The sequence below is a fragment of the Solibacillus sp. genome (assembly GCF_040273735.1).
In the GTDB taxonomy this organism is placed as follows: domain Bacteria; phylum Bacillota; class Bacilli; order Bacillales_A; family Planococcaceae; genus Solibacillus.
The window spans coordinates 115343-164815 of the sequence record NZ_JBELZM010000008.1; the positions used below are offsets into that span (position 1 = coordinate 115343).

Annotated in this window: 49 protein-coding genes, 1 pseudogene and 1 riboswitch (1 of these 51 running past the window's edge); of the genes and pseudogenes, 38 read left to right on the forward strand and 12 right to left on the reverse strand. The window is 39.0% G+C overall.

Annotated features, from left to right (window positions below; all coding sequences use genetic code 11):
- Both ABS917_RS09995 and ABS917_RS10000 read left to right on the forward strand, forming a co-directional pair.
- On the forward strand, nucleotides 1–522 hold the 3' end of the coding sequence (locus ABS917_RS09995) for a hypothetical protein (RefSeq protein WP_350478834.1). 876 nt of this gene lie to the left of the window's left edge; 522 of the gene's 1398 nt are visible here — the last part of the coding sequence; the start codon falls outside the window, past its left edge; the stop codon is at nucleotides 520–522.
- Nucleotides 523–666: 144 nt separating this feature from the next.
- On the forward strand, nucleotides 667–2286 hold the full coding sequence (locus ABS917_RS10000; RefSeq protein ID WP_350478835.1) for a multicopper oxidase family protein: 1620 nt from the start codon (nucleotides 667–669) through the stop codon (nucleotides 2284–2286).
- 60 nt (nucleotides 2287–2346) lie between these two features.
- Here the strand turns inward: ABS917_RS10000 and ABS917_RS10005 are convergent, their stop codons facing one another.
- Nucleotides 2347–2907 carry a DUF3298 and DUF4163 domain-containing protein gene (locus tag ABS917_RS10005; protein ID WP_350478836.1) on the reverse strand — a complete coding sequence of 187 codons (561 nt, stop codon included), beginning with the start codon at nucleotides 2905–2907 and terminating at the stop codon, nucleotides 2347–2349.
- Nucleotides 2908–3174: 267 nt separating this feature from the next.
- Here ABS917_RS10005 and ABS917_RS10010 point away from each other — a divergent pair, with 267 nt between their 5' ends.
- Both ABS917_RS10010 and ABS917_RS10015 read left to right on the forward strand, forming a co-directional pair.
- Nucleotides 3175–4431 carry an MFS transporter gene (locus ABS917_RS10010; protein ID WP_350478837.1) on the forward strand — a complete coding sequence of 419 codons (1257 nt, stop codon included), beginning with the start codon at nucleotides 3175–3177 and terminating at the stop codon, nucleotides 4429–4431.
- Nucleotides 4432–4499: 68 nt separating this feature from the next.
- Nucleotides 4500–4739: a hypothetical protein gene (locus ABS917_RS10015; protein ID WP_251690834.1), complete on the forward strand. Its 240-nt coding sequence runs from the start codon at nucleotides 4500–4502 to the stop codon at nucleotides 4737–4739.
- Nucleotides 4740–4807: 68 nt separating this feature from the next.
- On the opposite strand, the gene ABS917_RS10020 is transcribed toward ABS917_RS10015, so the two are convergent.
- Nucleotides 4808–5044, reverse strand: coding sequence for a DUF1540 domain-containing protein (locus ABS917_RS10020; protein ID WP_350478838.1), 237 nt, complete (start codon nucleotides 5042–5044; stop codon nucleotides 4808–4810).
- Between the two features lie 297 nt (nucleotides 5045–5341).
- Here ABS917_RS10020 and ABS917_RS10025 point away from each other — a divergent pair, with 297 nt between their 5' ends.
- The 3 genes from ABS917_RS10025 to ABS917_RS10035 all read left to right on the forward strand — a co-directional run bounded on the left by ABS917_RS10025 (nucleotide 5342) and on the right by ABS917_RS10035 (nucleotide 8563).
- Complete coding sequence (locus ABS917_RS10025) at nucleotides 5342–6829, forward strand: class I adenylate-forming enzyme family protein (protein ID WP_350478839.1); 1488 nt, start codon at nucleotides 5342–5344, stop codon at nucleotides 6827–6829.
- Nucleotides 6830–6988: 159 nt separating this feature from the next.
- The gene (locus ABS917_RS10030) at nucleotides 6989–7486 is read left to right on the forward strand and encodes a YehS family protein (protein ID WP_350478840.1); all 498 of its coding nucleotides are present in this window, start codon (nucleotides 6989–6991) and stop codon (nucleotides 7484–7486) included.
- Between the two features lie 177 nt (nucleotides 7487–7663).
- Nucleotides 7664–8563: a radical SAM/SPASM domain-containing protein gene (locus ABS917_RS10035; RefSeq protein WP_087617439.1), complete on the forward strand. Its 900-nt coding sequence runs from the start codon at nucleotides 7664–7666 to the stop codon at nucleotides 8561–8563.
- 59 nt (nucleotides 8564–8622) lie between these two features.
- Here the strand turns inward: ABS917_RS10035 and ABS917_RS10040 are convergent, their stop codons facing one another.
- A complete protein-coding gene (locus tag ABS917_RS10040; RefSeq protein WP_350478841.1) occupies nucleotides 8623–9198 on the reverse strand; it encodes a metallophosphoesterase family protein in 576 nt (191 codons plus the stop codon).
- 212 nt (nucleotides 9199–9410) lie between these two features.
- Between ABS917_RS10040 and ABS917_RS10045 the strand changes: the two genes are divergently transcribed.
- From ABS917_RS10045 to ABS917_RS10100, 12 genes are all read left to right on the forward strand, one after another.
- Nucleotides 9411–10256, forward strand: a complete 846-nt coding sequence (locus ABS917_RS10045; protein ID WP_350478842.1) for a MurR/RpiR family transcriptional regulator — start codon at nucleotides 9411–9413, stop codon at nucleotides 10254–10256.
- Between the two features lie 57 nt (nucleotides 10257–10313).
- A complete protein-coding gene (locus ABS917_RS10050) occupies nucleotides 10314–11717 on the forward strand; it encodes an extracellular solute-binding protein (RefSeq protein ID WP_350478843.1) in 1404 nt (467 codons plus the stop codon).
- Between the two features lie 71 nt (nucleotides 11718–11788).
- Nucleotides 11789–12682 (forward strand): carbohydrate ABC transporter permease, encoded by an 894-nt coding sequence (locus ABS917_RS10055; RefSeq protein ID WP_014822677.1) that lies wholly within the window; start codon nucleotides 11789–11791, stop codon nucleotides 12680–12682.
- Nucleotides 12683–12696: 14 nt separating this feature from the next.
- Nucleotides 12697–13521 carry a carbohydrate ABC transporter permease gene (locus ABS917_RS10060; RefSeq protein WP_350478844.1) on the forward strand — a complete coding sequence of 275 codons (825 nt, stop codon included), beginning with the start codon at nucleotides 12697–12699 and terminating at the stop codon, nucleotides 13519–13521.
- Nucleotides 13522–13531: 10 nt separating this feature from the next.
- On the forward strand, nucleotides 13532–14563 hold the full coding sequence (locus ABS917_RS10065; RefSeq protein WP_350478845.1) for a serine hydrolase domain-containing protein: 1032 nt from the start codon (nucleotides 13532–13534) through the stop codon (nucleotides 14561–14563).
- Nucleotides 14564–14576: 13 nt separating this feature from the next.
- Nucleotides 14577–15554 carry an N-acetylglucosamine kinase gene (locus ABS917_RS10070; protein ID WP_350478846.1) on the forward strand — a complete coding sequence of 326 codons (978 nt, stop codon included), beginning with the start codon at nucleotides 14577–14579 and terminating at the stop codon, nucleotides 15552–15554.
- Nucleotides 15551–16456, forward strand: coding sequence for an N-acetylmuramic acid 6-phosphate etherase (gene murQ, locus ABS917_RS10075; RefSeq protein WP_350478847.1), 906 nt, complete (start codon nucleotides 15551–15553; stop codon nucleotides 16454–16456). Before ABS917_RS10070 ends, murQ begins: the two co-directional genes overlap by 4 nt.
- A gap of 161 nt (nucleotides 16457–16617) precedes the next feature.
- Nucleotides 16618–17760 carry an acyl-CoA dehydrogenase family protein gene (locus ABS917_RS10080; protein WP_350478848.1) on the forward strand — a complete coding sequence of 381 codons (1143 nt, stop codon included), beginning with the start codon at nucleotides 16618–16620 and terminating at the stop codon, nucleotides 17758–17760.
- Between the two features lie 22 nt (nucleotides 17761–17782).
- Nucleotides 17783–18964 carry an acetyl-CoA C-acetyltransferase gene (locus ABS917_RS10085; RefSeq protein WP_350478849.1) on the forward strand — a complete coding sequence of 394 codons (1182 nt, stop codon included), beginning with the start codon at nucleotides 17783–17785 and terminating at the stop codon, nucleotides 18962–18964.
- 517 nt (nucleotides 18965–19481) lie between these two features.
- Complete coding sequence (locus ABS917_RS10090) at nucleotides 19482–20714, forward strand: DEAD/DEAH box helicase (protein WP_350478850.1); 1233 nt, start codon at nucleotides 19482–19484, stop codon at nucleotides 20712–20714.
- 3 nt (nucleotides 20715–20717) lie between these two features.
- Nucleotides 20718–21947: an aminopeptidase gene (locus ABS917_RS10095; protein WP_350478851.1), complete on the forward strand. Its 1230-nt coding sequence runs from the start codon at nucleotides 20718–20720 to the stop codon at nucleotides 21945–21947.
- Between the two features lie 21 nt (nucleotides 21948–21968).
- Nucleotides 21969–22832 (forward strand): SGNH/GDSL hydrolase family protein, encoded by an 864-nt coding sequence (locus ABS917_RS10100; protein WP_350478852.1) that lies wholly within the window; start codon nucleotides 21969–21971, stop codon nucleotides 22830–22832.
- Between the two features lie 50 nt (nucleotides 22833–22882).
- Here ABS917_RS10100 and ABS917_RS10105 read toward each other — a convergent pair whose 3' ends face one another.
- Entirely contained in the window at nucleotides 22883–24526 is a 1644-nt protein-coding gene (locus ABS917_RS10105; protein ID WP_350478853.1) for a glutathione ABC transporter substrate-binding protein, read from the reverse strand.
- Nucleotides 24527–24922: 396 nt separating this feature from the next.
- Between ABS917_RS10105 and nikC the strand changes: the two genes are divergently transcribed.
- From nikC to ABS917_RS10140, 7 genes are all read left to right on the forward strand, one after another.
- Nucleotides 24923–25819, forward strand: a complete 897-nt coding sequence (nikC, locus tag ABS917_RS10110; protein WP_350478854.1) for a nickel transporter permease — start codon at nucleotides 24923–24925, stop codon at nucleotides 25817–25819.
- Between the two features lie 15 nt (nucleotides 25820–25834).
- Nucleotides 25835–26788 (forward strand): ABC transporter permease, encoded by a 954-nt coding sequence (locus tag ABS917_RS10115; RefSeq protein WP_350478855.1) that lies wholly within the window; start codon nucleotides 25835–25837, stop codon nucleotides 26786–26788.
- A 21-nt stretch (nucleotides 26789–26809) separates the two neighbouring features.
- A complete protein-coding gene (locus tag ABS917_RS10120; protein WP_350478856.1) occupies nucleotides 26810–27847 on the forward strand; it encodes an ABC transporter ATP-binding protein in 1038 nt (345 codons plus the stop codon).
- The gene (locus ABS917_RS10125) at nucleotides 27819–28832 is read left to right on the forward strand and encodes an ABC transporter ATP-binding protein (RefSeq protein ID WP_350478857.1); all 1014 of its coding nucleotides are present in this window, start codon (nucleotides 27819–27821) and stop codon (nucleotides 28830–28832) included. Before ABS917_RS10120 ends, ABS917_RS10125 begins: the two co-directional genes overlap by 29 nt.
- A 95-nt stretch (nucleotides 28833–28927) precedes the next feature.
- Nucleotides 28928–30091: an exonuclease SbcCD subunit D gene (locus ABS917_RS10130; protein ID WP_350478858.1), complete on the forward strand. Its 1164-nt coding sequence runs from the start codon at nucleotides 28928–28930 to the stop codon at nucleotides 30089–30091.
- Nucleotides 30092–30093: 2 nt separating this feature from the next.
- The gene (locus ABS917_RS10135) at nucleotides 30094–31044 is read left to right on the forward strand and encodes an AAA family ATPase (protein WP_350478859.1); all 951 of its coding nucleotides are present in this window, start codon (nucleotides 30094–30096) and stop codon (nucleotides 31042–31044) included.
- Nucleotides 31045–31064: 20 nt separating this feature from the next.
- Nucleotides 31065–33146 (forward strand): SbcC/MukB-like Walker B domain-containing protein, encoded by a 2082-nt coding sequence (locus ABS917_RS10140; RefSeq protein WP_350478860.1) that lies wholly within the window; start codon nucleotides 31065–31067, stop codon nucleotides 33144–33146.
- Nucleotides 33147–33194: 48 nt separating this feature from the next.
- Here the strand turns inward: ABS917_RS10140 and ABS917_RS10145 are convergent, their stop codons facing one another.
- Together ABS917_RS10145 and ABS917_RS10150 are read right to left on the reverse strand one after the other, a co-directional pair.
- Nucleotides 33195–33326, reverse strand: a complete 132-nt coding sequence (locus ABS917_RS10145; protein WP_350478861.1) for a hypothetical protein — start codon at nucleotides 33324–33326, stop codon at nucleotides 33195–33197.
- Nucleotides 33327–33393: 67 nt separating this feature from the next.
- A complete protein-coding gene (locus ABS917_RS10150; RefSeq protein ID WP_350478862.1) occupies nucleotides 33394–33726 on the reverse strand; it encodes a magnetosome magnetite crystal formation protein family in 333 nt (110 codons plus the stop codon).
- A gap of 115 nt (nucleotides 33727–33841) precedes the next feature.
- Nucleotides 33842–33950: riboswitch (TPP riboswitch) on the forward strand.
- Between the two features lie 214 nt (nucleotides 33951–34164).
- On the opposite strand from ABS917_RS10150, the gene thiT reads away from it, so the two are divergent.
- The 4 genes from thiT to ABS917_RS10170 all read left to right on the forward strand — a co-directional run bounded on the left by thiT (nucleotide 34165) and on the right by ABS917_RS10170 (nucleotide 37323).
- Nucleotides 34165–34731, forward strand: coding sequence for an energy-coupled thiamine transporter ThiT (gene thiT / locus ABS917_RS10155; protein WP_350478863.1), 567 nt, complete (start codon nucleotides 34165–34167; stop codon nucleotides 34729–34731).
- A 190-nt stretch (nucleotides 34732–34921) separates the two neighbouring features.
- Nucleotides 34922–35674, forward strand: coding sequence for a type I methionyl aminopeptidase (gene map / locus ABS917_RS10160; RefSeq protein WP_079523651.1), 753 nt, complete (start codon nucleotides 34922–34924; stop codon nucleotides 35672–35674).
- Between the two features lie 172 nt (nucleotides 35675–35846).
- Entirely contained in the window at nucleotides 35847–36689 is an 843-nt protein-coding gene (locus ABS917_RS10165) for a polyphosphate kinase 2 family protein (protein WP_350478864.1), read from the forward strand.
- A gap of 73 nt (nucleotides 36690–36762) precedes the next feature.
- Nucleotides 36763–37323, forward strand: coding sequence for a GNAT family N-acetyltransferase (locus ABS917_RS10170; RefSeq protein WP_350478865.1), 561 nt, complete (start codon nucleotides 36763–36765; stop codon nucleotides 37321–37323).
- A 50-nt stretch (nucleotides 37324–37373) separates the two neighbouring features.
- Here the strand turns inward: ABS917_RS10170 and ABS917_RS10175 are convergent, their stop codons facing one another.
- The 3 genes from ABS917_RS10175 to ABS917_RS10185 form a co-directional block, all read right to left on the reverse strand.
- Nucleotides 37374–37943 carry a beta-class carbonic anhydrase gene (locus ABS917_RS10175; protein WP_350478866.1) on the reverse strand — a complete coding sequence of 190 codons (570 nt, stop codon included), beginning with the start codon at nucleotides 37941–37943 and terminating at the stop codon, nucleotides 37374–37376.
- A gap of 170 nt (nucleotides 37944–38113) precedes the next feature.
- Nucleotides 38114–38314 carry a hypothetical protein gene (locus ABS917_RS10180; protein ID WP_340716446.1) on the reverse strand — a complete coding sequence of 67 codons (201 nt, stop codon included), beginning with the start codon at nucleotides 38312–38314 and terminating at the stop codon, nucleotides 38114–38116.
- Nucleotides 38315–38478: 164 nt separating this feature from the next.
- Nucleotides 38479–39714: an aminopeptidase gene (locus tag ABS917_RS10185; RefSeq protein WP_350478867.1), complete on the reverse strand. Its 1236-nt coding sequence runs from the start codon at nucleotides 39712–39714 to the stop codon at nucleotides 38479–38481.
- 191 nt (nucleotides 39715–39905) lie between these two features.
- On the opposite strand from ABS917_RS10185, the gene motA reads away from it, so the two are divergent.
- The 4 genes from motA to ABS917_RS10205 all read left to right on the forward strand — a co-directional run bounded on the left by motA (nucleotide 39906) and on the right by ABS917_RS10205 (nucleotide 43616).
- Nucleotides 39906–40706, forward strand: a complete 801-nt coding sequence (gene motA, locus ABS917_RS10190; RefSeq protein WP_079523645.1) for a flagellar motor stator protein MotA — start codon at nucleotides 39906–39908, stop codon at nucleotides 40704–40706.
- The gene (gene motB, locus ABS917_RS10195; RefSeq protein ID WP_350478868.1) at nucleotides 40690–41442 is read left to right on the forward strand and encodes a flagellar motor protein MotB; all 753 of its coding nucleotides are present in this window, start codon (nucleotides 40690–40692) and stop codon (nucleotides 41440–41442) included. Before motA ends, motB begins: the two co-directional genes overlap by 17 nt.
- 177 nt (nucleotides 41443–41619) lie before the next feature.
- Nucleotides 41620–42708 (forward strand): carbohydrate kinase, encoded by a 1089-nt coding sequence (locus ABS917_RS10200; protein WP_350478869.1) that lies wholly within the window; start codon nucleotides 41620–41622, stop codon nucleotides 42706–42708.
- Nucleotides 42708–43616 carry a pseudouridine-5'-phosphate glycosidase gene (locus tag ABS917_RS10205; RefSeq protein WP_350478870.1) on the forward strand — a complete coding sequence of 303 codons (909 nt, stop codon included), beginning with the start codon at nucleotides 42708–42710 and terminating at the stop codon, nucleotides 43614–43616. Before ABS917_RS10200 ends, ABS917_RS10205 begins: the two co-directional genes overlap by 1 nt.
- 86 nt (nucleotides 43617–43702) lie before the next feature.
- On the opposite strand, the gene ABS917_RS10210 is transcribed toward ABS917_RS10205, so the two are convergent.
- A complete protein-coding gene (locus ABS917_RS10210) occupies nucleotides 43703–43924 on the reverse strand; it encodes a DUF1128 domain-containing protein (RefSeq protein ID WP_079523640.1) in 222 nt (73 codons plus the stop codon).
- Between the two features lie 184 nt (nucleotides 43925–44108).
- Between ABS917_RS10210 and ABS917_RS10215 the strand changes: the two genes are divergently transcribed.
- On the forward strand, nucleotides 44109–44438 hold the full coding sequence (locus tag ABS917_RS10215; protein ID WP_350478871.1) for a YtxH domain-containing protein: 330 nt from the start codon (nucleotides 44109–44111) through the stop codon (nucleotides 44436–44438).
- A gap of 55 nt (nucleotides 44439–44493) precedes the next feature.
- Nucleotides 44494–45429, forward strand: coding sequence for a YihY/virulence factor BrkB family protein (locus tag ABS917_RS10220; protein WP_350478872.1), 936 nt, complete (start codon nucleotides 44494–44496; stop codon nucleotides 45427–45429).
- 60 nt (nucleotides 45430–45489) lie between these two features.
- Here the strand turns inward: ABS917_RS10220 and ABS917_RS10225 are convergent, their stop codons facing one another.
- Nucleotides 45490–46578, reverse strand: a complete 1089-nt coding sequence (locus ABS917_RS10225; protein ID WP_350478873.1) for a CdaR family transcriptional regulator — start codon at nucleotides 46576–46578, stop codon at nucleotides 45490–45492.
- A 117-nt stretch (nucleotides 46579–46695) separates the two neighbouring features.
- Here ABS917_RS10225 and ABS917_RS10230 point away from each other — a divergent pair, with 117 nt between their 5' ends.
- Both ABS917_RS10230 and ABS917_RS10235 read left to right on the forward strand, forming a co-directional pair.
- Nucleotides 46696–47814: a glycerate kinase gene (locus tag ABS917_RS10230; RefSeq protein WP_350478874.1), complete on the forward strand. Its 1119-nt coding sequence runs from the start codon at nucleotides 46696–46698 to the stop codon at nucleotides 47812–47814.
- 15 nt (nucleotides 47815–47829) lie between these two features.
- The gene (locus ABS917_RS10235; RefSeq protein WP_350478875.1) at nucleotides 47830–49176 is read left to right on the forward strand and encodes a GntP family permease; all 1347 of its coding nucleotides are present in this window, start codon (nucleotides 47830–47832) and stop codon (nucleotides 49174–49176) included.
- A 54-nt stretch (nucleotides 49177–49230) separates the two neighbouring features.
- On the opposite strand, the pseudogene ABS917_RS10240 reads toward ABS917_RS10235, so the two are convergent.
- Nucleotides 49231–49473: pseudogene (locus tag ABS917_RS10240) on the reverse strand (heavy metal translocating P-type ATPase); the annotation flags it as partial.

The window sequence follows — 49473 nt, forward strand, 5'->3', positions numbered from 1 at the left end:
AAGAAAGGGCTCGACCAAACGACGAGCTACTTTATTAAAGGATTCCAGTTCGGGTTTAAAGTATTTGGACCGGTCATCCCGATTGCGGCGTTTTTCTACTTAGGGGACGCGGGTTTCCTTACAATTCTCGGTAACCATCTGCCTGAAACATCACACGGTATTGTAAATGACCTTGGTATGGGACTGGCGGCGCTTGTACCATTAACAACGGAAATTGCAGTTGTGACATTGACAGGTGTTGGGGCAATTACAGGACTGGACGGATCCGGCTTTTCAGGAATTTCTTTAGTAGGGTCACTCGGAAATTTATTTGGAACTGCAATCGGAGAAGGAACGGCTACATTGACTGCTCTTGGTCAAATTGCGGCTATTTGGGTGGGGGGCGGTACACTTGTTCCATGGGCGCTTATTCCTGCAGCAGCCATTTGTAATGTTAGCCCATTTGAGCTTGCAAGAAGAAATCTTGTACCGGTAATTATCGGTTTAATTGTGACAACGATTGTAGCGCTTTTCATTATCTAAACTGTTGCACTAACAAATTAAATCACTCGCAGCAGTATGTTTGCTGTCCTGGAAACTTGGAGAAATGTTGGGTTTGCAAATAATGTGGAACGCCTAATTATATAAAGAATAAAATAGAGTAATAACAATGAAGGATGGGACAATTTGAAAATTAATGATCAGCCCGTGAACCCAGCAGACCCTGCTACGATATCAAAATTTGAAGATAAACTAGTAATACCGCGAGTTGCAAGGTCTAAACCAAATCATAACTATCCACCTAATTCCTATTATGAAATCCAGATGCTTAAAGCAAGGCATCGATTTCATAAAAACTTTCCTTATACGGAGGTGTGGGGCTATGACGGAATCGTTCCTGGTCCAACAATTGAAGCAAAAAAAGATGTTACGACTTATGTGAAATACTTAAATAAACTTCCCGATAAACATTTTTTGCCGGTAGATTACAGTCTGCATGGAGTAAACAATTCTGCTGAAGTTCGAACAGTGGTTCATTTACATGGGGCGAATGTCGCTTCTGCAAGTGACGGGCACCCTGAGGCATGGTATACAAAAAATTATGCTGCTACAGGACCACTATTCAAACAGGAAGTGCATGCATATACGAACCACCAGCCGGGTACGACTATGTGGTATCACGACCATGCGATGGCACTTACAAGATTAAATGTTGTGGCAGGGTTGGCGGGGTTTTATTTGCTTCGTGATTCTTTGGAGGAGCGATTACAACTGCCAAAGGGAAATTACGAAATACCATTGCTCATTCAGGATCGCTCCTTTAATGAAGATGGTTCTATTTTTTATCCAACAAAACTTGATCCGCCATTCCCTCTACCTGTACCTGACCAGCTTCCACTGCCGGATCCGACTGTTACGTTAGGCTATGTCGGAAATACAGTTATTGTAAATGGGAAAGTATGGCCGTATTTAAATGTTGAGCCGAGAAAATATCGCTTCCGAATATTAAATGGCTCAAACCGTAGAAGTTACAAACTACGTCTTTCCAATGAAGAAGTAATGAGCCAGATTGGAACAGATGGCGGATTTTTAGCTGCGACAACGGAAATCATCACAGCTGAATTAAATCCTGCTGAGCGTATAGATGTAATTATTGATTTTAGTAAATTTGCGAATGAAGAAATTTTTCTGATGAATGATGATGGGGAGTTTGCAGATGAGCATACGAATGTCATTATGAAATTCAATGTGAACTTGCCTCTAAAGCGGGAAGATACAAGCCAAATACCTACATTGCTGGAACCAGCGATGGATTTACACGAGCATCATGCACATACCATTCGTAATCTGCCTTTAACATCTTCTTTAGACCGTTATGGCAGGCTTATGCTCATGCTGGATAATAAAATGTACCATGATCCCGCAACAGAAAAGCCTTCGTTAGATAGTATAGAGATTTGGAACTTTATAAATACGACACCAGTACATCATCCGATCCATCTCCATTTAGTACAATTCAAAATATTGGAGCGTAGACCGTTTAATGTAGATCTATATGTTTCGGAAGGAAAATTAGTGTATACAGGTGAGCCGGAAAAACCGAGAGATTATGAAAGAGGTTGGAAGGATACTGTAAAAGCGGACATTGGAAAAGTAACGAAAATTATTATGCACTGGAAAGAACATACAGGGGATTATATGTGGCACTGTCATTTTCTTGAGCATGAAGATCATGATATGATGCGTCCGATTCGTGTTATTAACGATGCCCATCCCGTGCAGCCACCGCATATTGATGACCATTAACTAAATTGAAAAAATGTACTATATTTTGAATGTAAAAGTATAGTACATTTTTAATTAACATTAACCGTTAGTTGCCAATCTGCCAAGAGGACCGGATTCATCGATAATATCAGCCAAATCAAAAACAGAAATCGGAAACATTGGCAGACCTACAACATATGGAGTAATCTCATATAATTGAAAATAAATAACGAGTGTTTTATCCGCAATATAGAAATCCTGATCTGGACTTATACCCCGAAAATCACCTAATGTAGGAAGGTCCCGCTCCTGTATTTGAATATCGACAAGAGCAGAAAGTCTTCTGACATAATTGCTGCCCGGTTTAAATAAATCTTTAAGTGTACATAGCTTCTTTTTTTCTATATCAAATGTCAGTGATTCAATTGTCGTCATTCCGTGTGCTGCCTTTTCATGGTACGTATAATTGGAAAGGCTCAAGCTTAATACTTGCCGCTGATTATTTTTTATTTCATATAGCCCCAGCATTTCTTCTACTGTTGTTGGCATTTCACCAACTTGCTGTGCAATTTGCTTTTGTACTTGCTCCTTAATCGCCTCATTCATCTCGTTTTCCCATAAATGATCCCACTTGTAAGTAACATGAGGATAATATACCAATTGATTCGGCCCACAATCTAATCGAACAGTACTAACAGGCATTGGACCAATTTGAAGAATAGTTTCACTTCCTTCATCGTTTTTTTTCTTAAATTACAATATGCAACTAACCCTGCATACTGTTATTTATATGTAGGGTATATAACTTTATGAAAGTGTTGGCTTGAAAAGATAAGAGGCAAAGTACTTTAATGTGTTTAAGGAAAAAGAATTCATAAATAAAAAATTCAAATGTTTAAAGAAAAACTTTTATGGGAGTAGTGATCATTGGAAAAGCAAAATAGTAAGTACAGATGGGTAGTATTTGTTTCGGTATTGCTTACGTATTTATTGATGGCCAGCCAACGGACAGCGCCTGGATTAATTACCGATCAGCTGATGCACGACTTTAATATTACGGCCACGACAATCGGGTTAATAACAGGAGTTCAATTTTTTGTTTATACAAGTTTGCAAATACCAATGGGAATTTTGGCTGATCGCTTTGGTCCAAATTTCTTTCTTATTTTTGGTGCGGTCCTTGCCGGGGTAGGAACTGTTCTATACAGTGTCGGGACACATGAATCGGTATTATTTATATCGCGTATTTTTACCGGAATAGGGGATGCGACGATTTGGGTTAATATGATGCTCATATTAGGCCAATGGTTTTATAAGAAGGAATTTGTTCGTTTAGTCGGTTTTGCCGGGATGACAGGCAGTTTAGGGTTCTTGTTGGCGACTGTTCCATTTTCGGCTTGGATTGGACTCCTTGGATGGAGATGGGCATTTTTCTCATTAGGTCTCCTTGTAAGCTTATGCGGCATACTTCTTTATATGGTACTAATAAAACGAGCAGAAAAGGCTTTTCCGCAAATTACGCCTGTAGTAACAGAGCCCGTCCAACGCGAAAAAACAGCTGGTATCTTAAAAAGAGTCTTTTCCAGCCGGCAAGCATGGGCTTTATTTTTATGCCATTTTGGAGTAGTGGGTGGATATGTCGGTTTTATCAGTTCATGGGCTGTGCCGTACGGAATGGATCTTTATGAAATGAACCGGTCACAAGCAAGTCAGTTAATTATGGTTGGTCTAGTTGGTGCAATTATTGGTGCACCATTTATGAGCTGGATTGCGAGTATGTATGAATCGATTAAAAAACCCTATATAGCGGTGCAATCGATTGTTTTTACAAGCTGGTTTATGTTTCTTTTATTTCAAGGGTATCCATCCTTAATCGGGGTCATAGTTCTCTTCTTCGTTATCGGCTTCGGTTATGGAGCCAGCGCATTGACATTTGCTGCTGTAAGGCAGTCATTCCCAATGACAGAGTCCGGCATTGTATCGGGATTTGCCAATACAGGAGGCTTTTTAAGTGCTGTGTTACTGCCGATTTTTTTAGGTGCAATATTGGACTATGTTCAGGCAAGTTCAATAAATGTACAATACGGTTATTTCTATGGCTTCATTATTCCGGTTCTTTTTTCTTTAGTCGGTTTAATTGGGATAATATTATACAAAGAAGTGCATGTCACGGAAACATTATAGATTTGAATAACTAATAGTTACATAAACAATTGTTCACCGCACATCCTAATAGTTGAGGAGGTGGATGAATGAACGAAAAAAATTTCACAGAAGCAGGAACAGATGTTAATGAAGTAAAGCGTTTGAATGCAGCTTCCGGCCTTTCGTATAATGAAACGCTTGCTATACTTGCCAAGGAACAGGAAGTGAAGACAACTGATGAAATGCCGCTTCGCCCTTTAACGGAAAATCTGGAAGTCGACAGCCGTACTTACAAGGTTAATGAAGTGCCTGGTAGTGGGCAGTTAGGTGGCAACGGTCCGCATTAAATCGTTTATAAAAAGAAAGCTGTCTAAATAAGTGGTGTACACTTTCTAGACAGCTTCTTCAAAATTACTTAGTGACGCTTTTCTGCATCTTTTTTACAAATAAATGTTTTGCAGCAAGTGTCGCTGGAAGACTTGGCTTCTTTTTGTTTAGGGGCTTGCAAATCAAAATCAGAAGCAAATTCCGTCCGCTCTTTTTTGTTGGTCATACTTTCCATATCAATTTCTATTTTTTCGGCCCCACAATAATTTCCTTTTGCATGGAAAAAACAATCTGATACAGTACATTTCACCTCTAAAGCTGGCATAGTTCTCCTCCTCTTTGATTTAGCAATTGTGAAGTAAAAGGCGCTTGATTGCTTTTGCTATCCTTTTGAATCTTCATCATTAATTTGTCCACTCCGATTGTTTTTATGTTCAAATAAAATGGATGTATTAGCTTTATTTGACAACTAGCTTATCCAAAATAAACGTATACCATTCGCTGATTATAAAATTTTCATTAGTTGCTTAAAAAATAAACGGATAGAAAATATTGCATTAAGTAGCTTAAAGTTGCTAAAATTTAGAATATTAAGATATTTATATATTAAGGGGGATTTTAAATGACAGTTTTACAGGCATTAGTTGACCAAGCTCTGGAGACTCCAAATGCAACGGCTATTCAATTTGAAAATGAAGTATGGTCATATGAAGTACTTCTGAATAACTCGCGGAAAATTGCCGGTTATCTGATTGAGAAGGGTTTTCAAAAAGATGATATTGTAGCAGAATTTGCGCTCAACTCCCATTTATTTATGGCCGTTTATTATGGTGTACAGCTTGCAGGCTTAACCGTAATGCCTGTGAATACAAAGCTGGCTCCTCCTGAAGTGGATTTTATATTTAAGCATTCAGAGGCAAAAATTTTAATATATGATGAAAAACTGCAAGCAAAGATTGATCTTACGAGACATGGTTTCCAGGAAATTCTTTCACTTTCACAAATAGAAGAAATTATTAATGGAAGTAGCGCTTCTCCAGCATTGCCGCACTTAGAGCTTGAGGACACGTCCGTTGTTATGTATACATCCGGAACGACAGGAAAACCAAAAGGGGTTATGCTCAGTCACCGGAATATTTGGGAGACAGCGCAAATCTGGTCTGACTCAATGAATATGACGAATGAGGACCGCATGTTTATTTGTACACCTTTGTTCCACTGTGCAGGCAGCCATGTATTTGCGGTGCCGACAATTTATAAAGGAGGAGCAGTTCTCATAGAAGAAGCGTTTTCACCAGATCAGACATTGAAAAATCTAGTTGAAACTAAAGCGACCATTTTCTTTGGCGTACCGGCAATGTATACGATTTTACTGAACAAACCAGAGCTGCAGTCCTATGATTTCAGTCAACTGCGCTTGTTCTGCTATGGGGCTGCACCAATGCCGTATGAGCTTGTTAAGCGCCTGAAGGACACATTCCCGAATGTAAAAGTGCAGAATTTGTACGGGCAAACGGAAAATTCACCTGCTGCGAGTTCATTGCTGGATGATGCAGCGCTGTTTAAAATCGGTTCAGTAGGTAAACCGTTAGCACGGACTGAAATCCAGCTTCGTGATACAAATGGTGACATTGTGCCATTAGGTGAAGTCGGTGAAATTTGTGTGAAAGGTCCACAAGTAATGAAGGGATATTTGCGCTCACCGGAAGAAACAGCAAAGTCGATTCAAGATGGATGGCTGTATACAGGAGATTTAGGCCGTTTTGACGAGGAAGGCTATTTATATATTGTAGACCGCAAAAAGGATATGATTATTCGCGGCGGCGAAAATATTTATCCGATTGAAGTGGAAGAGGTACTGTACCAAATGCCTCAGATTTTAGAAGCTGCGGTCGTAGGGGTCCCTCATGAAGTGTACGGTGAAGTTCCAAAGGCATTTATTGTATTAAAAGAAGGCCAACAACTAATTGAACAGGATGTACTGGACTATTGCATGACACAGCTTGCAAAATATAAAGTTCCATTCGAAGTCGACTTTATCGATCAACTGCCACGTAATGCATCCGGCAAAGTACTGAAGCATACGTTAAGACCAAAACAGACGATATAAAATAAGGTAGCCTCGATTTTTTGTCGAGGCTTTTTTCGTAATTAAAATACGAGCCAGTTTCCAATCCTTTATAAAAACGAGTCCCTTAAAGAGTCCAGCTAACAAACCTGCCCTATCGTCTGGTATAATAGGCGTTAGCAAAACATGATGGAGGCAATTATGGATAATAATGATGTTTTAATCCGTGTACGTTATGCATTGGATTTGAAAAATAGAGAAATGATTGAAATTTTTAAATTAGGCGGCGTTACCGTTTCACCGGAGGATATGCCGAAAATTTTAACGAAGTCTTTAGAAAAAGATGAGGAAGCACCTGCTGATTATGATCAAATGAAAGTGAATCATAAAAATTTGGAAGCATTTTTCAATGGGTTGATTACGTATAAGCGTGGACCGATGCCGAAAAAAGAAGGGCAGCCAGCGCCAGTGCAGGAAAAGCCGGATCATGTTAACAACATGATGCTGAAAAAGCTGAAAGTGGCGTGCCAGCTGACGACAGAAGAAATGCTGGATGTGCTTGATGACGGGGGCATTGCCGTATCAAAAGGCGAGCTTGGTGCCATTATGCGTAAACCGGGTCACCGTAATTATAAAGAATGCGGCGACAACTTTGCCCGTAAATTCCTTAAAGGCCTATCTGTAAGGTACCGCGGATAAAAATAAGAACTGCCTAGAATTTTTCATGTTCTAGGCTTTTTTATTTTTTATAAATAAAGAAAGCGTTGCTTAGTGAATTATCATAAGTATACAAACAGACATCTTCCTTTTTACATAAGAAATTTGTTACAATGAGAAGTATTGTTTAGGATCAAAAAAAGGAATGGTGAACGAGCGTTGAAAACTTTTAAGAAAGTGTATATCGAAATTACAAGTGTATGTAATTTAGCATGCAGCTTTTGTCCACCTACAGAGCGAGCAAAAGGATTGATAAAGGTAGAGCAATTTGCTCATATTTTAGATGAAATTAGCGGCTATACAAAATATATATACCTGCATGTAAAAGGGGAGCCTTTATTGCATCCTCGCATCGGGCAGTTACTCGATATTGCACATGAAAAGGGCTTTAAAGTAAATATTACGACAAACGGGACATTGATTAAAAAGAACCGTGAAAAACTGCTGGGCAAGCCTGCACTTAGACAAATAAACTTTTCGCTTCATAGTTTTGATGGACATGAAGGTTCTGAAAACCGTGAAAAGTACTTAAGTGATATTTTGGAATTTGTGCGGGATGTACGAAAACATAATGTCATTATTTCTTACCGCCTTTGGAATTTGCAGCGAAATAATGTTTCGGAGCTGGCAAACCGCAGAAACCGTGAAACACTTGAAATTCTGGAAAAAGAGTATGAGCTGGACTATGAAATTCAAGAGCGGGTAGAAATGGGCTCAGGAGTAAAAATAGCAAAAAACATTTATTTAAATCAAGATCATGAATTCCGCTGGCCGAGCCTGCTTGAAAAAGCGGATGAAGGCAAAGGGTTCTGTCATGCATTGCGTACACATGCAGCCATTTTAGTAGACGGCTCTGTTGTTCCTTGCTGTTTAGATGGCGAAGGTGTCATTAATTTAGGAAATGTCCACGACCAGAAATTCGGTGACATTATTACTACAGATCGTGCGCAAAACTTAGTTGATGGTTTTTCTCGTCGTGAAGCGATTGAAGAGCTATGTAAAAAATGCGGTTTCCGCCAAAAGTTCGGCATGGATTCCGAGCTGCCGGATGTTTTATAGTCCGTTATATTGAAAGATTAAAAAAGGCTGTCCTGTTTTTACTCCAGGGCAGCCTTTTCCTATTGAGCTTGCATAAATGTAACCGTCATTTCCTCGCTGTCATACAAACACCATTCTTTATTATCAACGACAGGACCTACATTAATCTGGTATTGTTTTTTTCCGACAGCCAGGGGGATATCGTAAGGAACAGAATGTCGCAGCCCATCTTTATAGATCGCAGCTTCATGGCTATGTCCAAAAAATAATAATGGCGTTTCGATATTCGGGAAGGTAGGATTGAATGTTTTATCCCACTCTATTTGGTGCCCATGAATTAAAGTGGCATGTTCAATTACAAGCGCACTATCATATTGCAGAAAGCGCTCATCCCCTGTTACGAGGGCAATACGTTCTTCTTGATTCCCGATAATAGAAGGGAATGTTAAGAGGCTCATAAACCTTTCGTCAACTACCGCTGCATCCTTTAGCTTTGCATGCCGAATCATTTTTGCCTTTTTCTTGCCGATTTTACACTCAAACAAATCTCCTAAGCCAATAATCTCTGCATTGGGCGCTACTTGCTGTATATGGTTTAATACCTTTTTCGTATTTTTATAATGTGAATGTAAGTCGCTCAAAATTGCATATTTCATAAAGATTCACCACCGTATAATTGAATTTCTACAATATTATAGCAATAGTCAATTTATCAATAAAATAAAACATTTAACTCCCATTTATTTTCAGAAAATTTAAATAAAATCTTGACGACTAGCAATATAGGTTTTATTATGAAGTTAAATTTCATATATTTTACATTAAAGAAGAAGTTTTACAACATTTTGTTTGAGAGTAGGTAATAAACTTGGGAAATAGTATTGAAAGAATACGTTCGGGAATGGAATTGCTTAAACCTGCTGAAAGAAATGTGGCTTTATATATATTAAGTCATTTAGATGATGTCATTCGCATGCCGATTGCTGTGCTCGCTGAAAAAGCTAAAACAAGCGAAGCAACAATTGTGAGGATGTGCAGGGCATTAAACTTTTCCGGTTTCAAAGATTTAAAACTAAGTATTGCTTCAGCACCTACTCTGGAAATTCCAAACAACCACAACTTTGAATTAGAAAAAGATTCAACGATGCTCCAAATGATACGGACGATTGAAATGCATAATATCGATGCAATCCAAAGAACGCTAATGCTTAATGGTGAAAGGGAACTGGAAAAGATTATCCACAAAATTAATAATGCGAGAAAGATCATCTTTATTGGCATCGGGGCTTCAGCAATCGTTGCACAGGATTTCGAACACAAATTGAAGCGGATCAATAAAAACTGCGAAACGATTTTCGATAGTCATGGGCAGCTTATTGCCGCAACACATGCAACGAGCGAAGATGTTGTATTCGCAATCTCGTACTCAGGTGAAACGAAGGAAATTATCAATGCGTTAACAGTTGCAAAAGAGAATCAGGCAACGATTATTACAATGACACAAAACAGGCGAAATACAATACAAAGCTTTGCAGATTATGCTCTATACGTTGTTTCTAATGAAGCGGATATTCGTAGCTCGGCAACCGCATCACGCATCGCCCAACTGACATTAATTGATATTTTATATACAGGAATTGCCACATTAAACTATGATAAGTCGATTGTTGCGTTAAATCGGACACTCGAGGTAATTAAGGGTTTTTCTCGATAATATTGGTGCTGACTATATTCATATAGTTAACATAATGAAAATGAAGGGGTGTAATGTATGTTTGTTATCAAAAAGAGAAAGCAGACTTGGTTTTTAGTAGCATTAATGAGTTTAATGTTATTGCTCGTTGCGTGTTCGAATGACGAGGAATCAAACAGCGACACTGAAGGAAACAGCAATACTGAACAATCAACGACTCCATCGGATAATACTTCTACAGAAAGTACAGGGGAAGGTTTGTCAGGCACACTGGAAATCCAATATTTTGTCGGAGGATATGGTGATGGATGGTGGAAGCAAGTTATAGGGGACTTCCAAAAACAGCACCCGGATTTAGAAATTGTTGAACATGCAGGTCCAAATATTAATACAGAGATGAACACACGTTGGATTTCGGAAACACCGCCTGATGTTGTATACATCGATGGTGCTGGAGCTAGTGAAACACAAATGATCGCTGAAGGTCAGTTAATGGATATTAGTGAATTTGCAAAAGGGATTAAACTTGAAAATGGTACAGCATTATTAGATAGCTTTATCTCGCCGGCAGAAGAAGTAGATGGCGGGAAAATCTATAGTTTACCATTGGTATTCGATACTTGGGGAACTTGGTATGATACGAAGTGGTTTGAAGAAAACGGATGGGAAGTACCAACGGACTTTGACAGTTGGATCAGCTCTATGGAAAAAATTAAAGCCGATACAAAAATTGCTCCATTTGTAACGACAGGTCAACATACACAATACTTCCACCGTGGTGTATTGAATCCGGCTTTTGCTGCAGCAGGCGGTGAAGAGTTATTAAATGACTTAAACAATGGTGTAGTTGATGCTTGGAAAAAACCTGAAACGCTTGAAGTATTGAAGAAGGTAGAAAAAATTGCAAAAGCAGGCGTAATCGATAGCGGTTTTGCGGCCTACAACCATACGCAATCACAAATGAACTTCTTAATGCATAAAAATGCTTATATTCCAGTAGGTTTCTGGTTACCGAATGAAATGAAAAATGATACGCCGGACAGTTTTGAATTTGGCTTCACACCAACACCGATGAATGATTCAGGCAAGCCATTAGCACTTGTACCAGATATTCGTACAATAGCAATTGCCGAAAAAGCAAAAAATCCGGAAGCTGCAAAGGCATTTTTAGAATTCATCTTTACGGAAGAATATGCGCAGGCATTTGCTGAATCAACGGGTGCGATTATGAACATGAAAGACGTTGATCTGTCTTCGAATACAAATGTACAGGATTTCTTGAAAAATATTAATGAAATGATCAACAATCCAGGTGCTGTTCATACGTATAAACGTTATACACCAGATGCTGAACTGCAAAAAATTGCGGTTGAAATTACAAATGAAATTAAATTACTAATTATTGATATCTTACTTGGTGAAATTACTGCGGAAGAATTCGTCGATAAGATGGTGAAAAAAGCAGAGGAACTAAGAAAATAAGGCGAGGTAAATGAGGTTGCTAAAAGCTTTTTAGCAACCTTATTTAATCAATAGAGAAAGGAGTAACGACAATGACCTTTTCTTCCAAAAGCAAATATTTGTTTTTAGCATTTTGTTTACTGCCGACTTTTCTGCTCTTTTTAATTTTTACTGTTTACCCTATGCTAGGCGGGTTGTATTACTCATTTTTTGAATGGTCCGGAACAAGTGCAAACAAAACATTTATCGGCTTAGATAATTATATTCGTCTATGGAACGACTCCATTATTAAAAAGGCGATCATAAATGACTTTTTCTTCGTATTTGTAAAAGTCATTGGGATTATGACGCTCGCTCTATTTTTTGCAGTGGCTTTAACGCAGTTAAAAATTAAAGAAGCGCCATTCTACCGGATTGTATTTTTCTTTCCTAATATTATGTCCGTAGTAGTTATCGGGATTTTATGGCAGTTTATTTATGATCCGAACATGGGGATTGTAAACAGTCTATTAAATCAGATCGGATTGACAGAATGGGCGCGCCCTTGGTTAGGGGATAAAACATGGGTACTGCCTAGTATAGCAATTCCCGCAATTTGGGCAGGGATTGGATTATTTATGCTCCTTATTATGGGAGGTATTTCGAATGTGCCGAAAAGTTTATATGAAGCTGCAGATATTGATGGTGCATCCGAGTGGCAGCAATTTTGGCATATTACGGTTCCGCTCGTTTGGCCACAAATAAAAACATCCATTCTTTATATCATTATTACATCTCTTAACGGTTCGTTTGTACTTGTGCAAGTAATGACAGGTGGTGGACCGGGAAGTGCTTCAGAAGTAATGGGCTCGTATTTATACCAGCGCGCGTTTGAAGATTTCCAATTTGGCTATGGTGCAGCGATTGGAGTTCTAATCCTTGTCGTATCGCTCATTACTGTTCTCGTTTCCCAATTTATATTGAAAAAAGAAAAAGTCGAATATTAACGGGGGGAATTTAGATGAAAGTAGTTTCACAAATTTTAGTACGTATCCCGTTAATCCTATGGGCGTTTATCGTAATTTTCCCATTAATATGGATGTTTATGGGTGCGTTTAAATCGAATGCAGAAATCTTCACGTCACCTTGGTCATTGCCGACTGATTTTAGTATTACAAATTTTGAACGTGCATGGAATGACTACAATATCGGGCGAGCATTTTTAAATAGTTTTTTTGTTACATTACTTGGCTCATTTTTAACACTTATATTATCGATTCCAACAGCTTACGCATTGGAGCGTGTTCGTTCGAAATTGGGTGAAGTGCTAGTAAACGTATATTTAGCGTCAATGATGATTCCATCTGTTTTAGGTTGGATCCCTCTATTTTTCTTATTAATGAAGTTTAATTTACTGGATAATTTGTGGGCGTTATCTCTTGTTTATGCTATTTCACATGTACCTTTTACGATCTTCATTCTCGTTGGGTTCATAGGAAATATTCCTAAAGAGCTGGAAGAAGCAGCGGTCGTTGATGGTATGAGTCCATATGGAATTCTGTTTAAAATTGTGACACCACTAATCAAGTCTGGGATCATGACAGTTACAATCTTGAATGCTATTTCATATTGGAATGAATTTTTCATGGCGTTAATTTTACTGCAAACAGAAAGTAAAAATACGTTAGGTGTTGCGATGAATTTACTGAAAATAGACGCGCAATACGATAGTGCATGGGGTGTATTATTTGCAGGTCTATGTATTGCTGTTATTCCGGTAATCATTTTCTATTCGATTTTCCAACGCCATATCGTAAAAGGTATGACAGAAGGTGCAATCAAATAGGAGGGGAATCATGTCTTTTTCACGAGTAGAAGAGTTTATTGAAACAGCGATCCAAAACAAAGAACTGCCTGGTGCGGTATTGGCTGTGGCAAATGCAAAAGATGTCCTTTACTGTAAAGCATTTGGTATGGCACATACGGAACTGCAAATTCCAATGACGGAACAGACCATGTTTGATTGTGCTTCATTAACGAAAGTAACAGCGACGGCAAGCTCTATTTTATTATTGCTTGAGCAGGGTTTTATTGATATGGATGATTCCATTAGCTACTACTTTCCGGAATTTAAGTTGATGCATGAAGAAGTTAAGATTCGTCATTTATTAACACATACTAGCGGCTTTCAGGCTGAAATTAAGTTTTATAAAGAAGGGATAGTATACACTGATGTCATTGAACGGATAGCGCAGGAAACAGGACGGAAAAGCGTTGAGCAGCAGGTGATCTATAGTGATGTAAACTATATTTTATTAGGAATACTAATAGAACAGGTTACCGGAATTTCATTAGCAGACTATGCCTATAAAAATATTTTTCAGCCGCTTCGTATGCACAATACCGTATTTAATCCGTCTGCCCAGTTACAGGGGAAAATTGCTGCTACTGAATACCGTACCTATTTAAAGAAACATCAGTGGGGTGAAGTGCATGATGAAAATGCACTGCATTTTGGCGGAGTAAGCGGGCACGCTGGGTTGTTTTCGACTGCAGAAGACTTGGCAAAGTTTGCTCAATCGTTTATGGAAAGTACCGGTTCAGTTTTTCACGAGCATACTAAACAATTAGCAAAGCAGAATTTTACTAAGCAGCATGAGGAACAGCGCGGATTAGGGTGGCAATTGTATTCCTCACCTTCATTTTCCGGCCAATATTTAAGAGAAGGTTTTGGGCATACAGGTTTTACGGGCACTTCACTTTGGATATCGGATGAGAAGCAAATAGCAATTATTCTGTTAACAAATCGCGTTCATTTTGGACGTAGTTGTGATATTCAACGATTTCGACGGATTGTGCATAACTTAGTTGCACTTGAAAATGAATAGATAAGGTGAGCATATGTCAGGAAAATTATGGATTGGTATAGATGGTGGCGGCACGAAAACAACCGCTGTAATTGGTGATGAAAGTGGACATTTACTTGCAGTTGCCAAAGGGAGTTCCGGCAATTTAACAGCGATTTCAACAGAGCAGTTGTACACACTAATAAATGAATTAATCAACCAGTTGTTAACAAAGACAGATGCCGCATTTACAGATGTGGAAATTGTATATGCTGCAATGGCAGGGGCAGATCGACAAGCTGAGCAACAGAAAATATATGAGGCTTTTAAGCAATCACCAGTTCTGGAAAAACTTAAAATTCAGAGTGATATCCATGCCGCATTAGCAGCGGGAACTTGGGGCAGGGAAGGTACTTTAATTATTTCCGGGACCGGAGCCATTATATTCGGTTATGAGCAGCAAAAAACTTTTCGAGTTGGTGGCTGGGGCTATTTACTGGGTGACGAAGGAAGCGGCTATCATTTAGGGAAGCTGGCCATTCGTTCTGTATTAAAAGCGAATGATGACAAAGTACCTTTGAAACCTTTTCAGGAAAAGATATTGACCCATTTTAATGTACTGTCACCTGACCAGCTCATTACAAAAATTTATGGCAGCCCGAATCCCGTAACAGCTATTTCTTCTGTGAGCAGGATTTTGCTAGATGCTTTTGAAGAAGATCAAATAGCAAAATCCCTTGTCACTACAGTTCAAGAAGCTTTACTGGAACTTATTGAAAGTGCCTATTCAAGAATTGATCGGACGAAGCCGGTTGTATTACACGGCGGATTATTTTCGAATAATACATTTTATGAAGCGTTTACCTTACGTTTTTCATCGCGATTTCCTGATTTGATTGCTTTGAAGCCAACAATTTCGGGTACAGTTGGGGCTTACTTATTAGCATTACATGAAAGTAAAGTTGAAGTAAGTGATCCAGTTAAACAAACGATTCAACAAACATGGCGTCTATTGGAAGGTGAGATAACATGAATTACGATCAATTAACGACTGAAAAACGAAATAATGAAACAATGAATTTGGATGTAATGCCTATCTCGGACATACTTCAAATCATGAATAAAGAAGATATGCATGTTGTGAAAAGTGTCGAACAAGTGTTACCTACCATTGAGAAGGTGATTAAAAGAGTTGTTGAAAACATAAATAATGGAGGACGCCTTTTTTATATCGGAGCGGGAACTAGTGGTCGTTTAGGAATGCTTGATGCATCTGAATGTCCCCCTACTTTCATGACCGATCCGGAGCTAGTACAAACGATAATGGCGGGCGGAAGGGATGCATTTTTCCAGGCAGTTGAAAATGCTGAAGATCGTTTGGAAGATGGAATAAACAAAATAAAGGAAAAAAACATAACGCAGTTCGATTCCGTTATCGGTATTACGGCAAGTGGTACGACACCATTTGTAATGGGTGCTTTAGAGTACGCGCAATCTGCCGGTGCCTACACAGTAAGTTTGACGAGCAATATCAATTCTGAAGTAAGCCGCTATGCGGAAGAAGCGATTGAAGTCGTCGTAGGGCCAGAAATATTAACAGGATCAACACGATTAAAAGCTGCTACATCGCATAAAATGATTTTAAATATGATCAGTACGGCATCGATGGTTCAATTAGGCAAAGTGTATGAAAACTTAATGGTCGATGTACATGCAAGCAATAATAAATTAATAGAGCGGGCTAAAAGAATTGTCATCGATGCGACGGACTGCAAATATGAGGAAGCAGAAGAGGTACTTGAAAAAACAAAATTTGCTGTTAAGCCGGCAATTGTCATGCTAAAAACAAATGAAAATTATGAACGAGTAAAGCTTGCGTTAGAACAAGTAAATGGCCATACAAGGAAAGCTATTTTACTTTTAAACAATAGTTAATAGCGAGAGTTGTCATGAATAATTCTGGCAACTCTTTTTGTTTTTTTACTAGAATTTCTGTATAGTGCAATAATATTTCTTATAAAACCATTGTTTCCGTTTTTTGTGCCTGTTAAAATTGAAATGTACTAATATTCAGAAAAAACAAAAGGGGCGGGGAAATGGGCATTTATACAGAAGAGCATGAGATGTTTAGAAAAGCTTTACGCAAAATGCTGGATAAAGAGGCGTATCCTTATTTTGAACAATGGGAAAAGGATCGGGATATTCCACATGAGTTTTGGCTGAAGCTTGGGGAGAATGGCTTTTTATGTCCAATGGTGAGTGAAGAGTATGGGGGGCTTGCACTGGATTTTGGCTATTCTGCTATATTAACGGAGGAACTTGAGCGTGTAGGCGCAGGGTTAGCAAGCGGGATTTCGCTTCATTCCGATATTGTGACACCTTATATTGAAGCATACGGGACAACTGCACAAAAGGAAAAATGGCTTCCTAAAAGCGTTACAGGCGAGTACATTTCAGCTATTGCTATGACGGAACCGGGTGCAGGCTCTGATCTTGCAGGCATTCAAACGACAGCGAAAAAAGATGGAGAGTTTTATATTTTAAATGGTGAAAAAACGTTTATTACGAATGGCATTCATGCTGATTATGTTGTTGTCGTTTGTAAAACAGATCCGCAGGCAAGTCCGGCATATAAAGGGGTTAGTCTGCTTATTGTAGAGAATGGTACACCTGGTTTCAAGCGTGGAAAAAAACTCGATAAAATCGGGATGCACAGTGCAGATACTGGAGAGCTGATTTTTGAAGATGTACATGTACCGGTAGAAAACTTATTAGGGGAAGAAAACCGGGGCTTCTATTATTTAATGGAAAAACTGCAGCAGGAACGTCTTATTGTTGCTATAGAAACACAAATCGAGGCTGAGTGCTGTTTGAAACTGACAGTAGACTATGTAAAAGAACGAAAAGCATTCGGCAGCCGCATCGCCGATTTCCAAAATACTCAATTTAAGTTAGCGGAAATGGCAACTGAAATTGACCTTGGCCGTACATATGTCGATAGTTTAATTGCCAAACATATTGCAGGACAAGAAATCGTGAAGGAAGTATCGATGGCCAAATGGTGGATCAGTGAAATGGCCAAGCGTGTGGTATCGGATTGTCTGCAACTGCACGGTGGGTACGGTTATATGGAGGAATATGAAATTGCAAGACGATACCGTGATATTCCGGTAGCAGCAATTTACGCGGGTACTACCGAAATCATGAAGGGGATTATCGCAAAACAAATTATAAAATAGTACTTACAAAGGGGATGGAATAATGAAAAATGTATATATCGTAGACGGGGCACGTACAGCATTTACAGCTTTTGGAGGTTCTTTTGCAGCAACAGATGCAGTACAGCTTGGTACAAGAACAGCAGTGGAAGCGTTAAAGCGCGCAAACGTACAGCCTGAGCAAGTCGACCATGTCATTTACGGGGGTGTAATTACAACTGGTGCAAATTCGGCATATTTAGCCCGTCATATCGGTCTTTATGCAGGGGTGCCAAAAGAAGTGCCGGCATTAACGTTAAACCGTCTTTGCGGATCGGGTATGCAATCGGTTGTATCGGCGGCTCAGATGATTCAGCTAGGTGAAGGGGATGTTGTACTCGCTGGGGGAGCGGAAAATATGTCCCAATCGCCATATTCAAATTTCGAACAACGCTTCAGCGGTTCGAAACTAGGCAACCTGGAGTTTACAGATATGCTTCAAGCTACATTGACTGACCAGTATACAGGCTCAGGGATGGGCTTGACGGCAGAAAAACTTGCTGAACAATATACGATTTCCCGCGAGGAGCAAGATGCATTCGCACTTCTATCAAATGAACGTGCTGCAAAAGCGCGTCAGGACGGTACCTTTGCAAAAGAGATCGTGCCGGTTGCTGTAGCTACGAGAAAAGGCGAGATTTTAATAGATCAGGATGAACATATTAAAGAAGGCGGTACACTGGAGAGCTTGGCAAAGTTACGCCCTGCATTTAAAAAAGACGGCTCAGTTACTGCTGCGAACGCTTCCGGCATTAATGACGGAGCAGCTTCCATCGTTGTCGCAAGTAAAAATTTTGTGGAGGAACAAGGGTTAAAGCCGTTAGCCCGCATTGTATCATGGGGAATAGCGGGTGTAGATCCGACAATTATGGGAATCGGCCCGGCTCCGGCAATACGCCAAGCATTGGAGCGTGCGAATTTAACAATTGAAGATATGGATTTAGTTGAAATTAATGAAGCATTTGCTGCCCAATATATCGCGGTGGAAAAAGAACTTGGCCTGGACCGTGAGAAAACGAATGTAAATGGTGGTGCAATTGCCCTCGGTCACCCCGTTGGTGCAAGTGGAACAAGAATCATCTTATCCGCTGCATATGAACTGCAACGACGCAACGGGAAGTATGCGGTTGCAAGTCTTTGTATCGGTGGCGGACAAGGAATTGCTTTAATTATCGAGAGAGTGTAGAAGCTAGGCGTGCTGGAAGGAGATTTCCGGCATGCTTTTTTGTTGTGGGGGTTTTTATTAGAACAATGGAGAAAGTTATTAGAAGAAATGTAGGGGATATTAGAAGAAATGGTGAGATTATTAGAACTTCGGTTGATGCTTAAGTTCATGGGCGAGTTTTTAAGTTCAAATCGTGTAAAAAGTATAAGGTTTGAATTTTATTAGAACAATAATGTGGGATATTAGAAAATGTCGGGGCGATATTAGAAAAAGGCAAGATGATATTAGAACAAAGCGAACTGTTATTAGCACAATAGCAGGATATATTAGAAGATTGCCATTTTATTAGAACTAATTAAATTATATTAGATGATTTTCAAACTTATTAGAAAATCCCCCAGCTTCCACGCTCCGTTTGTAAATTGACATATCGCCTCCTTTTCCCTCTATAAAACACCAACCGATATTCCGCCAAATTTTCGCATTAATAATGGAATATGGTACACTAAAGCCAACGAATAAAAGGTGGTAAAACAATATGTCAGCAATTAGCTTATTAAACGAAACACTTCAAAATAAATGGTCATTTGAAACGACAATGAAAATACAAGAGGAAATGATTCCTGCGATGGTTGAGGGAAAAGATATCGTGGCAGAATCACCGACAGGTTCAGGTAAAACACTAGCCTACACATTACCGATTTTAAATAAAGTAGACGGTAACAAGAAACAAACACAAGCATTGATCGTTGCACCTTCACAAGAGCTTGCGATGCAGATCGTCGAAGTAATCCGTGACTGGACAGCAGGAACAGATATCACTGTACAGCAACTAATCGGTGGTGCGAACTCGGCACGCCAAATCGAAAAATTAAAGAAAAAGCCAACAATTGTTGTCGGTACACCTGGACGCTTAAATGAACTAGCACGCCAAGGTAAATTAAAACTTAAAGAAATCGAGACGATCGTTTTGGATGAATGCGATCAGTTGCTTAGCCGCGAGTATCGTGTTGTTGTAAAATCGTTTATCGAAAACTCTGCATTCGGCCGTCAAGTCGTTGTCGTTTCGGCTACGATTACAGAAGAGATCAAGCTTGTAGCAGAGCGCTTAATGTTCGAGCCGATCAGCATTGAAATAAAGCCGGAAGATATGGTGAAGTTCGGTAAAGTTGTCCACTCTTTTGTAAAAGTAGAAGAGCGAGACAAAACCGATATGCTTCGTCGATTAGCCAATATTGAAGGATTGCGCGGATTGGCTTTTGTTAATAACATCGACCAAGTACTAATGAAGCAAAACAAGCTGGAATACCGTGATGCGCCGATTGTAGCACTTCACTCGGATATGAAAAAAGATGAGCGTAAAAAAGCGCTGGATGCATTCCGAAAAGGGGACGCACGTATTTTAATTGCGACAGACATTGCAGCTCGAGGTTTAGATATTTCAGGTTTAACACATGTTATTCATGTCGATGTACCAAGAACAATCGAGCAGTATACACACCGTTCAGGGCGTACAGGACGTGCCGGTGCAGACGGAGAAGTACTGACATTACTATCGTACAAAGACGAAAAGACATTCAAAAAATGGTTGCGCGATCTTTCCTTAAAGGGTATTCAAAAAGTATGGACTCAAGGACAGCTTGTCGAGGGGAATGCAAAGACAGTAACATCTAAAGCGGCACCTGCAGCGAGCAAAGCAACAGAAAAAAAGCCGTATCAACCAAAGTCCAATAAAAAAGGCATGACTTTCAGTAAGAAAAAGGAGAAATAATTCATGACATTCCAAGAGAAGTTAGAGCAATTTGCAGATTTAGCCGTTCGAATCGGAGTAAATATTCAAAAAGGACAATATTTATTAATTAACACATCTACGGATACGCTGGACTTTACACGTATTGTCGTTAAAAAAGCATATGAAGCAGGCGCAAGCCGTGTTCATGTAAACTTAACTGATGCCAGCTTTGAGCGTGCTTATTATGAGAATGTTACGGTGGAAGAAACAGCTAATTTCCCGAAATGGGTTGTCGCACAACGTGAAGAATTGATTGAACGTAAAGGTGCACTTCTTTGGATCGATGCGGAAAATCCTGATTTACTGGCAGGTATTGATTCAGAAAAAATCGGAGCACAGCAGAAAGCAGCCGGTGCAGCTTTAGTTAATTACCGTAAGGCTGTTATGAATGATGATATTGCATGGTCAATCATTGCTGTTCCTTCGTCGAAATGGGCGGCAAAAGTATTCCCTGATTTACCGGAACAAGAGCAGGTTCCTGCATTATGGGATGCTATCTTCAAAACAGTGCGTATAGGTGAAGGGGATGCAGTAGCAAACTGGCAAACTCATATTGAAAACTTACATGCACGTGCAGATATGCTGAATAAGAAAAAGTATGCGAAGCTTCATTACACGGCTCCTGGTACAGACTTGACGATTGAACTTCCGGAAAAACATTTGTGGAAAAGCGGAAGCAGCGAGGCACCTGAGGGTACGACATTCATCGCGAATATGCCGACAGAAGAAGTCTTCACATTACCTGCGAAATATGGTGTAAACGGCTATGTATCAAATACGAAACCGCTCGTTTATAAAGGTAATATTATTGATGATTTCAAGCTGACTTTTGAAAAAGGTAAAATCGTTAACGTCGAGGCAAAAGTAGGTCAGGACTTATTACAGCAGTTAGTTGCTTCTGACGAAGGGTCTTCGTATTTGGGAGAAGTGGCATTAGTACCGCATGAATCACCTATTTCTTCATCAAATATTTTATATTACAACACATTATTCGATGAAAATGCCTCTAACCATTTAGCAATCGGAGAAGCATATCCGACGTGCTATGAAGGTGGCAAGGAACTTGAAAAGGGCCAACTGGAAGCACTGGGCATTAATACATCAATTACACATGAAGATTTCATGATCGGCAGTGCGGAAATGGATATTGACGGAATTCTGGCAGATGGCACAACAGAACCGATTTTCAGAAAAGGTAATTGGGCATTCTAACAATTGAAGTGGGGTGAATAAATGCGAAAAATAATATTCAGTCTTATTTTTTGTATTGTTCTGTTTCCAACGGCAGTATTAGCCAATGAACGGGAAGTTTATATTGCACTTGGCGACTCTTTGGCAGCAGGGCAAACACCTTACAGTCAAATTGATGCAGGTTATACGGATTTCATTGCTTTGCAGCTGGAGCGCCATGGCAAGCTCGGGTATTTTTCTAAAGAGCTTACTTTCCCCGGCTACCGTGTTGGAAATGTGATTGAAACAATTCAGTCTGAAAAGGCTGCACCATTACTAAGTGAGGCAACATTAATCACACTGTCAGCCGGAGCGAATAATTTACTGCCGCTTATTACACATAACCCGCTACAGGGAACAATCGCTTTTAGTCAGCTTAATGCGAATTTCGCATTAAATGAAGTGCGTACCCAAATGGGAGAGCTGCTTTCGTTAATTAATGCAAAGGCACCGAAAGCGACAGTTTATGTACTTGGCTATTATTTGCCTTATGCAAGTGTTCATAAAGAACAGGCAGAAGGAGCGGTAGAGGCGGTACAGCTTCTAAATACGATTCTGAAGCAGGAAACAGAAGCAGCAGGCTATAGATTTGTAGATGTTTATGAAGCATTTGACCAGCAGCGCACAACATATTTGCCGAATGTGGCGGATGTACATCCAAACCAGCTAGGGTACCGTATTATGGCTAATGAAATGTTGAAAAGTTATAGCGGGAATGAGACACTCATTTTGCCTATCGATGCAATGCCAGCCCCAAACCCGAAAACATTTGAAGAAATACTGCAGCTGCAAAGGGAGTCAGCTGTAGAAGAAATACCATATATCGCTCTGCATACGCTGGATCAACCGATACCGATATTTGTATAAAAAAAGCATTCCATCAAGAAATTCTTGAAGGAATGCTTTTTTGTTTTCAATTACTCGCTAATTTTAACGTCACGTAATTGATAGATGCTGTCAGTACCAACGTTGAAGCCAGAAACTTTATCAGATACACCAGTTAAAGTATATGGGTGTAATACGAATGCCATTGGCGACTCGTCTGAGATAAGTTGTAAAGCTTCTTTGTAGATTGCTTCACGTGCAGTTGGATCTGCTTCACGACGACCTTTTTCTAATAATTCATCTACTTTTTCGCTTGTGTAGAATGAACGGTTACCTGGGTCACCATGTTGTGAAGAGTGGAATAATGCATATAGACCGTAGTCCGCATCACCAGTTGGGTTAGACCAGCCTAAGATGAACATGTCGTGCTCACCAGCAGCTGTTTTTTCCAAGTATGAACCGAACTCCATTACTTCGATTTCAGCTTGAATGTTTAATTTCTTTAATTCTTCTTGTAAAACAATTGCAACTTGTTGACGAGCTGGATTATCATTCGTCCAAATTGTTGTTTTAAAGCCGTCCGCATATCCTGCTTCTGCAAGTAATGCTTTAGCTTCGTCAATGTTGTAAGCCATAGAAGTCACATCTTCTGTGTATCCGAAAATACCAGGAGCTAATGGTGAAATCGCAGGAATACCAAAGCCTTCATAAATACCATCGATTAAAGTAGGGCGATCGATTGCTTTAGAAATTGCCTGACGTACTTTTGGATCGTTGAAAGGTTCTTTTTCAGTATTGAAACCAAGGTATGTTAAAGATGAAGAAGCAGTTTCCAATACAGAAGCGCCCTCAAAAGTATTAACATTTGCTACTTGACCTGGCTCAACTGCACCGATAATGTGTGCATAACCTGATTGTAATTCCGCTACACGAGTAGCACTTTCTGGTACTACTTTAAATGTTACAGAATCAATGTGTACTGGAGTGCCAGCGTATTCTGCGAACTTAACTAATTTAATTTCAGTACCTGGAGTCCAGCTCTCAAATTTGAATGGACCAGTACCAACCGGGTTTGTTCCGATTACAGAACCAGCTTTGACTGATGAATCAGCTTCCATTGCAGCGTAATCTTCTTCAATAGATTTAGGTGAAATGATACTACCACCATTATGCGTTAAGTGAGCAAGTAATGGTGAGAATGGGTATTCAGTTACAAATTGAACAGTAGATTCATCTACTACTTTAACTTCTGTTACCATCTCAAATAAGAAAGCGCGTGGAGATGCAACTTCTGGATCTAATAAACGGTCGAATGAAGTTTTTACAGCCTCAGCGTTAAATGCTTCACCGTCATGGAAAGTAACACCTGTTTTAAGCTTGAATTCCCAAGTTAAATCATCTACTTGAGTCCAAGATTCTGCAAGACCAGGTACTAATTCCCCGTTTGCATCACGGTTTACTAATGTTTCATAAAGGTTTGACTGAATGTTAGATGATGGTACGTCATTTGAACCATGTGGATCCAATGAGCTTGCATCAGATAACTCGGCGATAATTAAGTCGCCGCCAGCCGCAGCTTCCTCTGTAGTACCAGAGTCAGTATTTGTTTCAGTTCCAGTGTCTCCGCTATCTTTTGATGTGTCTTCTGAATCATCTCCACCAGCACATGCAGCTAGCACAAGTGCAAGTGTAAATGTAAGAAGCAGCATCCATAGCGACTTTTTAGAAAATGACATGTTGGAAGTCCCCCCATTTTTTATGATTTTAGAATATTACAAAAATGTAATTTCTGTTAATAGAATAGCACATGATTACAAAGCATCAAATACAAAAAAGAAAAAAACTTTTTTAAGTAGAAAAATTAAGTATTTTATAGTATCTTGTTATAATATTATTAAATTCAGAAAAATGATAAAAATATAACAGAATCAATTCTTTGGATTTATTTTCATATAAAAGTATATTATGTAAATATAACTTTTGGACTAAAAAACATAAAAATATTAAAATATTCTGAATTTTAGTAAAAAAATATTATGTTGAAATGTTCAGATTTCACTCTATATACTAATGCTTATACAAATTTAATATTGTTGTAAGAAGGAAAATAAAATTTGAAAGGGTGAATTATATTGAGTACAGCACAAACAGAGCAAAATCCTTCTACTGTGAGAAAAAGCAATCCCCGAGCAGAAGCTTTTAAAACATTTATGAAGCGTTTATTAAAGAATAAAGCGGCAGTAGTTGGAGGATTAGTCATTCTTTTTATCATTTTAGTAGGGATATTTGGACCATTTTTAGTAAAGACAGATCCAAATGCTCAAAATATTCTAAACAAATTACAACCACCTTCAAAAGAGCATTGGTTTGGTACTGATAACTTTGGCCGGGACATTTTCTCCCGTATTGTTAACGGTACAAAGCTAACGTTAACGGTAGGATTTTTATCCGTATTTATTGGCGGGGTTATCGGAGTCGTAATAGGAATTGTAGCCGGGTACTATGGAGGGGCAGTAGATACAATTACGATGCGTCTTATGGATATTTTGCTAGCATTCCCGGGTATTTTACTGGCACTTGCGATTGTATCAGTATTAGGTGGTAGTTTAATAAACGTAATTATTGCGGTTGGGATATTCTCAATACCGGCATTTGCCCGCATTGTCCGAGGATCAACCTTACAAGTGAAAAAACTCGAATACATCGATGCAGTTAAAGCACTGGGTGCATCAGATATTCGTATAATATTTAAGCACATTTTACCGAATATTATGTCACCTATTATCGTACAAGCAACGATGCGTATTGCAACGGCAATTCTGACAGCTTCCGGTTTAGCATTCCTAGGTTTAGGCGCACAGCCGCCAGCAGCGGAATGGGGAGCTATGTTAAGTGATGGTCGTGCGTTTATGCACAATGCGGGACATATGGTATTAATTCCTGGAATGATGATTGTTATCGTAGTATTGGCATTTAACATTTTTGGTGACGGTTTACGTGATGCACTTGATCCGAAGATGAAACAATAGGAGGTGGAACAGTAAATGACTAAATATATTATTCGTCGTTTATTACAAACGATTCCCGTACTGTTTGGGGTTTCAATTTTAGTATTTTCATTGATGTTCCTAATTCCTGGAGATCCTGCACAAGTAATGGCAGGGGAAGGTGCATCTGAACAAACGGTAGAAAATTTACGTGAAAAACTGGGTCTGAATGATCCGCCATATGTGCAATACGGCCGATTTTTAGGGAATGCCCTGCAAGGTGATTTAGGAAACTCTATTCGCAGCGGGCGCCCGGTAATGGATGAGATTCAGGCACGTTTTTGGATTACAGTGGAAGTGTCTGTGTATGCCACAATTTTAGCTGTATTTATCGGTTTAATTGCCGGTATTATTTCGGCAGTCCGTCATTATACGCTTACAGATGTATCGATTATGATTGTCGCGCTTTTCGGCCTATCAATGCCGAACTTCTGGTTAGGTTTACTGCTGATTCAATGGTTTGCATTAGGAAATCTGCCATTCGGTTTGGAGTTGCCGGAATTTTTAAAAATGCGTCCTTCCGGATGGGGAGATTCATGGCGCCAAATTATATTGCCTGTAGTAACACTAGGGACAGGTGGGGCAGCTATTATTGCTCGTATGACACGTTCGTCAATGCTTGAAGTAATTGGTCAGGACTATATTCGTACTGCTCGTGCAAAAGGTGTATCAGAACGTATCGTTATTTACCGCCACGCACTGAAAAATGCGCTAATCCCTGTTGTAACGGTTATTGGTCTGGAGTTTGGCGGTTTCTTAGGCGGTGCTGTATTAACAGAGACGATTTTCGCTATTAACGGTATGGGACGTCTGACAATTGATGCAATCAGGCAACGGGATTTCCCGATTGTTCAAGGGACTGTACTTGTAATTTCACTGTTATTCGTAATTGTAAACCTGCTTGTTGATATTTCTTACAAGTTCTTAAATAAACGAATTGATTTGAACTAAAGATGAAAAGAGGTGTGGCAAATGAATGAAACGGAAAACATTTTAGTCGTAAATAATTTACAAACATCATTCGGCACGGATGCTGGAGAGGTACGTGCTGTTGATGGTGTAAGCTTTACTGTTCCGAAAGGTAAAACAATCGGGATTGTAGGAGAATCGGGTTCTGGGAAAAGTATCACATCACTTTCAATACTGCGCTTACTTGCATCGAACGGCAAAACGAAAGGCGGCGAAGTACTTTTTAAAGGGAAGGACTTGCTGAAGCTTTCAGAAAAAGCGATGCGTGATATTCGAGGAAACCAGATTTCTATGATTTTCCAAGAACCGATGACATCGTTAAACCCGGTTTATACAGTAGGCCAGCAGATTAGTGAAACAATCCGAATCCATAAAAAGTTGGACAAAAAAGCAGCAATGCAGCAATCTGTTGAGATGCTGAAGCTTGTAGGTATTCCATCTCCGGAAAAGCGTGTAAAACAATACCCGCACGAACTTTCAGGAGGAATGCGTCAACGTGTAATGATTGCGATGGCACTGGCATGTGACCCGGAAATTTTAATTGCGGATGAGCCTACAACGGCGCTGGATGTAACGATTCAAGCACAAATTCTGGAACTGATAAAAGATCTGCAAAATCGTTTAGGCATGTCAGTTATTATGATTACTCATGATTTAGGTGTAGTAGCGGAAACATGTGATTATGTGGCAGTAATGTATGCAGGACAAGTGGTAGAATACTCAGATGTCCGTTCATTATTTAAAAATCCGAAACATCCATATACGTTAGGATTACTTAATTCATTACCACGTCACGATGTGGAACAGGAAAAACTGATCCCAATTAAAGGAATGGTGCCAAGCCCGCATGAAATGCCCGTAGGATGCCGCTTTGCTCCTCGTTGTCCTGTTGCAATCGAACTTTGCCATAAAAAGCAGCCGGATTTACTGAATACCGATGAAAATAGTTCAGAGCAAATCCGCTGTTGGTTGTATTCGGATGAATGGGATGGAGAATCGGAGGTGACGTTATATGGCGAAAAAAGAACTGTTAAAGGTTGAGGGACTAAAACAGTATTTCCCGATTAAGGGAGGATTTTTAGGCCGTACAGTCAATCACGTAAAAGCGGTAGATGATATTTCCTTTACGATTTATGAAGGGGAAACTGTCAGTATTGTAGGGGAATCGGGTTGTGGTAAATCCACGACAGGCCGTGCGATTTTACGATTGGAAGAGCCGACAGATGGTTCCGTAGTATTTCAAGGGACTGATATTACGAAAATTCCGAAAGGCGAAATGCGTAAATTCCGCAAAGATCTGCAAATCATTTTTCAGGACCCGTATGCGTCGATCAATCCGCGTCAGACAGTTGCAAGTGTGCTGAACGAAGCAATGCATATTCAAAATGTACTGCCGCCAAATCAGCGACGTGCCCGTATTGAACAACTGCTTGAAACTGTCGGATTACGACCATATCAGGCAGACCGCTACCCGCATGAATTCTCTGGTGGTCAACGTCAGCGTATCGGTATTGCCCGTGCGTTATCGGTTGATCCGAAACTGATTATTTGTGATGAAGCTGTATCAGCACTGGACGTTTCGATTCAGGCGCAAGTGCTGAACTTACTGGAAGAGCTGCAAAATGAATATGGATTAACTTATTTATTCATCTCGCATGACCTCGGGGTTGTACGTCATATCTCGGACCGTATTATTGTAATGTATTTAGGGAAAATTGTAGAGATTGCAGATAAAACAAGCCTGTTCGAAAACCCGCAGCATCCTTATACGAAAGCATTATTATCTGCGATTCCTGTACCTGATCCGGATGCTGTAAAAAATCGTATTGTTTTAAAAGGTGATGTACCGTCACCTATCGATCCACCACAAGGCTGCCGATTCCATACACGCTGTCCATTTGCGACAGATAAGTGCAGAACGGAAGAACCTGTTTTGCGTACATCTTCTATAATGAAGGATACGCATGAGGCAGCATGCCACTACATGGAAGAAATTTCAGCCGGCAAAATGGCTGTAAAGCAGTAATTATCGACCGCATTGTACGAACGAATATTCGTACGATGTGGTTTTTTTATTTTCCCTCATGTACACTTATAGTTATAAGATAGGAGGCGGTATTCATGAAAATTTTTCACACAGCAGATTGGCATTTAGGAAAAATAGTACAAGGTGTATCGATGACGAAAGATCAGCAATTTGTGCTTGAACAGTTTATCGAAGAAATTAGAAAAGAAAAGCCGGATGTCATTATTATAGCCGGAGATTTGTATGATCGGTCAGTACCACCGACAGATGCGATTCAACTATTAAATAAAACATTGAAAGAAATTTTAGTCGATGAAAAAACACCGATTTTGGCAATCGCTGGAAATCATGATAGCGCTACACGTTTAAATTTTGGCAGTGAATTTATGAAGGCCAGCGGGTTACATATCGTCGGTCATTTAGAACAGAATATCGATCCAGTTATTATGCATGATGAATATGGGGAAGTTCTTTTTTATTTAGTTCCTTTTGCAGAGCCGTCAATTGTACGGGCATTATTTGACGATCAATCCATTACATCGCATGAAGCGGCGATGGCGAAAATCATTGAACAGATTAAGCAAAAAATGGATTATACGAAACGCAATATTATAATCGCTCATGCCTTCATTACAAAAGACGGGATGCCGGAGCCGAATACAAGTGACTCTGAACGTAAATTGACAATTGGTGGTACGGAATGTATCAGCTCATCATTATTCGAACCGTTCTGTTATACAGCGTTAGGACATTTACATCAGGCCCACTTTGTTGCAAACGATAAAATTCAATATTCCGGATCACCACTTAAGTATTCAGAATCTGAAGTGACACATAATAAGGGTTTTTTGATTGTTGATTTAAATGAAGACGGATCAGTGGCGATTGAAAAAAGAATGCTTACACCAGTGCGGGACATGCGTGTCGTGACGGGAATGCTTGAGGATATATTGCAGCATAAAGTAAACGACGATTATGTATTTGTTAAATTACAGGATGAACATTATGTAAAAGGTGCTGCCGAACTTGTCCGCACTGTTTATCCGAATGCTTTGCATATTGAAAGAACGGTTGTGTATGAACAGCTTGAACAGCATGCGACAACAATGAACCGTGTTCAAATGGATGATTCGGAGCTGTTTGAACTATTTTACATGGAAATGACAGGCAAGCCTTTAAGTGACGAAATTAAAGAGATTTATACAGATGTTTTAGAGCAGCTAATCGAAAATGAACGTGAAAAACAGGAGGTGCTGTAACGATGAAGCCAATTAAATTATCGATGACAGCATTTGGACCGTATCATCAAAAGGAAATCATTGATTTTACAAAACTTCATGAACATGGAATTTTTGTCGTTTCCGGTGCAACTGGCGCGGGGAAAACGACTATTTTCGATGCGATTACGTTTGCCCTTTATGATTCGGGTAGTGGAGAGGATCGGGAAAAGTCGCTGTTTTTGCGAAGTGATTTTGCGGATGAAACGGTAGATACGGAAGTCGAGCTTGAATTTGAAGTACGCGGTCGCCTTTACCGTATTTGGAGAAAATTTGGTCATGATGGTGCAAGTGCGAAGCGCGAATTTTTCGAAATTACCGATGGGGTCATTGTACCTGCTGTAGAAAAATTTCAAGTAAAGCTTATTCAATCAAAAGTTGAAGAACTGATAGGTCTGACACAGTCCCAATTTAATCAAATCGTCATGCTGCCGCAAGGGGAATTTCAAAAGCTCCTCACATCGGAATCAAAGCATAAAGAAGAGATTTTCCGGAAAATTTTCAAAACGGAACGCTTCACGAAAATGGTGGAACTGCTGAAAGAAAAAAAGAATATTGCTGAAAAATATTATGAACATGCTAAGATGCAACAGGACAATACAATTCATGAAATCCGGTCCCGGCTCCCGCATAGAGAATCGGAATTGTTTTCATCGCTGAACAATGATGTCATTAATCTGTATCAAGTAAAGAGTGCCTTGCTGACAGAACAGCAATATTATGAAGATCAATGTACTGCATTAAAAGGGGAATATGATGCTTCAAAAAAGGAATTGCAAAAGTTAGTTAAAACATTAAATGAACAAAGACTGTTAAATGAGCGAATTGATAAGTTTTTATTGCGGAAAGCGCGGCTCGAAGAATTACTGCAGCAAAAGATAAAATACAAGCAGAACAGCAGAAACTTGTACTTGCCAAAAAGGCTAATCAAATAGAACCTTTAGAACGTGAATATGTGAAGGTAAACCGGCAGCTTGAACAATCGGAAGTCTCCTTACAAAAAGCGATGACTGACTATGAACGTGCACAGGCACAACTTCAGCAGGCGACAAATCATTATCAGGAGCAAAAGCAGCAAGAACCATTGTTGGATAATTATACGAAATCGATTTCGCAGCTGGAACAGCTTGTCCCGATCTACCAATCAATTAATAAACAGCGTGAAAATGTGTCAAAGCTTGCAGAAAACCAAAAAAACGCCAAGCAATTATTTGATAAGCTGCAAAGCGAAGCATTTTCTTTAAAAGAAAAATATCAACAGCAGCAAGCCATCATAAATGAACTGGAACATGCGACCAGTACATACCATGAAACTTATGAAGCGCATGCTGCATTAACGCGGAAAATTGAAATGGCAAAAGAAGTGGCTGCAATGCAGAAGAATGTCGAAACTTTAGTGAAACAGCTTGCTGATAAGAAACAAGTTGCTGATGAAGCACAACAGAAACTGCAAAATATGGATCAGCAAATACGCAGCAACCAGGCAGCCTTTCTTGCAGCATCATTGCAGCACGGGGAAGCCTGTCCTGTATGTGGAAGCGCAGAGCACCCAGCCATTCATAACAGCGAAGCGGTTGTCATTGATGACAATGCATTGGCGTTACTGCGTCATGAAGGCGATCGGGCGATGCAAAGCTTCTATCAGGTCAATTCGAAATTAGATGTGGAAAAGGCAACGTTGGAACAGAAAAGAAGTGCGCTTCAGTTACTTGACGCTGAGCTTTCGCAACTACATGAGTATGAACAGCAATTGACCATACTAACTGCGCAGTTGACAAAGCAAAAACAGCAGCAGGCACAGCTTATCACTGAAAAGAAAACGATGGCACAGCTTTTAGAAAATAAAGAAGTGCTGCAAGGGCGCATTGAAAAAGGGCAGCAATATGTAATCGACATTGATAAACAATATGCACAGGAAAAAGGGAAGCTTGAACAAAGTGAGCAGTCATTATTGCCACAGTTTTCTAAATTGGATGAAGTAACACAAGAATTGGCAATCCAGCAGCAAAAACATCGCCATTTAAAAGTTGCGATCCAAAATGCACTTGAAGCTATGCAAAAAATTCAACTAGATGAAAAATCCTGTGAAGTGAACCATCTCCATGCGAAAAATCTTGTAACAGAAAAACAGCAGGAATCTCTTTTAGCACAAAAAGCATTTGAGTCAGCATTGCAGCAGGAAGGTTTCGACTTGGAAACGTACAAGTCTGCGTTACTGCCTTTAAATGTACAGCAGCAAATTCAGGATGCAGTTGAAGCGTACAAGCAAAGTATTCATACTTTATCTGTTCAAATTGCTGAGGAGGAACCTTTGCTCGAAGGAAAAGAACGAGCGGATTTAACGGCATGTGAGCAACAGATTCATAAGCTGAATGAGCAGATCGAGGCACAGTACTCGAAAATGACATTGATCCAGTCCTATGTGGAGCAATGTGAGGAGACGCGCGATAAACTTGACCAATCTGCACAGCAGATAGAAGGCTATAAAGCGAAACTGATGCAAGTCGAACATGTTTATAATTTAATTCGCGGTCAAAATGATGCGAAAATTTCATTTGAGCGGTTTGTGCAAATCGGCTATTTGGAAAAAGTGACACATGCGGCAAATGAACGTTTGCGTGTCTTATCAAATGGCCAATACTTCCTGAAATCCACAGGAAGGAAAGAAGGAAATGCCCAAAGCGGACTCAGCATCGATGTATATGACAGCCATACAGGGCAAACCCGGGATGTAAAAACACTGTCCGGTGGTGAAAAATTCAATGCCTCACTTTCATTAGCATTAGGAATGGCCGATGTTATTCAAAGTGTGCAGGGAAGTGTGCATATCGATACAATGTTTATCGATGAAGGTTTCGGTACATTGGATGAGGAGGCATTAAGAAGGGCAATCGATATATTGATTGATCTTCAGCAAACAGGCCGCTTAATCGGCGTCATATCACATGTGGCCGAACTAAAAGCAGCAATGCCAGCTATTTTGCAAGTGCAAAAGCTAAAAGAAGGCTACAGTAAAACAGAGATTATTATTAAATAGAAAAAAACACATTTCCCTCCAGTTAAAGCGGGAAATGTGTTTTTTGCATTAACGTTTTGGAGTTCGTCGTGTAGTTGCTGCTTGGGGAGTAGATTTTTTGTTGTCCATCATTTTCTTAATGATCGGGTACACGATTGGTCCATATTTAATAGCTGTTTTAATGAGTTTATTTAATTTCATTAGTATACACTCCTTAACGAATACGTTTCGTATAAAAATATACCCAAAGATGGAGCTTTCATAAACATTAACGTAAAACTTTAATGGCTTGAGCTAAATTCCATATTGCCAGGATGAACGTGATAACTACTAAAAGAATAAATCCGATAAAATGCGAACTGATAAAAAAGTCCTGAATGTTCAAGGTCAAAGTATCATTCCAGGAAAGAACGGAAGTGAAAAAGTAAATAATGTACAGAATCCCTAACAGTATCGGTATGAATTGGGAAATAAAAGCTTTTTTAGAATGGCCTTTAACAGCATCATCTTTCGTAACGATAAATATAATTAACGGTAAAATAAACGGTGCAAAATAAAAGCTCAAATAGCTCAGTGCACTTAAACCTTTCGATTGATCCATTATTTATCACTCCTTCGTATCTATTATATGTAATTCTAGTACATTTCAAAATAATAGCTGTTGAAAGTTGTAAAAATATTCGTTACAATGAGCATGTTCAAACAATAAAAATTAGATGTACCACAAGGGGTGCCGAGAAAGTCGGCTGAGATTGTGCACGGGATTGCACTGACTCTTTGAACCTGTAAGTTAGCACTTGCGTAGGGATGTGGATAGAAACCGACTGTTCAAACGATAGTCAGGCTTTTGTCCTGACTGTCGTTTTTTACTTTTTCCTACTGAAAAAGTAAAAGCCTCCGGCGGATGTCATGGATTCGGATATGAGTTCTTTACGCGAGCGTAAAGCCGAATCCCGACGCAATTACGCTAAAGCGTAATTGATTTCTATTCTATCCCTCTTCACTTTTGTTACATCGGATAAAAGAAAGGGGCATTGTTATGGACAGAAAGAAATTATTGATGATGGTGGAGATAGCGATATTTGCTGCCATCGGACTTGTATTGGATCAAGTATCTTTTAAAATGTGGGCACAAGGCGGATCGATCAGCTTTGTTATGGTACCGATCATGTTAATGGCCATTCGTTGGGGATTAACGGCAGGACTTGCAACAGGCTTGCTGATCGGCGTAATGCAAATGATGTTCGGTGCTTACATTGTGCACTGGCTTCAGGCAATTTTAGATTACGGTCTTGCCTTTACAGTAGTAGGATTAGCGGCAATTGTAAGAAAGCCATTATTAGAGGCTACACAATCACTCAATAAAGTAAAAATGGCACTTTATATTGTCCTTGGAGCACTTATAGGCGGTGCTTTAAGATTTGTTTCGCACTTGCTCGCAGGTGTCGTGTTCTTTAAAGAATATGCAGGCGATGATAATGTATGGGCCTATTCAATTATTTACAACAGTACTTATATGGTTCCTGCTACAATACTTACGGCGATTATTGCCGTTATTTTATTCACATCTGCACCTCGTTTACTGCAAAAAGTAAAAACAACATAACGAATAGGAAACTCAATGCTTGCGGTGAGGGATACTTTTCCCCCTGCAAGCTTTTTCTTATTTCAATAGTAGATTTTCATATTAAATTGGTCATAAATCAGGATAATTTTAAAAACCTTGAACAATTACAACCGATTTTAAGTATGCTATAGTTAAGGGTAGACATTGTTTAAGAGGAAGGAAGTTACACATGATTGTTACTACTCAAGAAGAAATACAAGCGTTTAAAAAAATTGGGCGCATTTGTGCTGAAATTCGTGAGGCGATGAAAGCTGCGACAGTACCTGGCGTGACAACGAAAGAATTAGATGAAATTGCTGGCCGTATGTTTGCGGAAGCAGGCGCGGTTTCTGGTCCTAAAGGCGAATACGATTTTCCGGGATATACTTGCATTTCAGTAAATCACGAAGTTGCACATGGTATTCCAGGGAACAAGGTTATTCAGGAAGGCGATATCGTAAACATTGATGTTTCTGGTTCTTTAAACGGGTATTTTGCAGATACAGGTATTTCTTTTGTCGTTGGTGAAGGTTATGAAGATAAAGAAAAACTTTGCACTGTAGCAAAATCAGCATTTGAACGTGCAATGACAAAGGTTAAAGCAGGTTCGAAATTAAATCAGATCGGTAAAGCGGTAGAGCGTGAAGCACGTGATCACGGTTTGACAGTAATTATGAACTTAACAGGTCATGGCTTAGGTAAATCATTACACGAAGAGCCAAACCATGTATTGAACTATTACGATGCTTGGGATACAACAATCATGAAAGAAGGCATGGTGTTGGCAGTAGAACCGTTCATTTCTGCAAAGGCCGAGCATATCGTAGAATCAGGTGACGGCTGGACATTCATTACACCGGACAAATCATTAGTTGCCCAAATCGAACATTCGATTATCGTCACAAAAGATAAACCGATCATTTTAACAACATTGGAAGACTAAGTTATAAACGTGGGAGCATACATAAGTGCACCCGCGTTTTTTTGTTCTATCAAAACTAGGTCCCAACATAAAATAATCAAATGATTCAAATAAATGACTGCAACAATTACCAATTCCATACACTTTCAAGTAAAATATACATAAATAAATAGAGTAGGGGAGGCAGCACTATTTGAAAAAGCTAAAAGATGTGGATTTATCACAAGAACTGGAAAAGGAAACCTATAAAAAGCAATTGAAAGCTTTACAATACGAAATGCTAAATGCCCAGCAATTTTTATTCAACAATAAAATTGGACTTATTATTGCATTTGAAGGAATGGATGCAGCAGGCAAAGGGGGAGCGATCAAGCGCTTAACAGAACGTATCGATCCGCGCGGGTTAATGGTATGGCCGATCTCTGCCCCGCAGCCCCATGAAATGCGGTATCATTATATGCAACGTTTCTGGAGAAAGTTGCCCCAGCATGGCCAGATTGCAATTTTCGACCGTTCCTGGTATGGACGGGTACTTGTGGAGCGCATAGAAGGGTTTGCTGAAGAAGCAGAGTGGAAACGCGCTTATGAAGAAATTAATAGCTTTGAGCAACAATTGACGGATGAAGATTATATAATGATTAAATTTTGGATTCATATCGATTCGGGTGAACAGCTTAAACGTTTTAATGAAAGAGCAGCCGATCCATATAAATCATGGAAATTGACAGCTGAGGATTGGCGGAACCGTGATAAATTTAATTTATATTGTGAGGCAGCCGATGAAATGTTCGAAAAAACCGATTCGGAAAACGCCCCTTGGCACTTAATAGCAGGGAACGACAAAAACTATGCACGTGTTCAAGTACTAAAAGAAACAGTTGCCCATATAGAAAAAGAAGTTACAAAACGGGGCATGAAGCTTACGAACATTTTCGAAAAGGGTAATGAAACAGCTGCAGATAAAGAAAAAAAGGAATTTGTAGATATAAAGCCAAAGCCTGTAAAATCAAAAAAGAAAAAGTTAAAAAAGCGGTAGGCAAGCTTTGAAATGGAATGAAGGTGGTTCAATGAAAAGCTTATTCAAGCTATTTCACAAGAAGGAGGGTCCAATGGTTCGACTTATTGGGCAACAGTGTTCGCTTCGCACATTTACCCCGTCCGATGCGAAAGGGTTGGCAAAATTATTAAAAGACAACAAAATGTATTGGTCCGAATTTGAACCCTTACATCGCGATGAATTTTATACAGAACAAGTACAGTATAATAAGATTATGGAAAGCATACATTTGCTGCAAACAAACCGGGAATTTTCTTTCGGAATTTTTTACAATGCAACAGGTAAGTTAATTGGGCATATTTCACTCTATTCAATTAAACGTCTACCTTATTCAAGCGGTTTTATCGGGTATTCGATGGATGAAAATTTCACAGGTAAAGGAATTGTGACCGAAGCGGTACGTATAGTCATGGAATTCGCTTTTATTACATTAAATCTTCACCGAATAGAGGCATATGTCGCACCAGAAAATTCAGCTTCCATCCGTGTATTGGAAAAGTCGGGTTTTACAAGAGAAGGGTTATTGCGAGAGCTTTTGTATATAAACGGAAAATGGGTCGATCATTATATGTACGCCATTTTACAGCGGGAATATAAAGGGACGACAATATAAAAAAGCGACAGTGCTCATTATGAAGAGCACTGTCGTTTATCATTTATTATTTATTTTTGATCAACTGTGCCGTCCGTTACCAAATCCAGCTTTCCTGTTGCAGGGTCGATAATAAGACCATGTACAGGAACACCTTTTGGCATTAGCGGATGTGTTCTAACTAAATCAACACTCTTTAATACGCTTGTTTCAACATCCCCAAAACCGCATAACCATTCTTTTAAATCAAATCGAGCGTAATTGATTACATCAATCGTTTCCTGTTTAATCCCTCGTTCAAGCATATGACCGATCATTACGTTCGGATCAACTGCACTCATCCCGCAGTCGTAGTGGCCGATAATATATACTTCGTCAGCCTTTAATTCATAAACCGCTACAAGTAAACTACGCATAATCCCGCCGAACGGGTGATTTACGATTGCCCCTGCACTTTTTACAACTTTGACATCCCCATTGCGCAAATTCATTGCTTTAGGTAGTAATTCAACTAAACGAGTATCCATACAAGTTAAAACAACGATTTTTTTATCTGGATATTTTGTTGTAGCATACTGCTCATATTGTTTTTCATCTACGAATTTACCGTTAAACTCTAAAATTGTTTGTAATGCAGACATTAGTTCTTCAAACCCCTTTCGATTCCTTTATATTTTAAAATATTTTTTAGATAATTCAAACAAATGCGCATTAATAAAGTTAAATTTCTACTAAATAGAGAGAAGTATAACAAAAATCCGCTACTCACAAAAAACAACCACTCAATAGAGAGAGTGGTTGTAAAAAAAATTTAATGATGATGGTGGCCATCCAATGATTTTTCGTTTGGCGCAAATGTGTTTGCCTTTGAATCTACTATAACAGAGTCGTGTGATTGTAAACCAATACGTAAGTACATGATAAACATAAATAAGAATACAAGAAGTATTACCGTAAATCCTAACACTACCGTATAGTAGTCGGACAAGAACGGATAATGGTGATCAAACATTATAAAAACTCCTCTCTATTTTAGTAATAACAATCATTAACCAATTATAACCTAATAAATTGGAACATTGTAGGGTAATTTAGTTAGTTAATGTAGAAAAAATTGTAAATATGGCGACATCTTGAAATTGTATTTATTGCCAAAAGGCGGATTATATAATTCTATTAAAATGCCCAGTTCCCATTACGGAAAACTGGCTCAGCTTGTCCATCTGTTGTAATTCCGTCAATATTCATCTGTTCAGAGCCGATCATGAAGTCGACATGTGTAATACTTTCATTTAAACCGTTAGCTTTTAACTCATCACGTGTCATTGACTTTCCGCCTTCGATACAAAATGCATAGGCGCTGCCGATTGCCAAATGGTTTGATGCATTTTCATCGAATAATGTATTGTAAAATAAAATATTCGATTGTGAAATTGGAGAATGGAATGGAACAAGTGCTACTTCTCCTAAATAATGTGAGCCCTCATCTGTAGCAACAAGATTTTTTAACACTGCTTCACCTTGCTCTGCTTCTACTTTAACGATGCGCCCGTTTTCAAATGTAAGTTTGAAGTTGTCGATAATATTACCGCCATAGCTTAATGGTTTTGTACTAGATACATACCCGTTTACACCATCTTTATGCGGTACTGTAAAAACTTCTTCAGTCGGCATATTTGCCATGAACTCTTCGCCTTTTTCGTTGACACTGCCTGCTCCGCACCATAAATGCCCTTTAGGAAGCTCGATCGTCAAGTCCGTCCCAGGAGCTGTATAATGCAATTTCGCATAGTTTTTATTATTTAAGTAATCAACTTTTTCATGCAAATTGTCATTATGCTGTGCCCAAGCTTCTACCGGGTTGTCCAGATCCGCACGTGTCGCTTTAAAGATGGCATCCCATAATGCATCTACTTGCTTTTCTTCAGGTGAATCCGGGAATACTTTGCGAGCCCATTGTTTAGATGGAGCGGCAATAACAGTCCAGCTGATTTTATCTGACTGAACATATTGACGGTATTTGTTTAGTGCAGTGCCTGAAGCCTTCTGGAATGCTGCAATTCGTTTTGAATCAATCCCTGAAAGTAAATCAGGGCTCTGAGATACGATGCTCATAAATGCCGCACCTTCCTCAGCAAGCCATTCGCGCTCCTGTACTTTCCAAGGCGGGAAGAAATCGAAAGAATCTTCAGGTGCCAACTCATATCGAGTACGTGTAATTTGATCATCTGTATAATCTACAAATACTTGCTTTGCTCCAATTTCATAAGCGATTTTTGTCACTGCTTGTACAAACGGTGCCGATTCAATAGAAGCTGCAATATACAAATATTGATTCGGCTGAATGTTGACACCGATTTTTACTGCTAGTTCTGCGTATTTCGTTAAATTTGCTTCGAACATAGTATTCATTGATTCATTCCTCCAATAATTATCATAAAAATTAGTTAATTCCCGACACATTAATAGTCATATTCCAGCTTAGAAAAGAACAATAATGTGTCAAAAATAAAAAAATCTTCTTATAACTAGTGTAAAGGAAGTTAATAAAAATTTAAATATACCGAAATAAGAAAAGACATCGTAATTTGGAGGTACTACATATGGATATATCATCAGTTGTTGGGGTTATCATCGCCTTTATCGCCCTGTTAGTAGGGATGTTTTTAAAAGGCGTTACACCGGAAGTGTTAATAAACCCTGCTGCGATTTTAATTATTATTTTTGGTACGATTGCTGCAGTTACAATCGCTTTCCCGATGAAGGAATTAAAAAGAATTCCAAAGCTTTTTAAAATCTTATTTTCAGAAACAAAACTCGCAAGTGATATCGACTTGATCAAAATGTTTTCGCAATGGGCTGATTTAGCTCGTCGTGAAGGACTATTGGCATTAGAAAGCAAGGCAGCTGAAATTGAAGATCCGTTTTTAAAAAATGGTTTAACATTAGCGATTGATGGTCAAAACGCAGACTATATTCGCGATGTATTAACAGAGGAAGTTGAAGCGCTGGAAGACCGCCATGCAAGTGGTGCAGGCATTTTCTCGCAAGCAGGTACATATGCACCGACACTTGGGGTATTAGGTGCTGTAGTAGGTCTTATTGCTGCATTAAAAGATATGTCCGATATTGATAAATTAGGACACGCCATTTCAGCGGCCTTTGTTGCAACGTTATTGGGGATTTTTACAGGTTACGTTTTATGGCATCCCTTTGCCAACAAGCTAAAACGTAAATCTGCTGTAGAAGTTAAGCAAAAGCTAATGATGATTGAAGGAATTTTATCCGTACTTGAAGGTGAAGCACCCCGTGTGATCGAGCAGAAGCTGGCTTCATATTTAACGATGGAAGAACGTAAGCAAATTACCGAAAGCGGGGCGGGTGGCCTTGGCAAAGAAGCGTAAAAGACATAAAAAGCATGAGGAGCATATTGACGAGTCCTGGTTAGTTCCTTATGCAGATATATTAACTCTATTATTGGCATTATTTATTGTACTTTTTGCATCGAGCTCAGTGGATGAGAAGAAATTAGAGCAAATGTCTGCAGTATTCAGTAATATTTTTACCGGTGGCACAGGTGTAATGGACAACTCATCTGTCATACAACCACCTGATAATTCAACAACAGGATTATCAAAATATATGGAGGATCAGGAGCGCCTCCATGAAACGCAAAACCGTGTGGACGAGTTTATTGCAATTAATGAGCTGGAAGACCAGTTTGAAACGAAAATGACAGAAGAAGGATTATTAATAACAATCCGGGACAGTATTTTATTCGATATGGGGCGAGCGGATGTTAAAGCGGAATATGCAACAATTGCTGACGAGCTTGCTAAATTATTAATGTTTGATCCACCGCGTAATATTGTCATTACAGGTCATACAGATAATGTACCGATTAAGACACCTGAATTTGATTCTAACTGGGATCTGTCAGTAATGCGTGCAGTAAATTTCATGAAGGAAATCGTCTCGGGCAATGAAGGGCTTGATTCCAAATACTTCAGTGTAAAAGGCTTTGGAGAATTCCAGCCGATTGCTACGAATGATACTGAGGAAGGCAGAGCTAAAAACCGCCGTGTTGAAGTGCTCGTACAGCCACGTATAGCAGAAAATGGCGATGTAATTGTGGAATAGTAAAAAAGCTGTTTGGAAAGGGAAACCTTCTGAACAGCTTTTTTTATTAAATATCATAGCTCATAAAAGAAGAAGTTACTTCCATACTACTCAGGATGAAAAAACTTAGTATTAATTTGACATTTTATAAACAAAAGTTTATAATAATAAACAAATGTTTGATTCGAGGTGATGAAGTTGAATGAAAAGGAAAAATTAATTTTTCGATTAATAAAAAGGAATCCCTACTTATCACAACAGGAAATGGCGGAACAACTTGGAATGTCCAGGCCGGCGCTGGCCAATATGATCTCGTCGCTTATAAAACGAGGGGAAATTTTAGGACGCGCGTATGTTTTGCCGGAAAAAAATCAAATCATTGCAATTGGTGGTGCCAATATCGATCGTAAATTCACTATTGAGCAAAATGTTCAATTAGGGACTTCCAATCCTGCTGCTGTTACAGAATCGGTAGGCGGTGTAGCCCGTAATATCGCAGAAAACTTAGGGCGATTAGGCAACCGTGTTTCCCTTATTTCTGTAATGGGTGAAGATCATGATAGCGCATTTATTGAACAAAATTGTAAGAGTATGATGAATGTGGATTTAGTAGAGAAATTAAGCGATTATAATACAGGTTCCTATACAGCAGTACTAGATAATATGGGCGAACTAGTAATATCGATGGCAAATATGGCGATTTATGATCAGTTGTTGCCGAGTGTTCTAAAAAAGCATGAAGCGATATTACAAAATGCCAGCTGTATTGTCATTGACTTAAACAGCCCGCTAGAAACAGTAGAATATATCAGGACATTCGCATTAGAGCGTAATATTGCATTGGCGGTTATCCCTGTTTCTTCACCTAAGATGAAGAACATGTCGCAGGATCTGCACGGTATCCGTTACTTTATTTGCAATCGTGATGAAGCAGAAAGTTATTTAAATATGAAGCTGGATACATTCAGTCATTATGAAAAGGCTGTAAACATGTTGCTGCAAAAAGGAGCGGAGCATGTTGTTCTAACTTTAGGCGAACACGGAGTAATGGTAGGCAAAGAAGGCAGTGTAGTACATTACAAGGCCATTGCAACTAGAAATATTGTAGATGTTACAGGTGCGGGTGACGCTTTTGTCAGTGCATTTTTACATGGTGTATTAAACGACGAAAAGCTTGATGAAGCAATCCAGCTCGGGTTGATAAATGCATCAAAAACATTGCAATCGGATAAAACTGTACGTGATGATTTAACAAAGGACAACTTACTTGAATGGAGGAATTTATAATGGAACAATATTTATCATATTCACAAGAGGTATTAGAAGCGAAAGAGAAAGGCTTACCAATCGTCGCGTTGGAATCAACAATTATTTCACACGGTATGCCATATCCACAAAATGTACAAACAGCGCGTGAAGTAGAACAAATTATTCGTGATGGCGGTGCAGTACCAGCAACAATCGCATTAATCGACGGAAAAATTAAAATCGGTTTATCTGATGAAGAATTAGAAATGTTCGGTAATGCTCAAGGTGTAGCTAAAACAAGCCGTCGTGATATCGGCTATTTACTTGCAACAAAGAAAATCGGTGCAACTACTGTAGCAGCAACTATGATCTGTGCTGAGCTTGCTGGTATTGAATTATTCGTAACAGGCGGTATTGGTGGAGTTCACCGTGGCGCTGAAACAACGATGGATATTTCTGCAGACTTGGAAGAGCTTGCAATGACAAATGTAGCTGTAGTATGTGCAGGTGCAAAATCAATTTTAGACATCGGCTTAACATTGGAATACCTTGAAACAAAAGGTGTACCGGTAATCGGTTACGGAACAGATAAATTACCTGCATTCTATGCACGTGAAAGTGAATTCGATGTAAATATCCGTGTTGATTCTGCAGAAGAAACAGCTGCAATTTTACGCGCTAAATGGGATTTAGGTTTACGTGGCGGTGCATTGATCGCAAACCCAATCCCAGTAGAAGATGCTATGGAATCAAGCGTTATCGACGGAATTATTGGAAACGCATTAAATGAAGCAAAAGAACAAGGTATCGCAGGCAAAAATGTAACGCCATTCTTATTAGGCAAAGTGAAAGAGCTGACAGAAGGTAAATCACTGGATGCAAATATTGCTCTTGTTAAACACAATGCCCGTGTAGGTGCTAAAATTGCTGTCGAATTAAATAAATAATTAATATTTCCTGGGGAATAGGAAATGAAAAAAAGAAGCTTGTCGAATTAATCGATGAGCTTCTTTTTCACATTACATACTTGATGTTATTTACGAAGGGCGCCTAGTTCTGCTACGATGGCATTCATTTCGCTTGGGCTAAATGAATCGCGTTTCATAACCATTTCATATAAATATTGTAGATCTTCGTATTTTTCTTCATCAAATGCAGTAGACTGCATAGCATCCACATTTACCATACGAAGTTTTTCTTTAATTTGCTCGATCATATAGATGACATTTTGCTGCGACGGGTTTGATAAGTCCATAATTTGTGTGCCCTACCTTTCAATGTTTACAAAAATATCATTTCATGCAACCATCATCTTGTCAACAGGTTAAAGTTTACTGAATACTTTTAATAATATCGAACATTCGTTAAAATACAAATAGATAAGTTTTATGAAAAATTATTAGGGGAATACGAAAGCATATATAGGAGGAGAAAAAATAATGAAAAGTAAACTATTACCTTTTATAGCAATTGGAGCAGTAACTGGTGCAGCAATTAGTATGTTGGATAAACAAACTCGAGAGCATACTGTAGAAACAGCAAAGAAAGCAAAAGATACAGTAGCATACTATGCTGAAAATCGGGATGAATTAGTGGCATTAGTAGAAACAAAAATGGAACAAGCGCAATCATTGTATGGGACAGTAAATAATGGTGTCCAATCAATTATGCAAAACCAAAATGACATTAAAGAATTACCTGCTACAATTCAAAGTATGGTTTCAGAAACGATTCAGGCTTTCTCGAAAAAGGACGATCAAATCGGGTAAGCGGGATGTCCATGATATCCACTGAATCAACATAACGTGAACAGGTGGTGGCAGCATGGAAGAAAAGGAAGAACTAAAAGAAAAGATTTCGCTTGTTAAATCATATGTTTCACCGGAGCGCAGCCAAATAAATATATTGACGACAAAAGGTTTCATCCAAGATTTAATTTATCGAATTAAAAATGTGGACATGTCAGGCATGGGGGCACAGTTGGCCTATTTTTTCCTGTTATCATTTTTCCCTATGCTTATTTTTATGGTAACGCTTTTACCGTATTTAAATTTGGAACAAGGGCAAATATTCGATTTTTTAAATGATGTTATGCCTGAAGAAGTATATGGACTGATCGAAACTACACTAACTGATGTTTTGAACAATCAAAACGGCGGTCTGCTTTCAATCGGTATCATTGGTACGCTCTGGTCTGCCTCAAGAGGTGTTGATGCACTGATGAAAGCATTAAACCGTGCCTATGAGGTAGAAGGTAGAGCAGGGTTTCTAAACCGTTTATGGTCACTTGTATTTACGATTGCATTAGTAGCTGTTATTTTAATAGCCCTGTTATTCCCGGTTTTTGGTCAGCAAATCGGTAATATTGTTTTCGGCTATTTAGGTGTAGAGGAGTCATTCGCAAGCATTTGGAACTTTGTGCGCTGGATTATGCCGCCAACACTTATTTTCATCGTAATCTCAATCATGTATTGGATTGTTCCAAATACAGATCCGCGATTAACGATGTTTAGTGTTATTCCAGGAGCTGTGTTTGCGACTTTGGGCTGGCTTGTTTTAACTTACGGATTCTCATTCTATATTAACAATTTCGGAAATTACAGTTCAACATACGGAAGTATTGGTGGGGTCATTATTTTAATGCTTTGGCTATATTTCACAGGAATGATTATTATATTGGGCGGACTGCTGAACGCGTCATTCCAAAAAAGGCAACTTGCCAAGGAAAGTAAAAAGGAAGCTAAATCACCTGTTTTTTAGGTGGAAATTAAATACGGAAAAATGCCATTTCTTTTTATCGAAATGGCATTTTTTTATAAGCTAGTTTAGTCCTTCACAATGCCATAGTGCGATTTGCAGTTTTAACGCATCATGAAATTCCGTAGGGTTTAATTCGGTTTGCTCTCTAATTTGTGAAAGCCGGTAAGCTAACGTATGTCGGTGTATTTGCAATTCATCGGCAGTCGCTGAAGTTGACTTGTTATTTTTAAAAAAGCATTGCAATGTAACTAGTAATTTATCATCTAGCCGGTTCAATGTTTTTATACTGTAGTGTTGGGCCGCTTCGGGATTAAATAACGTGAAAACTTCAACTTCCTTATGGTAAATTACTTTCGAGACGGTATGGTGATGCTTTAAAGCTAACTGTGCAGTTTTATAGGAATGCGGTAGTCGTTCGAGATTTTTGACATGTTCACCGACAGCAATTTTTATACTGAATTTGCTTTTTATATATGTATTAAAAGCTTCCACTAATTTAGTCAGTGTAGGCTGATCCATTTCTGTCGTTAAAATAAAATATTCATCCAACTGAAAATGTCCGAAAATGACGGGTTTGTTATAAAAGAAGTCCTCGATATATTGGATGAGTGTTCGGTGGGAACCAGTCTTTTGTTCGGCCTTCAATAATATGATGCAGTATGGGGATAGAAAAGGAATAGCCAGTTTATTTATCCGTTCTTTTATAACCCGATTTATAGATGTGCCACTAATTAGTTCCTCAAAAATATGTACACTCATTTTCCGCTGCCATTCACTTTTAGATTCAATTAGAGCCTGATGCACTAATACTTCTGCTGTTAACTGAACTAATGAAGAAATATTTAGCAGCTCCTCATCGACCACACCTGTAATTCCAATAATACAAACGATTTCCTCCTGAAACAGAATCGGCAAATTAATCCCATGCTTTGTTTGGGGAAATTCATGTATATTGTCATCTGATATTATGAGTGTTTTCTTCGTTTCAGCCACATACTTTGCACCTTCATGAAACTTTTCCACCCGCTCCTTATCTCCGGAAGCTAATATAATACCGTCAATGTTCATTACATTTACATTACGATTTAACCGTAACATTGTTTGTTCTATAATTTCGTTTGCCAGCCTTATTGTTAACAATTTATACACCTCGTACAAAAATAAAGTAATATTTATAAAAAAAGTTATACAACAAGTATAAAGTAAATTCAGAATTTTAACACTATAATCTTTGTAAGCGCTTTATTCACATGAGGGAGGAATCAAATGAAGATTATTATAAGTCCGGATTCCTTTAAAGGAACACTGACTTCCGGAGAGGTTACATCAGTTATAAAGAAAGCGATTAAAAAGGTGGACAATAACATTGAAACAATATGTTTACCGATTGCAGATGGCGGTGAAGGAACACTTGATGCATTAGTCAAAGCAACAAAAGGTAAGTATTTGACAGCATCTGTTCAAAATCCTTTAGGGAAACTGATTGAAGCTAAATATGGAGTGCTAGGTGACGGTAAAACTTGTGTAATAGAGATGGCCCAAGCTTCAGGGTTAACGCTTATCAATGAAAAAGAAAAAAACCCCCGTTTTGCGACAACATATGGAACGGGTCAATTAATACAACATGCATTGGATTCAGGCTATCGTCACTTTATTATCGGCATCGGGGGAAGCGCTACAAATGACGGTGGTCAAGGGATGCTTAGGGCGCTTGGAATGAAGTTCATTGCGAAAAATGGTAAGGAAATTTTAAATGATGTTTTCCAATTTAAGGAACTCAAGAAAATCGATTTGTCTAGTTTCGATTCACGAATTTCTGAGAGTACATTAATGGTTGCCTGTGATGTAGATAATCCGTTAATAGGTTCAAATGGGGCTACTTCTGTATTTGGTCCACAAAAAGGAGTAGATCCGAATGAGATTAATATATTTGATCAAAATTTAAAACATTATATTAATATAATCGAGTCGCAGCAAAACGTAACAGTTCGTCATTGTGCAGGAGCTGGTGCCGCTGGCGGAATTGGATCTGCGTTTATGGCATTTTTCCCGCATCAGTTTAAGCCTGGTGTAGATATTGTACTGGAAGCGGTGCAATTTTTAAATCATCTGAAGCATGCTGATTTCGTCATAACAGGCGAAGGGAAATCGGATGAACAAACACTTTCCGGAAAAGCTCCGATAGGTGTTGCAAAGCTGGCGAAAGAAAAAGGTGTGCCTACCATTTTACTTTCTGGAATGATTGAAAATTCTCATATGCTAAAAACCTATTTTCATCACGTTGAAAGCATTGTTGGTAAGGAAATTTCAGTGGAGCAATCATTAAATAATCCAAGCTATTATTTGGAGCAAAAGGTTATGGATTTAATAAAAAGATTAATATAAAGGAGTGGGGAAGAAATGTTGTTTCTAATTATTCTGATTGGTGTGTTGTTCATTGTCTTTGCAACGGCAAAACTAAAGCTGCATCCTTTTCTTGCATTATTAATTAGTTCATTCTTTGTTGGTATTGCAGCAGGTATGCCTTTATTAACAGTTGTAGAGAGTATTAACACAGGTTTTGGAGGACTGATGACGAGTATCGGTATCGTCATCGTAGCAGGTACGATTATTGGAATTATATTAGAAAAATCCGGCGCTGCATATCGTATGGCCGAAGTTGTATTGCGGGTAATCGGACCGAAACGACCGCAATTAGCAATGTCGATCATTGGCTACATTGTATCCATTCCGGTGTTTTGCGATTCAGGTTATATTATTTTAACAAGTTTAAAGAAAGCGCTGGCCAAACGTGCCGGCGTAACAATCGCTTCAATGGCAGTTGCTTTAGCTACTGGTTTATATGCGACACACGTACTTGTGCCGCCTACTCCTGGACCGATTGCGGCTGCAGGGAATATTGGTGCGGCAGATTATTTAGGCACGATCATTTTAATCGGATTAATCGTCGCTATTCCAGCAACAATCGTAGGCTATATTTGGGCGACGAAAGTGGCATCAAAAATTCGGGTTGAGGCAGATGATGAACCGGCATTAGATTACGATGAAATTATTAAGTCGTTTGGTAAAATGCCTTCTACGTTCAAATCATTCTTGCCGATAGTATTGCCAATTGTTTTGATCGGGGCAGGTTCGGTTGCTGCATTAGTAGGTGATCCGGAAGCGGGCGTTAATATGTTCTTCAGATTCCTTGGGTCGCCTACAGTTGCACTTATACTAGGGGTATTCGCTGCATTTTTACTATTGCCTGAACTGAGTGAAGAAACATTATCAAACTGGATAGGTGAAGCATTAAAAGAAGCGGCGCCAATTTTATTAATCACAGGTGCTGGTGGCGCATTTGGTACTGTTATTAAAAATACAGGTGTCGGTGATAAACTGCAGGAAATGGATTTAGGTGCATTGGCAACAGGCGCATTATTTTTATTAATACCGTTTTTAATTGCCGCTGCTTTAAAAACAGCACAAGGTTCGTCAACTGCAGCATTAGTTATTACATCTTCCTTAATCGCGCCGATGCTACCGACTTTAGGAATCGAAGGGGCAGTACCGCTAGCTCTAGTCGTTATGGCAATTGGTGCAGGTTCTATGACAGTGAGCCATGTAAACGATAGTTTCTTCTGGGTAATTACACAATACAGCGGAATGAAAGTAACGGATGCATATAAAGCGCAAACGATGGCAACATTGCTGATGGGTTTAACGACAATTATCTTCACAATGGCATTATGGTTTGTACTAGTTTAATAGAGAAAGCAAAAGGTGCATCCTGTTGTTGGGATGCACCTTTTTATTGGTGGACTAAACATTTTTACTCAGCATACGTAACCCATTTAAAATAACTAAAATTGTACTGCCTTCATGACCGATAACGCCTAAAGGTAGGCTGATTGCTTGGAAAAAGTTCGAAATGATCAGCAGTGCAATAACTGTTAATGAAAATATAATGTTTTGTTTCACAATACGCTGCATTTTTCGCGAAAGCTTAACCGCATGAGCAATTTTAGATAAGTCATTTTTCATCAAAATGACATCCGCAGTTTC

Coding starts and splice junctions, on each gene's coding strand:
- ABS917_RS10050 (WP_350478843.1), top strand. CDS start 10,314: ATGTTTGTTATCAAAAAGAGAAAGCAGACTTGGTTTTTAGTAGCATTA.
- thiT (WP_350478863.1), top strand. CDS start 34,165: ATGGACAGAAAGAAATTATTGATGATGGTGGAGATAGCGATATTTGCT.
- ABS917_RS10100 (WP_350478852.1), top strand. CDS start 21,969: ATGCGAAAAATAATATTCAGTCTTATTTTTTGTATTGTTCTGTTTCCA.
- ABS917_RS10145 (WP_350478861.1), bottom strand. CDS start 33,326: ATGAAATTAAATAAACTCATTAAAACAGCTATTAAATATGGACCAATC.
- ABS917_RS10125 (WP_350478857.1), top strand. CDS start 27,819: ATGGCGAAAAAAGAACTGTTAAAGGTTGAGGGACTAAAACAGTATTTC.
- ABS917_RS10170 (WP_350478865.1), top strand. CDS start 36,763: ATGGTTCGACTTATTGGGCAACAGTGTTCGCTTCGCACATTTACCCCG.
- ABS917_RS10235 (WP_350478875.1), top strand. CDS start 47,830: ATGTTGTTTCTAATTATTCTGATTGGTGTGTTGTTCATTGTCTTTGCA.
- ABS917_RS10205 (WP_350478870.1), top strand. CDS start 42,708: ATGGAACAATATTTATCATATTCACAAGAGGTATTAGAAGCGAAAGAG.
- ABS917_RS10065 (WP_350478845.1), top strand. CDS start 13,532: ATGTCTTTTTCACGAGTAGAAGAGTTTATTGAAACAGCGATCCAAAAC.
- ABS917_RS10055 (WP_014822677.1), top strand. CDS start 11,789: ATGACCTTTTCTTCCAAAAGCAAATATTTGTTTTTAGCATTTTGTTTA.
- ABS917_RS10180 (WP_340716446.1), bottom strand. CDS start 38,314: ATGTTTGATCACCATTATCCGTTCTTGTCCGACTACTATACGGTAGTG.
- ABS917_RS10120 (WP_350478856.1), top strand. CDS start 26,810: ATGAATGAAACGGAAAACATTTTAGTCGTAAATAATTTACAAACATCA.
- ABS917_RS10175 (WP_350478866.1), bottom strand. CDS start 37,943: ATGTCTGCATTACAAACAATTTTAGAGTTTAACGGTAAATTCGTAGAT.
- ABS917_RS10220 (WP_350478872.1), top strand. CDS start 44,494: ATGGAAGAAAAGGAAGAACTAAAAGAAAAGATTTCGCTTGTTAAATCA.
- ABS917_RS10095 (WP_350478851.1), top strand. CDS start 20,718: ATGACATTCCAAGAGAAGTTAGAGCAATTTGCAGATTTAGCCGTTCGA.
- ABS917_RS10130 (WP_350478858.1), top strand. CDS start 28,928: ATGAAAATTTTTCACACAGCAGATTGGCATTTAGGAAAAATAGTACAA.
- ABS917_RS10230 (WP_350478874.1), top strand. CDS start 46,696: ATGAAGATTATTATAAGTCCGGATTCCTTTAAAGGAACACTGACTTCC.
- ABS917_RS10040 (WP_350478841.1), bottom strand. CDS start 9,198: ATGAAATATGCAATTTTGAGCGACTTACATTCACATTATAAAAATACG.
- murQ (WP_350478847.1), top strand. CDS start 15,551: ATGAATTACGATCAATTAACGACTGAAAAACGAAATAATGAAACAATG.
- ABS917_RS10115 (WP_350478855.1), top strand. CDS start 25,835: ATGACTAAATATATTATTCGTCGTTTATTACAAACGATTCCCGTACTG.
- ABS917_RS10025 (WP_350478839.1), top strand. CDS start 5,342: ATGACAGTTTTACAGGCATTAGTTGACCAAGCTCTGGAGACTCCAAAT.
- ABS917_RS10080 (WP_350478848.1), top strand. CDS start 16,618: ATGGGCATTTATACAGAAGAGCATGAGATGTTTAGAAAAGCTTTACGC.
- ABS917_RS10105 (WP_350478853.1), bottom strand. CDS start 24,526: ATGTCATTTTCTAAAAAGTCGCTATGGATGCTGCTTCTTACATTTACA.
- ABS917_RS10090 (WP_350478850.1), top strand. CDS start 19,482: ATGTCAGCAATTAGCTTATTAAACGAAACACTTCAAAATAAATGGTCA.
- ABS917_RS10215 (WP_350478871.1), top strand. CDS start 44,109: ATGAAAAGTAAACTATTACCTTTTATAGCAATTGGAGCAGTAACTGGT.
- ABS917_RS10135 (WP_350478859.1), top strand. CDS start 30,094: ATGAAGCCAATTAAATTATCGATGACAGCATTTGGACCGTATCATCAA.
- ABS917_RS10070 (WP_350478846.1), top strand. CDS start 14,577: ATGTCAGGAAAATTATGGATTGGTATAGATGGTGGCGGCACGAAAACA.
- ABS917_RS10185 (WP_350478867.1), bottom strand. CDS start 39,714: ATGAATACTATGTTCGAAGCAAATTTAACGAAATACGCAGAACTAGCA.
- ABS917_RS10015 (WP_251690834.1), top strand. CDS start 4,500: ATGAACGAAAAAAATTTCACAGAAGCAGGAACAGATGTTAATGAAGTA.
- map (WP_079523651.1), top strand. CDS start 34,922: ATGATTGTTACTACTCAAGAAGAAATACAAGCGTTTAAAAAAATTGGG.
- ABS917_RS10085 (WP_350478849.1), top strand. CDS start 17,783: ATGAAAAATGTATATATCGTAGACGGGGCACGTACAGCATTTACAGCT.
- ABS917_RS10030 (WP_350478840.1), top strand. CDS start 6,989: ATGGATAATAATGATGTTTTAATCCGTGTACGTTATGCATTGGATTTG.
- ABS917_RS10150 (WP_350478862.1), bottom strand. CDS start 33,726: ATGGATCAATCGAAAGGTTTAAGTGCACTGAGCTATTTGAGCTTTTAT.
- ABS917_RS10210 (WP_079523640.1), bottom strand. CDS start 43,924: ATGGACTTATCAAACCCGTCGCAGCAAAATGTCATCTATATGATCGAG.
- ABS917_RS10020 (WP_350478838.1), bottom strand. CDS start 5,044: ATGCCAGCTTTAGAGGTGAAATGTACTGTATCAGATTGTTTTTTCCAT.
- ABS917_RS10060 (WP_350478844.1), top strand. CDS start 12,697: ATGAAAGTAGTTTCACAAATTTTAGTACGTATCCCGTTAATCCTATGG.
- motA (WP_079523645.1), top strand. CDS start 39,906: ATGGATATATCATCAGTTGTTGGGGTTATCATCGCCTTTATCGCCCTG.